Origin of the sequence: Actinomadura decatromicini (genome assembly GCF_008121305.1) — a bacterium.
Taxonomy (GTDB): Bacteria; Actinomycetota; Actinomycetes; order Streptosporangiales; family Streptosporangiaceae; genus Spirillospora; species Spirillospora syzygii.
This window is the reverse complement of the sequence record NZ_VSRQ01000006.1, coordinates 230,461-287,277: the sequence shown is the minus strand read 5'-3', so window position 1 is coordinate 287,277 and position 56,817 is coordinate 230,461. Positions and strand designations below refer to the sequence as shown.

The window sequence follows — 56,817 nt, the reverse complement described above, 5'->3', positions numbered from 1 at the left end:
GTCCGTGCTGCCGCACACCCGGCGGATCTTCGCCGAGATCGAGCCGCTCGGCGTCCCGCGCATCCACTTCGGCGTCGGGACGGGCGAGCTGCTCGGCCCGATGGGCGAGGCGGGCGCGGACGTCGTCGGCGTCGACTGGCGCGTCCCGCTGGACGAGGCCGTCGCCCGCGTCGACCCGGGCAAGGCGCTGCAGGGCAACCTCGACCCGGCGATCCTGTTCGCGCCGTGGGAGACCGTCGAGCGCCGCGCCCGCGACGTGCTCGCCCGCGGGCGCACCGCCGAGGGGCACATCTTCAACCTGGGGCACGGGGTGCTGCCGTCCACGAACCCGGACGTGCTGGCCCGCCTCACGGACCTCGTCCACGAGGCGAGCACCGAGGACGCTCCCTAGCCGGCCGGGTTCTCCGGGGCCGAGGCACGCGCCGAGGGGCGGCGGCGTCCGAACCGGGCGCGCAGGCGGCGCCGGAAGACCAGCGCCGGGGCGCCGATCACCGCCGCCGCGACCAGGAACGGCAGCAGCCAGCCCAGCAGGACGGCGACGCCTCCCGCGAACGCGGTGAGCGCGTGCCAGCCGTCGCCGAGCGCGCCGACGAACCCGCCCCGGTCGTCCTTTTCGTCGGCGGGGACGGACTTGCCCACCAGCAGCACCGTCACGGTCGCGAACCGGGTGCGGTTCTTGAGCGCCTTCTGCCGCGCCTGGAGCGCCTCGAGGTCGGCCTCGCGCCCGGCGATCTCGTTCTCGATGTTCATGATCTCGGTGATCGAGCCCGCGCGTCCGAGCAGCTTGCGGTAGGTGTCGAGGGTCGCCTTGGCGGAACGCACGCGGGCCTCGACGTCCGCGACCTCGCCCGTGACGTCCTCGGCCTCCTGGGTGAGCGAGAGCTTCGCGCCGAGCTGCGTGCCGAGCTGGTCGAGCACCTCGCCGTACCGCGCGACGGGAATCTTCAATGTGATCTCCGAGCGGGCCGGGTCGGTCGAGCTGGACTCCCGCTCGACATAGCCTCCGACCGCGCCGACCAGCTGCTTCGCCTTGGTCGCGGACGCGTCCACGTCCTTCGCCCGGACCTGGAGCCGCGCCGTGTGGACGACCTCGCGCCCGGCGTCCAGGGGCGCCTGCGGGCGGGGCGAGCCGCCGCGCTCGCCGGTGCGCCCACCGCCCGTGCCGTTCTCCGTGCCGCCCGCCGGGGCGCGTTCGGCGCTCGGCGCGGCCGGGGCCTTCGCCACGCCGCGGTCGGCGGACTCCGAGCCCCCGCTGGAGTCGCCGCCGCCCCCGCACGCCGCGAGCGTCCCGGCGACCAGCAGGACGGCCAGCGCGCCGGGGACGCGCGCCCGTCTCATGGTTCCCGCTCCGTTCCGCACAAGCCCGACGTTCCTGACGATCCGCATGGCGCTTGGACGAGGTGGTGCGGATCACCGTTCCCGCGCCCGAGTCGCGATACGGGCACGAACGAGCCGCGCCGCGATCACGGCGGCGGGCGGTGCACGCCCGCGGTGCACGCCCCCGGTGCACGCCCGCCCCGGTGCGCGGTCCGGCGGGTCGTCTGGGAGGCTGGAGGACATGAGCAGCTCCCGCGCCGTCAAGACCGCTCCGGCCGCGCACGCGGTCGTCGTCGGGGGCGGCATCGCGGGCCTCGCCGCCGCGCGCCTGCTCGCCCGCGAGGGCGTCCGGGTCACCGTCCTGGAGGGCTCCCCGCGGATCGGCGGCAAGCTGCGGACCAGCGAGATCGCCGGGATCCCGGTGGACGAGGGCGCCGAGTCGATGCTCGCCCGCCGTCCCGAGGGCCTCGACCTGGTCGGCGCGCTGGGCCGGGCCGGCGACCTCGTGAACCCCGGCACCACCTCCTCGGGGATCTTCAGCCGGGGGGCGCTGCGGCCGATCCCGGCCGGGCAGGTCATGGGCGTCCCGTCCGATCTGCGGGCGCTCGCCGCCGCGCAGGTGCTGTCCCCGGCCGGGCTGGCGCGCGTGCCGCTCGACCTGGTGCTGCCGGAGACGCCGCGCGGCGAGGACGTGTCCGTCGCCGAGTTCATCGGCGCGCGGGTCGGCCGGGAGGTCGTCGACCGGCTCGTCGAGCCCCTGCTCGGCGGCGTCTACGCGGGCCGCGCCGAGCTGCTGTCCTTCGACTCGACGCTGCCCGCCGTCGCCGCCGCCGCGCGTACCCACCGGTCGCTGATCAACGCCGCGCGGGGCATCAGGGCCGCCGCGCCCGCGAACCCGGGCCCGGTGTTCGCGACCCTCCCGGACGGTCTCGGCACCCTCCCGCACCTGGTCGCGGACGACATCGCCGCCGCGGGCGGCACGGTCAGGACCGGCGCCATGGTCCGCGAGCTGCGCCGCCGCGACGGCGGCTGGCGGCTCACGGTCGGCCCGGCCCGCGATCCCGAGCACCTCGACGCCGACGCCGTGGTGATCGCCGTCCCGGCGGCGCCCGCGGCCCGGCTGCTGGAGCCGGACGTCCCCGCAGCCGCCCGCGAGCTGGCCCGCATCGAGTACGCCAGCATGGCGATCGTCACGCTCGCCTACCGGGCGGACGCGTTCCCGCGCCCGCTGGAGGGCAGCGGGTACCTCGTCCCGGCGGTGGAGAGCGATCCCGAGCACGGCGGACGGGGTGTCAAGGCCGTCACGTTCAGCTCGGTAAAATGGCCTCACCTGCGAGACCGCGACCCCGGCGTCCTGGCGGTGCGGTGCTCCATCGGACGGTTCGGCGAGGAGCACGTCCTCCAGCGTCCGGACGACGAGCTGGTCGCCGCCGCGACCGCCGAGCTCGCCGCGACCTGCGGCGTGTCCGGCCCGCCCGTCGAGAGCCGGGTGACCCGGTGGGGCGGCGGCCTCCCGCAGTACAACGTGGGCCACGCCGACCGCGTGGCCAAGGTCCGGGCGGCGGTCGCCGCAGTGCCAGGGCTCGCCGTCGCGGGCGCCGCCTACGACGGGCTCGGCATCCCCGCGTGCGTCGCCTCGGCGCGCGCGGCGGCCGCCCGGATCGTCGAGCATGTGCGCAGCCGAGAAGGAGCAGACCATGACGCAGCCGGCGGGCAGGCCGAAGGCACGCGAACTCAATGACGTCATCCGCTACACCATGTGGTCGGTCTTCCGGGTGGCGAAGCCGGGGACGGTCGGCGAGCGCGACGCGGCCGAGGTCCAGGACCTCCTCGACCAGGCCGCCGAGAAGGACGTGACCACCCGGGGCGCCTACGACGTCGCCGGGCTGCGCGCCGACGCCGACTACATGTTCTGGTGGCACGCGCCCACGTCCGACGACCTCCAGGAGGTCTACACCCGGTTCCGCCGGACGGCCCTCGGCCGCGCGAGCGAGCCGGTCTGGTCGCAGATGGCGCTGCACCGCCCGGCGGAGTTCAACAAGAGCCACATCCCGGCGTTCCTCGCCGAGGAGGAGCCCCGCGCCTACGTGTGCGTGTACCCGTTCGTCCGGTCGTACGAGTGGTACCTGCTGCCGGACGAGGAGCGCCGCGCCATGCTCGCCGAGCACGGCAAGATGGCGCGCGAGTACCCGGACGTCCGCGCCAACACGGTGTCGTCGTTCGCGCTCGGCGACTACGAGTGGATGCTGGCCTTCGAGGCCGACGAGCTGCACCGGATCGTCGACCTGATGCGCCACCTGCGGGCCGCGCGGGCGCGCGTGCACACCCGCCTCGAGGTGCCGTTCTACACCGGGCGCCGCAAGCCGGTCGGCGAGCTGGTCGCGAACCTCGCCTAGCCGTCCCGGCGACTCGTCCGGGCGTCTCGGCGGAGACGGGCCGAGCGGACGGCTGATCGGCAGTAGGGTGCGGTCCGTGACCGAGTCTCCCGCCCAGTCCTCCGCCAAGCAGCAGTCCCGCGGCCGGCACGCGAAGCCGCCGTCCGCGCTCGCCGTCCGCTGGAAGCGGCTGGTCGCGTCGCGGCGGCGCCGGCTGGTCCTCGCCGGGGCCGGGCTCACCGCGGCGGCGGCGCTCGCGGCGGGGGCCGCGCTGGCGCTGCCCGGCGGTGGCGGCGGGCCGGGCCCCGCGTCCCGGACGGCCGCCGAGGCCCGCGCGGGGGCGTCGCCGTCCCCGCACGAGCAGGTGGACGCCGTCGGCGACCCCGACGAGGTCACCGACGCGGTGCCCTACTTCGAGACGAAGGACCCGGACAAGAAGGTCGTCAAGCACGTCACCGACGTCCGGCGCAGCGGCAGCTTCGTCCGGGTCTACACCGACCTCAAGGAGGAGGACGAGAACTCCAAGCCCGCCCTCGACCTCTGCAAGTGGACGACGCAGTTCCTCAAGGACGGCGGCGACGACGAGCCCCGCGTGTTCGTCCACGGGGAGAGCGACGACAACGGCAGCGTCATCCTCGCCAACAAGCAGAGCGACAAGGACTCCTGCGAGGTCAGCGAGACCCCGTAGCGGTACCCGCCGCTACTCGGCCGGTTCGAGGGTCAGCGAGACCGAGTTGATGCAGTACCGGTCGTCTGTCGGGGTGGCGTAACCCTCGCCGTGGAACACGTGCCCGAGGTGCGAGTCGCACACCGCGCACCGGACCTCGGTCCGGACCATGCCGAGCGAGCGGTCCTCGATCAGGGTGACCGCGTCCGAGTCGGACGGCGCGTAGAACGACGGCCAGCCGCAGTGGCTCTCGAACTTGGTCTCCGAGCGGAACAGCTCCGTCCCGCAGGCGCGGCAGCGGTACACCCCGACCGTCTTCGTGTCGGTGTACTCGCCGGTGAACGGCTTCTCGGTGCCCGCCTCCCGCAGCACGCGGAACTCCTCGGGGCTCAGCTCGGCCCGCCACTCTTCCTCGCTTTTGCGGATCTTCTCCATACCCTCGAACGTACCCGGCTCCCTGTCCATGCCGCCTGTCCGACCTGTGGGTTAACGTGCTTGCATGGCCTCGCCCTACATCGAGATCCCGGTCGGGGATCGGCTCGTCAAGGTGTCCAACCCCGACAAGGTCTACTTTCCTGAGCACGGCTATACCAAGCGCCAGCTCGTGGAGTACTACATCGCCGTGGGGGAGGGCATCCTGCGCGCGACCCGGAACCGTCCGACGACGCTGGAGCGCTGGCCCGCCGGCGTCTTCGAGGGCGCCCGCATGGCCACCCGGGAGGACTACGCCCGCGGCCAGGCGGGCTACGGTGCGGGCAAGTCCGACGCGTTCTACCAGAAGCGCGTGCCGAAGGGCGCGCCCGACTGGGTCCGCACGTCGAAGATCGCGTTCCCGAGCGGCCGCTTCGCCGACGAGGTGCGCCCGACCGAGGTCGCCGTGATCGCGTGGGCGGCCAACCTCGGCACGCTGACGTTCCACCCGTGGCCGGTGCGGGACGGCGACGTCGACCACCCGGACGAGCTGCGCATCGACCTCGACCCGCAGCCGGGCACCGACTTCTCCGACGCGGTGCGGGTGGCGCTCGGCCCGGCCCGCGAGCTGCTGGCGGAGCTGGGGCTCACCGGGTTCGTCAAGACGTCCGGCAAGGGCGGCGTGCACATCTACGTGCGGATCGAGCCGCGCTGGACGTTCACCGAGGTCCGCCGGGCCGCGCTCGCGTTCGGCCGCGAGGTGGAGCGCCGCGCCCCCGCCGACGTCACCACCCGCTGGTGGAAGGAGGAGCGGGGCGAACAGGTCTTCATCGACTACAACCAGAACGCCCGCGACCGGACGATCGCGTCCGCCTACAGTGTCCGCCCCGCCCCGCACGCGCCCGTCTCCGCGCCCGTGACCTGGGACGAGCTGGCCGACGTCGACCCGCACGACTTCACGATCGCCACCATGCCCGACCGCTTCGCGAAGGTGGGCGACCTGCACGCCGCCATCGACGACCGGGCGTTCTCCCTGGAGGGCCTGCTCGACCTCGCCGACCGCGACGAGCGCGATCACGGCCTCGGCGACATGCCGTATCCGCCGAACTATCCGAAGATGCCGGGCGAGCCGAAACGCGTCCAGCCGAGCAAGGACACCGACAACCGCTCCTGAGGGGAATTTCCGGCCGGGTCCCCGGCTTGACCGGGGAGTACGCATTCGGTCGATCAAGAAGAAGGCGGGCCCATGTCCGGCACGGAGTCGCTGCTCAACGTCAGGTACCTCGGGGGGCCGAGCGCCGTCGTGCGCATCGGAGGGGTGCGGCTCGTCACCGACCCGACGTTCGACCAGGCGGGCGACTACCCGCTCGGGCCGCGCACCCTGACGAAGACCTCCGACGCCATCGCCGGACCGGACGACATCGGTCCCGTCGACGCCGTACTCCTCTCCCACGACCAGCACCCCGACAACCTCGACAACGGGGGCCGCGCGTTCCTCGCCGACGTCCCGCTGACCCTCACGACCGAGACCGCCGCCGGACGGCTCGGCGGCACCGCCCGAGCGCTTCCGAACTGGGAGGACGCCGAGCTTCCGCGTCCCGACGGGGGGACGCTCCGGGTGACGGGCGTCCCGGCCCAGCACGGCCCGGACGGCACCGAGCACATCACCGGCCCGGTCACCGGGTTCGTCCTGTCCGGGGACGGGCTGCCCACCGTGTACGTGAGCGGCGACAACGCGTCCCTGGACGTCGTCCGCGCGATCGCCGGCCGGTTCGCGCCGGTCGACGTCGCGGTGCTGTTCGCGGGCGCCGCGCGGAACCCGGCCCTCGACGGCGACCTCACGCTCGGCAGCGCGGCCGCCGCCGAGGCCGCCCGGATCCTCGGAGCGGGGCAGGTCGTCCCGCTGCACTTCGAGGGCTGGGCGCACTTCACGGAGGGCCGCGGCACGATCGCGCCCGCGTTCGCCGCCGCCGGCCTCGACGCCCGGCTGCACCTGCTCGAGCCGGGCGAGGAGATCGGCCTCTGACACCCCGCGGGCCCGCCGCCCCCGGAGGGGTGGGACGGCGGGCCCTTTCCTTTGAAAAGGGGGATGCCGAAATGGCGTGTCGAATTTCACTGACCGGTCCTGGACGGGACGGGTTTCGCCCGCGGTGAGCTGTCGCTGTCGCATCAAGTGATCAACTTGGGCATTTCAGGCGGCTATCAGCAGGCGCTTTTGTCATTTAGCGTGCTGTTCGTTCATGTGTCGCTCGTCGACGTCTCCCCGAAGGAGCATGATGGACCAGTCGCACAATGGCTCTTCGCGCCGCAGGTTCCTCGGCATGGCCGCGTCCGCGACGCTGCTGCAGGCCATGACCGGGGTCGTGCCGGCGCACGCGGCGCCCGCGCCCGCCGGCGCCGCGGCGCGGCCGCGGCAGGGGGGCCGGCGGGGGACCGTCGCGATCCTCGGCGCCGGTGTCAGCGGGCTGACCGCCGCGCTCAGGTTCATCGAGGCGGGGTACGCGGTGACCGTCCTGGAGGCGCAGGGACGGGTCGGCGGCCGCAGCTTCACCGCCCGCCGCGGCGACCGGATCACCGAGGTGTGGGCGGACGGGTCGGCCCGCACCCAGACGTGCCGGCTGGACCGCGGCCTGTACGCCAACCTGGGCCCGGCCCGGCTCTCCTTCGACGACCAGCGGGTCTTCGGGATGTGCCGGCGGCTCGGCATCCAGCTCGAACCGTTCCTCATGCAGAGCGCCAGGAACCTGTACCAGACCGATTCGGCGTGGGGGCGGGCGCCGGTGCCGCGCGCCCGCATCTCCAACGACGTCCGCGGGTTCGTCGCCGAGACAGCGGTGGCCGCCGTCCGGAAAGGGCTGCTCGACGGTGAGTTGAGCGGGGCGCAGCGCGAGAGGCTGCTCCGCCTGCTGGACGAGTTCGGCGACCTCGACGGGACCGACCACGCCTACAAAGGCTCGCTGCGCTCGGGAATCGCGAAACCGCTGCGCGTCCCGCAGCAACCCGAGAAGCTCGACCCGCTCTCCGTGCCGGACCTGTTGGCCAGCGAATTCTGGGACCACTATTTCTACTGGGACCTCGGATTCGGCTACCAGATGACCATGTTCCAGCCGGTCGGCGGAATGGACGCCATCGTCCGCGGAATGGCCGCAGCGCTGCCCGCCGGAACGGTCGCGCTCAACGCGCCCGTCCATGCCGTCAGGGCCGCCGAGGACGGGGTGCGCGTCGCGTGGAAGGACGCCCGCGGCGAGCACGACACGAGGTTCGACTACTGCCTGAGCAGCATTCCCGTCCCGGTGCTGAGGACGTCCGTCGAACTCGCCGGGTTCTCCGCCGAGTTCGGACGCGCCGTCGCGGGCGTCGAGTTCGCGCCGTCGTGCAAGATCGGCTGGCAGGCCAACCGGCGGTTCTGGGAGTCGGACGAGTACCGGATCTACGGCGGCATCAGCCTGATCGACAACGAGGTCACGCAGATCTGGTACCCGTCCTCCGGCTACTTCTCCCGCGCGGACAAGGGCGTCCTGCTCGGCGCGTACGCGTCCTACGGCAGCGGGCGGAAGCTCGGCGACCGCCCGCACGCCGAGCGGCTGGAGACGGCGCGGGCCGCCGGGGCGCGGCTGCACGCCGAGTTCGCCGACCGGTCCGTGGTCCCGGACGGGCCGGGCATCTCCGTCGCCTGGCACAAGGTGCCCTACCAGCTCGGCGCGTGGGCCGACTGGGACCACACCGTCCCCGAGCACCGGGAGCGGTACGAGACCCTGGTCAACGTCCAGGGGCACGGCAACTTCATGGTGATCGGCGACCAGGTCAGCCCGCTGCCCGGCTGGCAGGAGGGCGCGATGATGTCCGCCGAGTGGGCGTTCGAGTCGCTCACCGGCGGCCGGCCCGCGGACCGCGTGACCGTCCACCGGGCCCCCGACTCGCGGCTGCTGACGACCGGCCGCTAGCGACCCGGCCGGAGACGCCGCGAGGCCGCCGCCCGAGCGGGGGCGGCGGCCTCTTCACGCACGTTCACTTCACGGGATCAGGAGAACCTGCGCTCCTGGACGGGCAGCGTGACCCCGGACGGGCCCTGCCACGGCGTCAGCGACTTCGGCGCGACCAGCGAGCCCGCGTGCCGCCCGGTCGCGACCACCGGGACGGTGATCGAGCTGCCGCGCAGGTCGACGGTCGCCTTCGCGCCGGTGGCCTTCTCCTGGTTGTAGTCGGCGTCCGTGCCGGCCAGGACGAGGGCCACCCGGTGCCCCTTCTTGAACACGTACTCCTGGCTGAGCGTCGTCCACTTGACGTCGTAGTAGCGGCCGGGCACGAACGGGCTCGGCTTGCTCAGCGAGGTGGCGTTCTGGGCGTCCAGCCAGCCGCGCGCGACCACGTTCACCGCGGACTTCACTGTGGTGACCTGCGTCTGCTTGTAGCAGGCGTCGTCGTCGGCCGTGCTCTCACCGTGGCAGTCCTCGGTGGTCAGCGTCTTGATGCCGGAGCCGGCGCCGAGGTAGTCGACGCGGGTGTCGTCCCCGTAGTCGACGAGCAGCGCGGTCAGGTTGGCGGTCGGCTTGTCCAGCTTGACGCGCAGCGTCGCGTCCGGCGTCCCGGACAGGCGGCCGGTCTGCGGCAGCGGGTCGGACACGAACGCGGCCCGGTACGGCTGCGCCGTCCCCGGGTCGCTGACCATGGTGCCCTCCGGGTAGCCCGCCCCGGCGGCTCCCGGCGCGTCGGTGAACGTCGCCGTGGCGCCCTCCGGGGCCTGCTGCGTGCCGAGCGTCCCGTTCGGGCCGGGCCGCAGGGTGAGGGCCTGCGCGTCGGGGGACGGCCAGTCCGCCTGGGTGATCCACTGGTCGGGGCCGACCTCGATGTCGGCGCTCGGCGCCTTCATCACCCTGTTGCGGACGTTCAGCAGCTCGTGGTCGAACCACTGGTGCAGGGTGTTGACCCAGTCGTCCCGGCGGATGTCGAACGGGTCGACGTGGCCGCGCTGCGACAACCACACCTTCCGCTCGACGCCCTGCTTCTTGAGGCCCTCCCACCAGAGCGCGAAGTGGTTGTCCTTCACGTTGAGGTCGTTGACGCCGTGGTAGGCGAAGACGCTGGCGTGGACCTTGCTGAGGTCCGTGATCGTGCCGCTGCGGTAGTCGGTGGTCTTCCAGTAGTCGTTGTAGTTGCCGGTCGCGTCGTCCTCGCCCTGGTCCAGGGCCGCGCGGACGGCGGCGCACTTGGCGGGCGGGTCGGTGTCGACGTAGTCGGCGAGCCAGGGCTGCTCGTCGTCGGTGTACTTCACGCCGTTCATCCGGCTGTAGTCGTACCAGCCGCTGATCGCCGAGATCGGGACGATCGTCTCCAGCCCCTGCACGCCGGTGGCGGCGACGCCGTTCGCGAGCGTCCCGTCGTAGGACTTGCCGATCATGCCGGTGCGGCCGGTGGTCCAGGTGGCCTTCGCCTCGCTGCCGTCCGGCCGGAACGCCTTCGCGCGCCCGTTCAGCCAGTCGACCACGGCCTTGCCGCCGAGCACGTCGGACGGGCCGCCGCTGACCGGGCAGCCGTCGGACTTGGTCGTCCCGATCATGTCGGCAGCGAGGTAGGCGTAGCCGCGCGGGACGAAGTAGTTGTCGAAGAACAGCGGGAACTTGAGCGGGTTCCCGTTCGCGTCGTAGGTCTTGCGCTCGCTCTCGTTGCCGCGTCCCGCGTTGTCGTAGTACGGGCTCTCGTCCATGATCACCGGGACCTTGAGACCGCTCTCGGTCTCCTTGGGCCGGATGATGTCGACGTTGACGCGGTCCTTCTTGCCGTCGCCGTCGCTGTCCACGCTCGACTCGACGTAGACGTGCTCGCGGATCGCGTCCTTGTAGGAGAAGACCGGCTGGGTCACGCCGTGCTTCACCACGATCTTGGGGGGCGGCTTGGCGAACGCCGTCGCGCCGCCCCCCGCACCGGCGAGCGCCGCGCTGGTCAGCACGGCCACCGTCATCGTCCGCCGGGTCCGCCTCAGGGATCGCCTGGCCAAAACCCGCACCTCCCGACTCAGATAATGATCTCTACGGGGGCACAGGGTCCTCGCCCGCGGACGCCGGGTAAAGGTCGGCGCTCGCCTAACTCGGACCGGATTTGGTCATCTCCTGCCCTTGCCATCCCGGCGCCGGGGCCTTCGCGCGGTTGACCGCCGACAGCACGGCCCGCACCGACGCCGCGAGCACGGACGTGTCGCGTCCCGCGCCCCAGGACGTCACGCCGTCCACGCGGCACTCGGCGTAGGCGACGGCCGCCGCGTCGTGGCCCGACTCGGTCGAGTGCTCGACGAACCGGAGGACGTCCGCCTTCACACCGGCGGCGCGCAGCGCGTCGGTGAGCGCGGCGATCGGGCCGTTGCCGACGCCGGTGTGCTCGCGCTCGTCGCCGTCCACGCGGATCACGCCGGTGAAGTCGTGCCGCGCGGGGCCGGTGTGCGCCGTCCGCCACTGGACGAGCGCCACCGGGCCGGTGCGGTCGAGGTATTCGGCGCGGAACAGGTCCCACAGCTCGGCGGCGGTGATCTCCGCCCCGCTGCCGTCCGTGGCCTTCTGCACGACCCGGGAGAACTCGATCTGCACGCGGCGCGGCAGCTCCAGTCCGTAGCCGGTGCGCAGCAGGTAGGCGATCCCGCCCTTGCCGGACTGGCTGTTCACCCGGACGACCGCTTCGTAGCCGCGCCCGACGTCGGCCGGGTCGATCGGCAGGTACGGGACGTCCCACGGCAGGCTCTCCGGCGGGACGCCCAGGTCCGCTGCCCGCGCCGCGTGCCGGGCCATGCCCTTGCCGATGGCGTCCTGGTGCGTCCCGGAGAACGCGGTGAAGACGAGGTCGCCGCCGTACGGGTGGCGCTCGTGGACGGGCAGCCGGTTGCAGTGCTCGACCGTCCGGCGGATCTCGTCGACGTCGGAGAAGTCCACCATCGGGTCGACGCCCTGCGCGTGCAGGTTCAGCGCCAGCGTGACGAGGTCGACGTTGCCCGTCCGCTCCCCATTGCCGAACAGGCAGCCCTCGACGCGCTGCGCGCCCGCGAGCACCGCCAGCTCGGCGCACGCGACGCCCGTCCCGCGGTCGTTGTGCGGGTGGACGGACAGGATCACCGCGTCCCGCCGCGCCAGGTTCCGGTGCATGTACTCGATCTGGTCGGCGTACACGTTCGGCGTGGCGATCTCGACGGTGGCGGGCAGGTTCAGGATCACCGGGCGGTCGGGGGACGCGTCCCACAGCGCGGTGACCGCGTCGCACACCTCCAGGGCGTAGTCGGGTTCGGTGAGGTTGAACGTCTCGGGGGAGAACTCGAACCGGACGCCGTGGCGGGCGAGCCGGGCCACGTCGGCGGCGCCGTCCAGGATCAGCTTGCGGACGCCGTCGCGGCCGGAGCCGAGCACGACGTCGCGCCAGATCGGGGCCGTCGCCGTGTACAGGTGGACGACCGCCCTGGGCAGCCCCTCGATCGACGCGAACGTCCGCTCGATCAGCTCGGTCCGCGCCGGGGTGAACACGACGGGGGTGACGTCGTCCGGGATCCCCGTCTCCGCGAGGTGCCGGACGAAGCCGAAGTCGGTCTCGCTCGCCGACGGGTAGCCGACCTCGATCTCCTTGAAGCCCATCGCGACGAAGAGGTCGAACATACGGCGCTTGCGGGCGGTGTCCATCGGCTCGGCCAGCGCCTGGTTGCCGTCGCGCAGGTCGACGGGCACCCACAGCGGCGCGGCGGTGAGCCGCCGGGACGGCCATGTCCGCTCGACGCCGGGCACGGGCGACGGCACGCGGTCGTGGACCGGGCGGTAGCGGTGGAACGGCATCGAGCTGCCGCGCTGCGGGTTCCAGAAGGGCGCGCCGTCCGGCACGGGACCGGACGGGGTGCGCAGGGTCGGGAAGGTCGGCGGGGTCGGGAAGGTCGGCTTGGTCGGGAAGTTCATGGGGCTTTGTCCTCAAGGTCGCCGGACGACCGGCGGCGCCGGACCCCGCGGCGGGGTGCCGGTCCGGATCAGGCCCCGCCGCGGCGGCCGAGAAGAAGGACGCGCCACGTCATGCCCGCCACCCTACTCACACCTCAGCTCCTCAGACAAGCTGAGCGGCGGCTAGACTCGGCGGACACCGCCTGCCGCCCAACCGCACAGCCCCCACCGCACAGCCCCCGCCGCGCCACACCCACCGTGCGGCGCCCGCCGGAGGAGAACCGCATGCCGCTCGGCCCGCTCCGTCCCAGCCCGCTCGTCGAGCAGGCCGCCGACCGGCTGCGCGACCAGATCGCCGCCGGGACCTGGCCGGTCGGGACGAAGCTCCCCGGCGAGACGACCCTCGCGAAGGAGCTGGGGGTGGGCCGCTCGACCGTCCGCGAGGCGCTGCGGGCGCTGGCGGGGGCGGGGCTCGTCCAGGCCCGGCACGGCTCCGGCGTCTTCGTGACCGCCACCGAGCCGGACGAGGACTGGCCGACCCGGCTGCGCCGCGCGTCCGTCGCCGACGTCTACGAGATCCGCATGATGGTGGAGGTGCGCGCCGCCGAGCTGGCCGCGGACCGGCGGACGCCGGCCGACCTCGCCGCGCTCGACGCCGCCCTCGAAGCCCGCGACGCCGCCCTCGCCGGGCCCGCCGTCGAGGCGTTCATCGACGCCGACATCGCGCTGCACACCGCCGTCGTCGCCGCCGCGGGCAACCCCGTGCTCGCCGACCTGTTCGCCGGGTTCGTGCCCGTCCTGCGCGACGGCCTCCTCGACCTCGCCGCCCTGGTGGACGTCCGCGCCGCCGACGCGGCGCACGGCCGCGCCGCCCACGCCGCCCTGGTCGAGGCCGTCCGCGACCGCGACGCCTCCGCCGCCGGGCGCATCATCGAGGCCGAGCTCCGGGAGACCCTCGCCGCCCTCCAGCACACCCCCTGACGCGACGGCCGGTGACCGTAGCACTACCGGAGCGAGGCTCGGAGGGTGATCCGGAGTGAACGTCCGAATGCGGTCAGTGTGGCGGATGACGCGGTGCCACCCGAAGCAGATCACTCACAATCCGTATGTTCGCCGAGCAACAGGGGTGTGAGCGGAGAGATCCGCTGAAGGTCGTACGAATACCGAAAATAGGGGCATTTGCGTGACGGTGACACAGGGCCGTGCGGTCGGCCCGCCGGACCTTTTCGATCGCGGCGAGACGGTGGCACTGCTCCGGGCCCTGGCGGCGGAGGAGCGCCTCGGCGGACGGTCTTCCCAGCTCGGGCGCTTGGCCGACGACCTCGACGCCGACCGCGACCTCGAACGCTGGGCCGCCGTCGACCTGTACGCGGCGTTCCTGCGCGAGGACACCGTCGGAGACCGCGCCGAGCCCGCGTTCCGGCGGCGCGCCGGGACCGTCCTCGACCTGCTGCCCGCCGTGCTGATCTTCCTGCCGATCATGTTGACCTGGGTGGGCCTCTACAAGGCGACGAGCGCCTACCGGAAGAGCCGCGGGGACACCGCCCTCGCGGGCAAGTCGTTCCTCGAACAGTGGCAGACCGGCTTCAACGGCAGGCTCGGCGGCGGGTTCTACTTCGACCGCATCGCGCTGTGGACGCTGCTCGCCATCGGCGTACTGATCACCATCTCGCTGGCGCAGGCGCTGCACCGCAGGGCGTCCGACCGGGCCGACGCGCGGGAGCGGGCCCGGCTCGGCCGCGACCTCGCGGGCGCGCTCACCGCCGCCGACTTCCACCTCGGCCGGTTCCGGCTGGACGACGCCTCCCGCGTCGACCACGCGGCGCGGCGGCTCGAGGACGCCGCCGAGGAGGCGCGGAAGGCGGGCACGGCGGCCGGCGACCTGCAGCGCGAGGCGCAGCGGGCCATGGAGCGCGTCGAGACGCTCGCCGCCGCCCTGCTGAAGAGCGACGACGCAGTCCGCGCCGCCGCCGAGCGGATCGGGGACGCCACCGAGGGCGTCGGCCGCCGCCTCACGGAGGTCTCGGCGGCCAGCGCGTCCGTCGCCGACGCCGCGGCGGAGCTCGGCCGCTCCGCGACCGCCGACTCCGAACGGCTGCGCGAGGGCGTCGCGGCGGCCGCCGCCGAGCTGCGCACCGCCGCCGACGCCGACCGCGAACGCCTCGGCGACCGCATCGCCGCGGCCCTCGACAGCGGCGGGACGGCCCTGCGCGCCGCGCTCGACGACTGGCGCACCGAGGGCGCCCTCTACTCGCACCGCCACGAGACCACCGCCGAGCACCTCGGCCTGATCGTCGGCCGGGTCGAGGAGCTCATGGACCGCACGTCCCGCGCGCTCGGCGGGATGGAGCCCGCGCTCCAGGACTTCGAGGACGGCGTGTCCGCCGCCGTCAGCGCCATGCGGATGGAACTGGACCGGCTGCTCGACGGCATGCCCCTCGCCGACAAGCGCGCCGACGCCGTCATCGCCGAGTTCGCCGAGCTGCGCCGGTCGATGGACGACCTCTGCGACCGGCTCGGCCGGACGGGCGGCCGAAGGCGCTGGTTCCGGTGAACCTGCGGGTGGCCGTCACCGCCATCGCGGGCTGGCTGTTCGCCGACCTCCTGCTCGCGTTCGCCATCGTCGCGCTCGGCACGCAGGACCCGCCGCCGCGTCCCGTCGCGCAGCCGTCCCCGCCGCCCCGGCAGGCGCTGGAACGCCGCTTCGTCAAGGTCACGCTCTCCGTCGACCCCGACGACGCCCGCGCCGGACGGCAGGGCGCGGTCGAGGCGCTGCGCCGCGCCATCCAGGCCAAGCCGGTCCTGCGCGGCCGCAAGGCGGGCATCGTGCTGACCTTCGGCGCCCAGAACAACGGCGGCGAGGCGTTCGCCCACGACGTGAACCGCCTGCTCGAACGCGCCGACGGCGCCCTCTTCGCCGGCGTCGCCACCCGCGACTTCCAGCTCCTCGGAGCCTCCGGCGGCGAGGTGATGCTCAACATCTACCTCTTCTACAAGAACTGACCCAGGGAGCCCACGGATGAGCGAACAGGTCCTGCCCTTCTACCTCGTCTGCGACGAATCGTGGTCGATGGAAGGACCGGACGGAGTCGACGCGATCAACGGCTGCCTACCGGATCTGCACAGGGAGATCGGCAGCAATCCCGTGGTCGCGGACAAGACCCGTTTCTGCATCATCAGCTTCAATCACGAGGCCCAGGTGCTGCTGCCGCTCGCGGATCTGAGCGAGCTGACGACGATGCCCGCGATGTCCGCCAACGGCGGGACCGAGTACGGCACCGTGTTCACCCTTCTCCGGAGCACGATCGAGCAGGACGTGGCGCGGCTCAAGCAGGACGGCCACCAGGTTCTCCGGCCCGCCGTGTTCTTCCTCAGCGATGGCCAGCCCAACGACTCCGCCGACTGGCATGTGGCCTATCAGCGGGTCGTCGATCCGTCCTGGAGCGCTCGTCCGAACATTTTGGCGTTCGCCTTCAACGAGGCTGACGAGGGAATCATCAAGCAGATCGCCACCGTTCGAGCATTTTCCTACAACGGCACGCTCAAGCCCGCGCAGGCGTTGCAGGAGTTCGCGCAGTCGTTGATCCGGTCGATCGTGCGGTCCGGGACGTCCGGCGGTGCGGACGGCGGGATGACCCTGGCGATGCCGGACACGGTCCCCGGCTTCACGACCATCCCCGCCGATGTCGTCTGAGCGGCTCGTGCCGGACCGTTCCGACGACGAATGGCGGCCGGCGCTCGGAACGGTGGCGCCCGCTCCGCCGCACCTGCCGGGCGAGGCGTTCGAGCGCCCGCCGTCGTATCGCAATCCGCATCCGAAGGGCGGGGTCCCGCGCGGGCTTCCGCGGTCGGACGAGGCCGTCCCCGACACGGTCCTCGACGGCGCCGACTTCGAGCGCCTCGTCGTCCGGGCCGCGTCCCTGCGCGGTGACGAGCACCGCTACTACGGCGAGCCGCGCCAGGACTCGGTGGCCCTCTGGCCGGTGACGCTCGCGGGCGGCGACGCCCTGGTCGCGTGCGTCGCGGACGGCGTGGGCAGCCAGCCGAACTCGCACCGGGGCTCCGCGCTGGCCTGCGCCTACCTCCGCGAAGAGGTCGAGAAGCTGCCCCCGGACTGGACGTGGGACCACGGCGACGGGTTCGCCGCCACCGCCAGATGGATCGCAATGGCGATGGAGAACTGGGCGCACAGGCACGACCTGCCGCCCGCGTCGCTGTCCACCACGCTCGTGGCGGCGGTCGTGGAGGTCGCCCCCGCCGACGGACGCCACCGGTTCGCGGTGCTGCGCGTCGGCGACAGCCCGGCCTACCTGCTGCGGAACGGGGAACTGGCCGAGCTCGACCCGCCGCGGCCGTCCGAAGACGGGATCCTGGACACCGCCACCTACGCCCTCCCGAGCCATCCGTCCGCCGTGCGCACGCGGAAGGGTGCTCTGGGCAGGGGCGAGGTGCTCATGCTCTGCAGCGACGGCCTGTCGAACCCGATGCGGAGCGAAGAGGTGCGGACGCAGCTCCAGGAGTGGTGGGCCCGTTCCGACGAGCCGCCGGGCATCCTGGAGTTCGGCTGGCAGCTCGGGTTCCGGGCGAAGTCCTTCGGCGACGACCGCTCGGCCGTCTGTGTCTGGGCCGGGTAGCGCGATGTGGCCGAGCGGCGGCGACCTGCGGCTGGCCGACCTCTCGCTGGGCGCGGAGGTCGGCTCGGGCGGGCAGGGGAAGGTCCACGAGCTGCTCGGGGCGGGCGGCGGCCACGTGTTCAAGGAGTACCTCCACCCCGCGACGGTGAACGGCGCCGCCCTGAAACGCCTCGTCGAGCTGCCCGCCGACCTGAGCCAGGCGCATCGTGACGCGCTGCTCCGGCAGACGGCGTGGCCGCTCGCGCGCGTCCTCGACGGCGGGCACGTCAGGGGCTTCGTGATGCGGCGCGTCCCGGCGGAGTTCTGGGGGAGGGCGGCGCCGGGGCCGAAGCTCCGCGAGTTGCAGTACCTCCTCTACGAGCCGAAGGCGCTGTGGGGCGACATCACGCCGCCGGACGCGGCGGGACGGCTGGAGATCGCGCGCGGGACCGTGTCCCTGTTCCGGCTGCTGCACGCGAACCGGCTCGTGGTGGGCGACGTGTCGATGAGCAACCTGCTCTGGTCCCCGGCGGGGAACGTGTTCCTGCTCGACTGCGACGGGATCCGCGAGACGGGGGAGAAGCCCGTCATGGCGCAGCCGTCCACCCCGGACTGGGACGACCCGGAGCAGCCGTCCACCGGCCCCGACCTCGACACCGACCGGTACAAGCTGGCCCTGCTCGTGGCACGCGTCCTCGCGAAGGCGTCGGGGCTGCGTCCGGGACGGCCGGTGCCGTTCGTGGCGGGCGTCCCGGACCGGATCGCGGGCGAGGTGTCCGAGCGGTTCGCCGAGGCGGCGCGGCCGCGCGGCCTGCGCCCGGACGCGGCGCGGTGGGCCAGGGCGCTCGACGAGCGCGGCGTGATCGAGCTCGACCCGCTGCCGCCGGTCCGGAGGCCGCCGTCGCTGCCGCAGGCGCCGCTCGACGGCGGCCGGGGGCAGCGGCCGATGATCCAGTTGCCCCCGGCGTAGCGGTGCGCGGCGGTCAGCCCAGGCTCGACAGGAGCGCGGGCAGCTCGCCGTCGTGGACGACCGTCAGCCGCCGCGTGGCCCGGGTCAGCGCGACGTACAGGTCCTGGCCGCCCTTCGGCGACTCGGCGAGGATCCCGGCCGGGTCGGCCACGATGACCGAGTCGAACTCCAGGCCCTTCGCCTCCTCGGCGGTCAGCACGACGGCGGGGGAGTCGAGGGCCTCCGGGGTCGCGCCGACGGCGGCGTCCGGCAGCGCCGCGAGGACGCCGGGCCGCCACGCGGCGGAGGTGACCACGGCGAGCCGCCCCTCGGTGAACGGGCCGTCCGACCCGCCTCCGGCGACGAGCGACAGCTCGGACCGCACGAGCGGGCCCAGCTCGGCGGCCGGCAGCGCGAGCGCGGCGGGCGGCGGGCCGTCGTCCCGGACGGGCACCGGCGGCGTCTCGCCGGGCGCGACGGCGGCGAGGACGTCCGCGGCGACCCGCATGATGGCGGCGGGCGTCCGGTAGTTGACGAGGAGGCGCTGCTCCCGCCAGCGGCCGGGGACGTACCGGTCGAGCATCTGCCCCCAGGACGCGGCGCCCGCCGCGCTGCCGGTCTGCGCGATGTCGCCGACGACGGTCAGGGACCGGGTCGGGACGCGCTTCATGACCGTCCGCCACGCCATCGCGGACAGCTCCTGCGCCTCGTCCACGATCACGTGCCCGTACGCCCATTCGCGGTCGGCCAGGGCGCGCTGGGCGGTGGTGAGCGGCGGCCCGCCGTCCTCGTGGCGCTCGGCCAGGTCGCTCCCGGAGAGCAGGTCGCTCGCGGTGAGCTTCTCGGCATCGGTCGAGTCGGTCGTCTGGATGACCTCCTGCGCGTACCGCGCCTCCTCCGCGCGCTTGGCCGCGGCGGCGCGCGCGCGGGCCTTCTCGGCGGAGTCGTCCTTGCCGAGGAGGTCGGCGGCCTCGTCCAGGAGGGGGACGTCGGAGACCGTCCACGGGCTCCCGGCGGGACGCCGCAGGAGGTCGGCCTCGGCCTCGGTCAGACCGGCCTGTGCGGCGACCCGGCCCGGGTCGGCGAAGAGTTCGGTCAGGAGCCGTTCGGGGGTCAGTTCGGGCCACAGCGCGTTGACGGCGGCGCGGACGGCGGTGTCGTGCCAGAGGTCCGCCTTGGCGAGACGGAGGTCGGCCTCGTCCAGGAGGGGTTCGTCCTCGGCTTCGTCGATGAGTTCCTGGATCCAGTCGGGCAGCCCGCCGTTCCTGGCGATCTCCTCCAGGGGCTCGTCCATGATGCGGTCGTACTGCTCGGCCCGGTTGAAGGCGAGGGCCTCCAGCAGGTCGTGGACGAAGCGCCGCCGCTGCATGTTGTGGGGGAGGGGCAGAGAGCGCGCGGTGTCCCTGATCCGCTCGCAGTTCTCGGCGTCCACGACCAGGGTGATGCCCTCGTACTCGACGCTCAGGCCCTCGGCGGGTGCGCGTTGCCGGTCGCGCACGGCCGCCTGCACGAGATCCGCCATCCGGAGGTCGCCCTTGACTACGGCGACGTCGGGACGGTCCACTGCGGTCGCCTTCAAGCCCGGGTACAGCTCGCCGACGGTGGCCAGCGCGACGTCCGTCTCGCCCAGCCCGGGGAGGACCTGCTCGATGTAGCGCAGGAACGTGGCGTTCGGCCCGACGACGAGCACGCCGCGCCGTTCGAGGACGTCCCGGTGCGTGTAGAGCAGGTACGCGGCGCGGTGCAGGGCCGCGACCGTCTTCCCGGTGCCCGGACCGCCCTGGACGACGAGCACCCCTTGCAGACCCGACCGGATGACCTGGTCCTGCTCCTCCTGGATGGTGGCGACGACGTCGCTCATGCGTCCCGTCCGGCCGCGGCGGAGCGTGGCGAGCAGCGCGGCCTCGCCGACGATGCCGCGCCGCTCGGACTCCTCCAGGCCCTCCAGGTCGAAGACCTCGTCGTCGAGCCGGGCCACCTCGCGGCCGCGCAGGTGCAGGTGGCGGCGGCGCGCGAGGGTGCCGGGCGCGCCGGGGGTGGCGGTGTAGAACGGGCGGGCGGCGGCGGCCCGCCAGTCGATCAGCAGCGGCTCGTGGTCCTCGTCGCGCAGCCCGATGCGGCCGACGTAGAACGTGTCGCCGGGGCCGCCCGCGTCCGCGCGGTGGTCGATGCGGCCGAAGCACAGGCCGTGCTCGACGCCGCCGAGCCGGGCCAGCCGCCGGGCCGCCTCCTCGGTCGCGACGGCGCTCTCCACCCGGGCCTGCAGCACGCTGCCGCCGCCCGCCGCCGGGCCCGCGCGCAGCGCCTGCTCGGCCCGCGCCCGCTCGACGTCGAGCCGCGCGTACACGCGGGAGACGTACTCCTGCTCGGCGCGCAGCGCGGCCCGGCGCGCCGTTTCCTCGCCGGAGGGGTTGACAGCGTCCGCTTGACGGAGTCCCATGTCTCAGGTACTCTCCTATACAGAGGATGGGTTAAGTCTGTGCGCGATGATGCGAGTCGCCACCTTACCATCCTTTTCGCGCGTCGCGCGCGATCTTTCCGGGCCGCCCAGAAGATCTTCTTTGTTGCGGCGGACGTCACCCGCGCGGTGCTCCGAGGTCACGGTCCTTGGTGAGGATTCCGGCGTTGCATGCCGGAAATCTCCGAAAGGTCGCGACACATGGCCGACTCTCTGGCCGACAACCCCCGTCCGCTCGACCGGCGATCCTTCCTCGTCACCGGCGGTCTCGCCACCGCCGTCGCCATGGCCGGCGTCCCCGGCACCGCGCAGGCCGCCGCCCCCCGCTCCCGAGCCCTGGCCGGCGACCCGTTCACCCTCGGCGTCGCGTCCGGCGACCCCGACCCCGGCGGCTTCGTCCTCTGGACGAGGCTCGCGCTCGACCCGCTCGCCGACGACGGCCGCGGCGGCATGCCGTCCCGGACGATCCCCGTCGCCTGGGAGGTCGCGTCCGACGAGCGCTTCCGGCGCGTCGAGCGGCGCGGCACCGCCGCCGCGCGCCCGCAGTCCGCGCACTCCGTCCACGTCGAGCTGAACGGCCTGCGGCCGGGCAGCGACTACTGGTACCGCTTCCGCACCGGCAAGTACGTCTCCCCGGCCGGGCGCACCCGCACCGCTCCCCACCCCGCCACGTTCGGACCCGCGCTCGCCATGGCGTTCGTGTCGTGCTCCCAGTACGAGCACGGCTACTTCACCGCCTACCGGCGGCTCGCCGAGCAGCACCCCGACCTGATCCTGCACCTGGGCGACTACCAGTACGAGTACAAGAAGGGCGTCTACACGATCCCGGGCGGCAACGTCCGCGACCACGAGGGCCCCGAGACCGTCACGCTGGCGGACTACCGGCTCCGCCACGCCCAGTACAAGACCGACCGCGACCTCCAGGCCGCGCACCAGGCCGCGCCGTGGCTCGTCGTCTTCGACGACCACGAGGTGGAGAACAACTGGGCCGACGACGTGCCCGAGGAGGGGTCCGACACCCCGTCCCCGGCGGCGTTCCGCGCCCGCCGGGCCGCCGCGTTCCAGGCGTACTACGAGAACATGCCGCTGCGCCGCGCCTCGATCCCGAACGGCCCCGACATCCAGGTGTACCGGCGCGTCCAGTGGGGCCGGCTCGCGACGTTCCACATGCTCGACACCCGCCAGTTCCGCGACGACCAGGCGTGCGGCGACGGCTACAAGGACTGCCCCGCCGCCCTCGACCCGAAGCGCTCCATCACCGGCGACAGGCAGGAGAAGTGGCTGCTGGACGGCTTCCGCCGCTCCACCGCCCGCTGGGACGTCCTCGGCCAGCAGGTGTTCTTCGCGCAGCGCGACAACACCGCCGGGCCGGTCAAGAAGACCTCGATGGACTCCTGGGACGGCTACGCCGCGTCCCGCGACCGGATCACCAAGGGCTGGCTGGACGCGAAGGTCCGCAACCCGGTCGTGCTCACCGGCGACGTCCACGCCCACTGGGCGAGCGACCTCAAGGCCGACTACGACGACCCCGGCTCGAAGACGGTCGGGTCCGAGCTGGTCGCCACGTCCATCACCAGCACCGGCGACGGCGCGGACTCCAACCCCGCCGACCACCCCTACCTCAAGATCAACCCGCATCTGCGGTTCTACAACAACCAGCGCGGCTACGTCCTGACGAAGATCGGCAAGGACGAGTTCAAAGCTGACTTCACGACGGTGCCGACCGTGCGGACGCCGGGCGCGAAGGCGTCCGTCAAGGCGACGTACGTCATCGAGGACCGCGTGCCGGGCGTCAGGCAGACCTACCTCCGCCCCTACCAGTCGGCCAAGGCGTCGGCGCGATCGGAGCGGGATCTAATCCGCCAGACCGTGGAGAACGAGACCGAGCGGCCCTGACCGCCGCTCGACGGGGTCCGGCGCGCCGCCGGACCCCGTTCCTCGGCGTCCGTCAGCGGTCGGCGCGGGCGTTCGTCGCGCCGCCGGAGAGGATGTCGCCGAGGTCGTAGGCGACCGGCACCTCCAGCTGCTCGTACGTGCACGACTCCGGCGTCCGGTCGGGCCGCCAGTTCCGGAAGCGGGCGGTGTGCCGGATGCGGTCGCCCTCCATCCCCTCGTAGGCCACCTCGACGACCAGCTCGGGACGCAGCGGCACCCAGCTCAGGTCCTTCTTGCCCGTCCAGCGGGAGACGGCGCCGGGCATGCGGTCGGCGGTCGCCTCGCTCTGGCTCGCCCACTCCGACCACGGATGCTCGGCGAGGTTCTCCAGCCGGTACGGCTGGAGCTCGTCGACCAGCTCGGCGCGGCGCTTCATCGTGAAGGACGCCGCCACCCCGACGTGCTGGAGCTTGCCCTCCGAGTTGAAGAGGCCGAGCAGCAGCGACCCCACGATCGGCCCGGACTTGTGCCAGCGGAACCCGGCCACCACGCAGTCGGCCGTCCGCTCGTGCTTGACCTTGAACAGCACCCGCTTGTCGGGCTCGTAGACGGTGTCGCGCGGCTTGGCGATGACGCCGTCGAGCCCGGCGCCCTCGAACTCGTCGAACCAGCGCAGCGCCAGCTCGTAGGAGTCGGACGCGGGCGTCACGTGGATCGGCGCCTTCGCCCCGGCGAGCGTCTCGACGAGCCGCGCCCGGCGCTCCCCGAGCGGCACTTCGAGCAGCGACTCGTCGCCGAGGGCGAGCAGGTCGAACGCCACGAACGAGGCGGGCGTCTCCTCCGCCAGGAGCTTGACCCGCGACGCGGCCGGGTGGATGCGCTGCTGGAGGGCGTCGAAGTCGAGGCGCGTCCCCTTCGGCAGGACGATCTCGCCGTCCACCACGCACCGCTCCGGCAGCTCGCGCCTGGCCGCCTCGACCAGCTCGGGGAAGTACCGGGTGAGCGGCTTCTCGCCCCGGCTGGACAGCTCCACCTCGTCGCCGTCGCGGAACACGATGCAGCGGAAGCCGTCCCACTTCGGCTCGTAGAGCAGGTCGCCCTTGGGCATGGTCTTGACCGCCTTGGCCAGCATCGGCGGCAGCGGCGGGCTGATCGGCAGGTCCATCCCCCTATAGTGCGCCCTGCCACCGACAGTCCCGCACGCCGGGTCGCCGCGAATCCGTCCGATAACCTGCAGGTCATGCGCCGTCTCCTGCCCGAGCCCCCGGTCGGCGGCGTCGACCCGTACGTCGCCTACGGCGACGCGCCGGGCCTGCGGCTCGGCATGGTGATGAGCGCGGACGGCTCCGCCACCGACGCCGACGGCTGGACGGACGGCCTCGGCGGCGCCGCCGACTTCCGCGTCTTCCGCACCCTGCGCGCCCTCGCCGACGCGATCCTCGTCGGGGCCGGGACGGTCCGGACGGGACGCCTCGGCCCCGCCCGCCTGCGTCCCGACCTGCGCGCGCGGCGCGGCGGACCGCCCGCGCCGATCGTCGTGGTGAGCCGCGCCCCCGACTTCGACTGGACGCTCCCGCTGTTCACCGAGGCCGAGACGCCGACCATCGTCGTCACGTCGCGCGCCGCGCGGCGGCAGGTCCCCGGCGGCGTCCAGGTGGTCGTCGCGGGCGAGGACGGCGTCGACCTGCCCGCCGCCGTCCGGGCGCTCCGCGAGGACCTCGGGCTTGGGCGGCTGCTCTGCGAGGGCGGCCCGGCGCTGGCGTCCGCGCTGATCAGGGCGTCACTCGTCGACGAGCTGTGCCTCAACATCGCGCCGACGCTGCTGGGCACGGCCCGGCACACCCGCCTCCTGGACGGCCTGGACGCCGAGGTCCCGCTCGACCCCGCCGCCCTCTACCTCGACGAGGGCGTGCTGTTCGTCCGCTACCGCCTGCGGGTGTAGCGGAGGAAGAGGAAGTCGTCGTCGCGGAGCGCGTCGGCGAGGGCCAACTCCTGCGGGACGGGCACCGGCGGCCCGTTCAAAATCCGCGTCGGGGTCCCGCTGAGGAGTTGCGGGCTCAGGGTGAGGCACAACTCGTCCAGCAGGCCGACCCCCACGAGTTGGGCGAGGATGCTCGGACCGCCCTCGCACAGCAGGCGCCGGTGGCCCCGCTCGGCGAGCGCGCGGACGGCACCCTGGAAGTCGAGCAGCTGCTCCCCGGCGACGATCACGTCGGCGCGCTCCCGCGCCGCCTTCAGCCGCACCGGGTCGGCGGCCGCGGCCGTCAGCACGATCGTCCGCGCGTCCGCCCTCGCCTCGGTGAAGACGGGGGCGTCGAAGTCCAGGTCGAGGGACCGCGAGACGATCGCCAGCGGCGGGACGGGCGACCGCCCGTCCCGGGCGCCGCCCCAGTCGTCGTTCGGCCGCACCGGGCCGTAGCCCTCGGCGCGGACCGTCTCGGCGCCGACGATGACGACGTCGGCCAGGCCGCGCAGCAGCAGGAACAGGCGGCGGTCGGCGGGGCCGCCGAGGCCCGCGCTGCGCTCGTCGCGCTGCGCCGCTCCGTCGAGGCTCGCGACCATGTTGGCGCGCAGCCAGGTGCCGTCCGGCGGGTAGGCGTAGCGCTCGGCGAGGTCGACCTCGCCGTCCTCCGGGGTCAGTGCTCGCATGGGAATCCAAGTTACTGCACGGTTCGGCGCGCGCCCCGCGGCGGCCGCCGCGGTGACGGTCCGTACGCCAATCTGTACGAATCCGTCATGGCGGAGCCGCCGCGGGGCGACACTGGGGGCGGGGGACGGGGATGAAAATTGCAGCGAAAGGAGCGGGGGGTTGAAATTCGCCGCTTTGGCCGCGTGGGTGGTCGCCGCAGTCGCGGGCGGCTACCTGCTGGTCGGCTGGCTGGCGCACGAGGGGAGGGCGACGAAGGTGACGCGGTACCCGATCGCCGTCATGGCGGGCCATCCGCTGGCGGCGGTGGCCGGGCTCGGGCTCTGGATCGGCTACCTGGTCACCGGGCGCGCCGAGTACGCGTGGGCCGCGTTCGCGGCCCTGCTGGTGGTCTTCTTCCAGGGGTTCATGCTGTTCACCCGCTGGCTCGTCGGCGGCGGGGGCCGCCACGCGCGCGGAGCCGAGCGGTCGTTCCCGAGGGCCGCGGTCGTCGTCCACGGGGGCGTGGCCGTGACGACGTTCGTCCTGGTGTTCCTCACCGCGATGGAGGTGACGCGCGGGTAGGGGCGGCCGGCGGCTAGGGGATCCTGCGGAGCACCGCGAGGGACCGTCCGGTGACGGCGACGACGTCGCGCGCCTTGACGCGGGGCCGGTCGCCGGTCGTCCCGGGCTCCGCCGTGTCGAGCGCGAACTCCCAGCGCTCGCCGTACTCGCCGCCGGGCAGCGTGTACTCGACCGGCTCCGCGCCCGCGTTGACCAGCAGCAGGAACGAGTCGTCGCGGACGCGGCGGCCGCGCGGGTCGGGCTCGGTGATGGCGTCGCCGTTCAGGAACACGCCGAGCGACTTGGCGAAGCCGACGTTCCAGTCCTCGTCGGTCATGGCCTCGCCCGCCGGGGTGAGCCAGGCGATGTCGGCGGCGGCGCCGGTGCCCGTCCCGGTGAAGAAGCGGCGGCGGCGGAACACCGGGTGGTCGCGCCGCAGTCGCGACAGCGTCCGGACGAACTCGGTGTCGTCGGAGTCGTCCCACCGCACCCAGGCGATCTCGTTGTCCTGGCAGTAGGCGTTGTTGTTGCCGCGCTGGGTGCGGCCCAGCTCGTCCCCGTGCGAGAGCATCGGGACGCCCTGCGACAGGAACAGCGTCGCCAGGAAGTTGCGGCGCTGCCGGGCGCGCAGGTCGAGGACGTCCGGGTCGCGGGTGGGGCCCTCCACGCCGCAGTTCCAGGACCGGTTGTCGTCGGTGCCGTCGCGGTTGTCCTCGCCGTTGGCCTCGTTGTGCTTGTGGTCGTAGGAGACGAGGTCGGCCAGCGTGAACCCGTCGTGGCAGGTGACGAAGTTGATGGACGCGAACGGCCGCCGCGCGCTGTGCTCGTACAGGTCGGACGACCCGGTCAGCCGGGACGCGAACTCCGGCATCGTCGCGTACGAGCCGCGCCAGAAGTCGCGGACGGTGTCGCGGTACTTGCCGTTCCACTCCGTCCAGAGCGGGGGGAAGTTGCCGACCTGGTAGCCGCCCTCGCCGACGTCCCACGGCTCGGCGATCAGCTTGACCTGCGAGACGACCGGGTCCTGCTGGACGAGGTCGAAGAACGCCGCGAGCCGGTCGACGTCGTGCAGCTCGCGGGCCAGCGCGGACGCGAGGTCGAAGCGGAACCCGTCGACGTGCATCTCCAGGATCCAGTAGCGCAGCGAGTCCATGATGAGCTGGAGCGCGTGCGGGTTCCGGACGTTCAGCGAGTTCCCGCATCCCGTGTAGTCGAGGTGGTAGCGCTTGTCGTCGTCGCGGAGCCGGTAGTAGGACGCGTTGTCGATGCCCCGGAACGACAGCGTCGGGCCGAGGTGGTCGCCCTCGGCGGTGTGGTTGTAGACGACGTCGAGGATGACCTCGATGCCCGCCTCGTGCAGCGCGCGGACCATCGCCTTGAACTCCAGCACCTGCTCCCCGAACTGCCCGGACGAGCTGTAGGAGTTGTGCGGGGCGAAGAACCCGATCGTGTTGTAGCCCCAGTAGTTGTCGAGGCCGCGGGCGACGAGCGCGTGCTCGGGGATCGACTGGTGCACCGGCATCAGCTCGACGGCCGTCACACCGAGGTCGAGCAGGTGGTCGATCATCACCGGGTGGGCGAGGCCCGCGTACGTCCCGCGCTGCTCCTCCGGGATGGCCGGGTGCAGCTTCGTCAGGCCCTTGACGTGCGCCTCGTAGATGACGCTCTCGTGGTACGGGACGCGCGGCGGCCGGTCGTCGCCCCAGTCGAAGAACGGGTTCACGACGACGTTCTTCGGCATGTAGGGGGCGCTGTCGTCCTCGTTCAGCGCGTCGGGGTCGGCGAACCGGTAGGAGAACAGCGACTCGTGCCAGCGGACGCCGCCCTCCACCGCCTTCCCGTACGGGTCGAGCAGCAGCTTGGACGGGTTGCACCGGTGCCCCTCGCCCGGGTCGAACGGGCCGTGCACCCGGTACCCGTAGCGCTGGCCGGGGCCGACGCCGGGCAGGTAGCCGTGCCAGACGAAGCCGTCCACCTCGGGGAGGTCGCGGCGCGTCTCGCGTCCGGAGTCGTCGAACAGGCACAGCTCGACCCGCTGGGCCACCTCGGAGAACAGGGCGAAGTTGGTGCCCGTGCCGTCCCAGGTGGCGCCCAGCGGGTAGGGGTCCCCGGGCCAAACCTCCATGCGCTCCACTCCTCGGCCGGTACGTCCTGGCTTGACGATTCTGGCCTACCCGGCGTCCGTCCGCGCCGCACCGCCCGCCACGCGAGTGTCACGAGTGTCACCCTCCGTGGGGGAGGTCGTTGGGGAGGTCGTGGGAGAGGCCGTGGGGGAGGCGCCAGACGTCCTCGCCGTCGGCCGTGGTCCGGCCGGTGGCGCGCAGCCCGATCCGGGCCGCGACCGCCGCCGACGGCCGGTTGTCCGGGTGGACGGTCGCGACGACGTCCCGGACGCCGTGCGCGAGCAGCCAGCCCAGCAGCGCGCGGGCGGCCTCGGTCGCGAACCCGAACCCCTGGTACGGCATCCCGATCACCCAGGCGACGGACGCGAGGGGACGCGGCCGTCCCGGCGTGACGGTCGACCCGGCGGACGGCGGCGCCACCGCGAACCCGGGCGGCGCGGGAGCGACGGTCGCCTGGACGTAGCCGACCGCCTGCCCGTCCCGGATCCGGCGGACGGCCCAGTTCAGCCAGCCCTCCTGGTGGAACGGCGCGGGGCCCGCGACGAGCCGCGCGTAGCGGGCGCGCAGCTCGGGCAGGGTGAGCGGCTCGCCGCCGGTGTAGCGGTGCAGCCGCCGGTCGGCGAGGACGGGCGCCAGCTCGTCGGCGTGCTGGACGGCCAGCGGCTCCAGGACGAGGCGCCGGGTCCGGATGGTCTCGGCGAGCGGCCCGTACACCCCGCCGATCGTATGTCCCGGGGACGGGAAGAGCCCGCTGGAAGGGCCGGTCAGAGCCGCTGCGTCCACGCTCCGGCGGGGTGCTGGCTCGGGCTGAGCCACAGCCACGGCTGGGAGTGCCGGAAGGTCAGCTCGGTGCCCGGCTGCCACGGGTACAGGCCCTCCGGGTTCGGCCAGACGACCTGGAGCATCGGCAGCGGCGGGCGCCGGTAGAACGCGACGGCCCCGCCGAACAGCCCGTCGTACCAGCGCGGGTCGACCTCCCGGAACGCGGCGGGCTGGCCGCGGACGACGCCGTCGCGGCGCTCGCCGTCGGCCGGGGCGCGGCCCTCGGCGGCGTGCCGGCCGAGCGCGTTCAGCGACTCCTCCATCTCGTACACGTCGCCGCCGCACATGGCGAGCTCGGGCGAGCGGTGGCTGTGCCACAGCCCGATCGTGTACGCCCAGCCGGGCCCGGCGTCGTCGGACGGGACGAGGACGACGCTCCACCCGTACTCGGTGATGTGCACGATCGTGCGGAGCTGGAAGTTGTCCAGCTTGTCGCGGTCGCCGTAGTCGCGGCAGATCACGCACGTGCAGGGGGAACGGCCCTCGGACATGACCTTGAGTTTACGATCTATCGACCCTCGGTATCGCTGCCAGCCCGTCTCCGGAATGATTGGACGGCCGGGAGATCGGCCCGGCCCCGCCCCGCGCCAGGAAGGCCCGCCATGGCCGCAGCCGAGCCCGCCGCCGTCCAGCCCGAGATCCCGCACGCGGCGCGGATCTGGAACTACTGGATGGGCGGCAAGGACAACTACGAGTCCGACCGGGCGGCGGGGGACGCCGTCGCCGCCGTCTACCCGGAGATCGTCGCGATGGCGAGGGAGTCGCGGCGGTTCCTGATCCGCGCGGTGACGTTCCTCGCGCAGGACCGCGGCGTCCGCCAGTTCGTCGACGTCGGCACGGGCCTGCCGACGATGGAGAACACCCACGAGGTCGCGCAGCACGTGGCGCCCGAGTCCCGCATCGTCTACGTCGACAACGATCCGACGGTGCTGGTGCACGCCCGCGCGCTGCTCGGCAACACGACGGCGGAGGGCGTGACGACCTACGTCCACGCCGACTACCACGACCCCGACCTGATCCTCGCGGAGGCGCGCGAGGTCCTCGACCTCGACGAGCCGGTGGCGGTCATGTTCATGGGGGTGCTCGGCTACGAGCCCGACCTCGCCGTCGCGCGCGCCATCGTCGGGCGGCTGATGGACGCGGTCCCGTCCGGCAGCCACCTCGTCCTCTGGGACGGGACCGACACCGGCTCCGAGGTCGTCGACGGCGCCGAGAAGCTGGTGGAGAGCGGGGGCGTCCCGTACGTGCTGCGCGCCCCCGCGCAGCTCGCCCGCTTCTTCGAGGGGCTGGAGGTGGTGGAGCCGGGGCTCGTCCCGATCACCCACTGGCGGCCGGACGACGCCGCCGAGCTGATCGACGCCTATGGCGCGGTGGGCCGAAAGGGCTGACCGAAACGCCGGGATAGGTGGTGGTGAAATTGATATATTCCGGATGATCTTGGCGGTGTTCACATCCCGTGATCTTCGGGGTAATACGCTGCGCGTGATCGACCGCGTCGTCGGCGTGAAGGGGCAGCGATGGACGACGAAGAATTCACCCCGTACACCCCCGACGTGGACACTCCCAACGCGGCGCGGATGTACGACTACTACCTCGGCGGAAAGGACAACTACCCGGCCGACCGGGCCGCCGCCGAGAAGATCATGGCGCTCGGCCCGAGCCGCGACATCTGCATCGCCAACCGGCGGTTCCTCGGCCGCGCCGTCCGGCTCGCCGCGCGGCGGGGCATCACGCAGTTCCTCGACCTCGGCACCGGGCTGCCGACCCAGGACAACGTGCACGAGGTCGCGAAGCGGGTGGCGCCGGGCGCGCGGGTCGTCTACGTCGACTACGACCCGGTGGTGCTCGCGCACGCCCGCGCGCTGCGGGCCATCGACGACACCACGTCGGTCGTGCGGCAGGACGTCCGCGAGCCGGAGAAGATCCTGGGGCACCGCGAGGTGGAGCGGCTGATCGACTTCTCCGAGCCGGTCGCGGTGCTGTTCGTCGCGATCCTGCACTGCCTGACCGACGATGAGGACCCGTGGGGCGTGGTCCGGACGTTCGCCGAGCGGATGGCACCGGGCAGCCACCTGATCGTCTCCCATCTGACCGACGACGCGCATCCGGAGATCGGCGCGGCGGCCAGAGAGGTCTACGACGGCGCGAACGCGCCGCTCATCCATCGCTCCCACGCCGCGATCTCCCGGTTCTTCGAGGGCTTCGAGCTGCTCGAACCGGGTGTCACGGCGGTCAACGAATGGCGTCCGGACGACGAGGACGATCGGACTCGTCCCGGCGGCGAATGGTTCTACGTGGGAGTGGGGCGGAAACAGTGAGAAGGCAGTTAGCGGTCGCGGCGGCGGGTCTCCTCCTCCTGGCCGGGTGCGCGGACCCGGACGACGACGGCGGCGGTTCCAAGCCGGGCGGCGGCGCCAAGGGCGTCGCGTTCTTCGGCTTCGCCAAGGCCAACTCGTTCTCGCAGGCCACCTTCGAGGGCGTGAAGGAGCAGGCGGGCAAGGCGGGCGTGAAGGCCGAGTTCTTCGACGCCAACTTCGACGCCCAGGCCCAGATACGGCAGATGCAGGACGCGATCACGTCCAAGCGGTTCGGGGTGTTCGTCGTCCAGGCCAACGACGGGACGGCCTCCGTGCCCGTCGTGCGCAAGGCCGTCCAGAGCGGGATCGCCGTGGTCGTCCAGTTCACCCCGGTCGGGCCGCGCTACAGCACCGCCGACCCGCAGGTGCCGGGCGCGATCTCGCTGGTGGACGTGCCCGTCCGCAACGGCGAGCGGCTCGGCCGCCTCGGCGCCGGCGCCTGCCGGACGGTCAAGGCCAAGCCCTGCGAGGTCGCCTACCTGGAGGGCCTGAAGGCCCTGCCGCTCGACAACGCGCGCACCGAGGCCGTCGTGAAGACGCTGCGGAGCGCGCCGGACGTGAAGGTCGTCGCGCAGATCGAGGGCGGCTACACCCGGGACTCCGGCCGCAAGGCCATGCAGGACCTCCTCCAGGCCCACCCCGGCGTCGACGTCGTCATCGGCTCGTCGCAGGCCCTCTTCGGAGCGGAGGGCGTCGCGAAGGGCAAGGACATCCGGTACGTGGGCAACGGCGCGTCCCGGCAGGCGGTGGCCGCCGTCCGCGAGGGCCGCTGGTACGGCATCCCGTACCTGCCGATCCGGACGGCCGGGGCGAAGGCCGCCGAGCTGGGCCTCACCAAGGCGCGCGGCGGGACCGTCGCGGCGTCGACCGACATGTCGACGCTCGTCCCGAACGGCGGCGAGCTGACCAAGGACCTGATCGCCTCGTCCGGGATCACCGGCGAGTACGACGAGTAGCCGCGAGGCTTGACGATGGACTACTAGCGGTGGACGTCGCGCTCGACGGGATCGGGAAGGGCTACGGCGGGACCACCGTCCTGGACGGGGTGTCGGTCGCCCTGCGCGGCGGGCGGGTGCACGGACTCGTCGGCGAGAACGGCGCGGGGAAGAGCACCCTCGCCCGCGTCCTGTGCGGGGCGGTGCGGGCCGACGCCGGGCGCGTCCTCGTCGACGGCGAGCCCGTCGCGCTCCGGTCCCCGCGCGACGCGCTCCGGCACGGGATCGCGCTCGTCACGCAGGAGGGCGCGATCGTCCCCGGCCTCAGCGTCGCCGACAACGTCCTCCTCGGGACGCGCGGCGCGCTGCGCGCCCGGTCGGCGGACCGGGACCGCGTCGCCGCCCTCGCCGCGCGGGCGGGCTTCGCGCTCGACCCGTCCGCCCGCGCCGGCGACCTCCCGCTCGTGCACCGCCAGCAGGTCGAGATCCTGCGGGCGCTGGCGCGCGGCGCGCGGCTGATCGCGCTGGACGAGCCGACCGCCCTGCTGCCCGCGCCCGCCGCCCGCCGCCTCCTCCGGCTGGCCCGCGACCTCGCCGAGCGCGACGGGCTCGCGGTCGTCCTCATCTCGCACCGGCTGGAGGAGGTCCTGGACGCCTGCGACACCGTCACCGTCCTGCGGGACGGCCGCCACGTCGCCACCGCGCCCGCCGCCGACCTGACGCCGCGCGACCTGCTGCGCGCGATGGTCGGACGTCCCGTCGACGTGCTGTACCCGGAGGTCGGGCCCGTCCCGGACGACGCGCCGGTCGTGCTGTCGGTCCGGGGCCTCGCGCGCGGCAGGGCGGTGCGCGGCGTCGGCCTGGACGTGCGGGCGGGGGAGATCGTCGGCCTCGCCGGGCTCGTCGGCAGCGGCCGGACCGAGACGCTCCGCCTGATCTTCGGCGCGGACCGGCGCGACGCCGGGGAGGTGACGATCGCGGGCCGCCGGGTCGCCGGGCGGTCCCCGTCCCGGGCGATGGCGCTCGGCGCCGGGCTCGTCCCGGAGTCGCGGGCGGAGCAGGGGCTCGTGCTCGTCCGGTCGGCGGCGGAGAACCTGGCGCTCGCGAGCCTGGCGGAGCGGCGGCGGCTCGGCTTCGTCCGCCGCCGCGCCGAGCGGAGCGCCGTGACCGGGACGGCGGACGCGCTCGGCGTCGGCGGCGTCGGCCGTCCCGCCTGGACGCTGTCCGGCGGCAACCAGCAGCGGACGGTCTTCGGCAGGTGGCTCATCCACTCGCCCCGCCTCCTGCTCGTGGACGAGCCCACGCGCGGCGTCGACGTGGCCGCCAAGGCGCACGTCCACCGGCTGATCGCCGGGCTGGCCGCGCGCGGCGTCGCGGTGCTCATGGCGTCGTCGGAGGTCGAGGAGGTGCTCGGCCTCGCGCACCGCGTCCTCGTGCTGCGCGACGGCCGTGTCGCGGGCGAGTTCCCGCGCGGCGCGAGCGCCGAGGACGTCCTCACGACGGCAGGTCTGCGGTGAGGTACGCGGCGGTCCGCGACCACGGCATCGTCGTCGCGCTCGCCGGGATGGTCGTCGCGCTGTCCCTGTCGACCAGCACGTTCCTCACCACGGGGAACCTGGTGAACGTCCTCGACCAGGCCGTCGTGGTCGGGCTCCTCGCGTGCGGCATGACGCTCTGCATCGTGTGCGGCGTGTTCGACCTGTCGGTCAGCGCCGTCCTGGCGGTCAGCGCGGTCGTCGCCGTGCTGGTCACGCGGTACGCCGGGGTCCCCGCCGGGTACGCGGCGGGCGTCACGACCGGCACGCTGATGGGGACCGCGACCGGTCTCGTCGTCGCCCTGTCCCGCGTGCACTCGTTCATCGCGACGCTCGCGCTCAGCATCGTCTACCGGGGGCTGGCCGTCGTGATCACCGGCGGCGCGATCGTCTACCCGCGCGCGGCGCAGCTCGACCCGTTCCAGTCGCTGAGCTACCCGACCGTCCTCGGGCGGATCACCGTGCCGACGCTCGTCCTCGCGGGCGTCGCCGCCGTCTGCTGGCTGCTGCTCGCCGCGACGACGCTCGGCCGCGCCGTCTACGCGGTCGGCGGGAACGCGGAGGCGGCGCGGCTGTCCGGCGTCCGGATCGCGCCCGTCCGGATCGCGGTGTTCGCGGTCAGCGGCGCGTGCGCCGGGACGGCCGGGCTCGTCCTCGCGTCCCGCGCCGGGTCCGCGCAGGCGAGCCTCGGCAGCCTGCTGGAGCTGACCGCGATCGCCGCCGTCGTCATCGGCGGGACGAGCATCCTCGGCGGCGAGGGCGCCGTCTGGCGGAGCCTCGTCGGCGTGCTGGTGCTGACCCTGATCTCCAACGGCTTCAACCTGCTCGGCTGGGACCCCACCTACAAGCAGGTCATCGAGGGCCTGCTGATCCTGGCGGCGGTCACGCTCGACCGGCTGCTGCGCCGCTCCGCGGGCGCTCCCTAGGCTTCCTCCGGGGCGGCCCGGTCGATGATCGCGCCGACGTCCAGGCCGTCCGGGAGCGTGCCGAACGCGGCGCCCGAGTCGCGGCCGAGGCGGGACGCGCAGAAGGCGTCCGCCACGGCCGGATGGCCGTGCCTGACCAGCAGCGACCCCTGGAGGACGAGCGCGAGCCGCTCCGCGACCCGGCGGGCGCGGTACTCGATCGCGGCCGGGTCGGCGAGGTCGTCCTTGGCCTCCTTCACGGCCGCGTCGAGGCGCGCGTCGGCCCCGCCCGCCCGGCCGACCTCGTCGAAGAAGGCGTCCACGGCCTGCGGCTCGCGGAGCATGGCACGCAGCAGGTCCAGCGCGGCGACGTTGCCGGAGCCCTCCCAGATCGAGTTCAGCGGCGACTCGCGGAACAGGCGCGGCATGCCCGACTCCTCGACGTAGCCGTTGCCGCCCAGGCACTCCAGGGCCTCGGCCGCGTGCGCGGGCCACCGCTTGCAGATCCAGTACTTGCCCGCCGCCAGGGCGAGCCGTTTGAACGCGCCCTCGGCCTCGTCGCCGCGCACCGACCGGTCGGTGGCGCCCGCGAGCCGCAGCATCGTGATCGTCGCCGCCTCGGACTCGACCGCGAGGTCGGCGAGGACGTTCCGCATCAGCGGCTGCTCGGCCAGCGGCCGCCCGAACGCGCTCCGGTGCGTCGCGTGGTGGACGGCCGTCGTCACGCCGAGCCGCATCCCGGACGCCGCGCCGATCACGCAGTCGAGCCGGGTCATGTTCACCATCTCGATGATCGTCCGGACGCCGCGGCCCTCGTCGCCGACCCGCCACGCGACCGCGTCCTCGTACTCGACCTCGGCGGACGCGTTGGACCTGTTGCCGAGCTTGTCCTTGAGTCGCATCAGCCGCAGCGGGTTGAGGGAGCCGTCCGGGAGGACGCGCGGCACGAGGAAGCAGGTGAGGCCGCCCGGCGCCTGCGCCAGCGTCAGGAACACGTCGCACATCGGCGCGCTGGTGAACCATTTGTGGCCGACGAGCCGGTACGTCCCGTCGGCGCCGGGCTCGGCCCGGGTGGTGTTGGCGCGGACGTCCGATCCGCCCTGCTTCTCGGTCATGGACATCCCGGCCAGCAGCCCGCGCTTCGTCGTCGGGGCGCGCAGCCCGAAGTCGTACTCCCGCGCGGCGAGCAGCGGCTCGTACTCCGCCGCCAGCTCCGGCGCCTTCCGCAGCGCGGGGACGGACGCGTACGTCATCGAGATCGGGCAGCCGTGGCCCGCGTCGACCCGCCAGACGTAGAACTTCGCGGCCCGTGCGACGTGGGCGCCGGGACGCTCGTCCGCCCACGCCGAGCCGTGCAGCCCGTGCGTCACGGCCACGTCCATCAGCTCGTGCCACGCCGGGTGGAACTCGACCTCGTCGATCCGCCGCCCGTACCGGTCGTGCGTCCGCAGGACGGGCGGGTGCTCGTTCGCGAGCCGCCCCCACTCCTGCGCCCGCTCGGTGCCCGCGAGGCGTCCCAGCTCGCGCACCTCGGCCGCGGCCCAGCCCGCGCCCTCGCGCTCCAGCCCGTCCAGCAGGACGGCCTCGGCGGACACGTCGTGCCCGGCGAGCGGGGGGACCTGATTGAACACCTCGTGCGTCACCGCTCTGCTCCTGCCTGCCGCGCTCCCGGCGGGGTCGCCGCCGCTGCCCGGCAGGATACAGAACCGCGTTCGGCCGGGAGACGATCATGCCTGCGGAGAGTGACCGCGTCCATCCTCCTGAAGTGGTGGGACGATCTCGTCCGCGCGGCGGATTGTCCCAGGGCGCCGGGGGCATACCGTCGAACCATGAGTCAGTCCAGTCCGCAGCCGGAGCCGCAGTCCACGTGGCGCTCGCCGGACCTGCGGCCGGGCCCGCGCCCGGTCGAGGTCGCGGCGTCCGACGCCGGGCTCGACGCGGTCCCGGGGCAGGCCCCGGAACCGCCGCCGGAGGTGATCCGCGCCTCGGACGCCGAGCGCGAGGCCGCCGTCGAGCGGCTGCGCATCGCCTCCGTCGAGGGACGGCTCACCTTCGAGGAGCTCACCGAGCGGACCGAGGCCGCCTACGCCGCCGTCACCCGCGGCGACCTCGACCGCATCACCGCCGACCTGCCCGGCATGGGCGCGCCCGGCGCGAACCCGGCGCCCGTCCAGGTCCAGCGCAAGTTCAGCGCCGTCATGGGCGACTGCAAGGAGCGCATCGTCGGCCGCATCGACGGCCCGCTGGAGGCCGTCTCGGTGATGGGCGACGTGGAGCTCGACCTGCGCGGCGCGCAGGTGCCGAGCGGCGTCGTCGACATCACCGCCACCGCCGTGATGGGCGACGTCAAGATCATCGTGCCGGACGGCGTCACCGTGGAACTGACCGGCCGCGCCTTCCTCGGCGACCGCAAGGTCAACGTCCGCGACCCGCACCCGGGGGCGCGGGTGCCCGTCGTCCGCGTCACCGCGAACGCCGTGATGGGCGACATCAAGATCGTCGACGACCGGCACCACGCGCCACTGCGCCGCGCGGTCGCCTCCTGGTGGCGCGACCGCGCCTGACGCCTTTCCCCGGCCCGCCTACCCGGCCGCCGCCGCGCGGGCCGTCTCCAGCGCCTCCGTGTAGCGCCGGACGACCAGGTCCGCGACCTCCGGAGCCGCGCCCAACACAGGGGAGACCGCCGCCGCGCCCGCGGCCAGGGTCTCCGCCCGGACCTTGTCGGCGAAGTAGCCGGGGGCCAGGAAGTACGACGCCACCGCCACCCGCGGGGCGCCCGCGTCGAGCAGTGCCGCCACCGCCTCCGCCGGACGGGGACGCGCCGCCGACGCGTAGGCCGGGACGACGCCCCGCCAGCCCCGCGCCCGCCACTCCCGGGCGAGCCGCGCGATGACGGCGTTCGCCGCCGGATCGCTGGACCCCGCCGACACCAGCACGACGGCCGTGTCCGGGTCGCCGGCCTCCACCCCGGCGTCGGACAGGCGGCGCTCCAGGGCGTCGATCAGCAGCGGGTCGGGGCCGAGCGTTTCCGCCGTCCGGAGGCGCAGCCTCGGGTGCAGCGCCCGGACCCGGTTCAGCACGCCCGGGATGTCGGTCTTGCTGTGGTAGGCGGCCGTGAGGAGGAGCGGCAGGACGACCGCCTCGTCCGCGCCGTCGCGGGCCAGGCCGTCGAGGACGCGGTCGGGCGCGGGCGGCGCGTGGTCGAGGAACGAGGCGTGCACGGGCACGTCCGGCCGCCGCGCCCGGACGGCGTCGAGCAGCGCGGCGACGGTCGCGGCGGCGCGCGGATCGCGGCTGCCGTGCGCGACCGCCACCATCGGACGGCCCGTGCTGTGCGGACCCGTGGTGTGTGGATCCGTACTGTGCGGACCCGTGCGGTGCGGGGAACTCACAGGTGGATACCGCACTCGGTCTTGCCCATCCCGGCCCATCGGCCGCTGCGCGGGTCCTCGCCGGGCGCGACCGGACGGGTGCACGGCGCGCACCCGATCGACGGGTAGCCGTCGTAGTGCAGCGGGTTGACCAGCACCCCGTTGTCCTCGATGTAGTTGTCGATGTCGTCCTGCGACCAGTCCAGGATGGGGTTGACCTTGACCATGCCGCGCTTGCGGTCCCACTCGACGACCCTGCGGTCGCGGCGGCTGGTCGTCTCGTCCCGGCGGATGCCGCTGAACCACGCCATGTACCCCTCAAGGGCCCGGCCGAGCGGCTCGACCTTGCGCAGGTGGCAGCACAGGTCGGGGTTGCGGCCGAACAGCCGCGGCCCGAGCGCGGCCTCCTGCTCCTCGACGGTCCGGGACGGCGTCACGTTGATCACGTTCACCGGGTACACGGCCTCGACGGCGTCGCGCGTCCCGATCGTCTCGGCGAAGTGGTAGCCGGTGTCGACGAACAGGACGTCGATGCCCGGCTTCACCTTCGACACGAGGTGGATCAGCGCGGCGTCCGACATGGACGAGGTGAGGCAGATGCGGTCGCCGAACGTCGCGGCCGCCCAGCGGATGACCTCCAGCGTGGAGGCCCCCTCCAGCGCGGCGGCGGCGGACTCGACGATGTCTTCGAGATCGAGTGCGGGTCTGTCGGTCTCCAGAAGAGTCACCGAGGGACCTCCTTGCTCGCGGTGCGGGGAGCTCCGACACCGAGGAATTTCAACGTGAAGGAACGGACGCAGTCAGGGCAGAACCAGGACCCGTGCTCTTCACGGGGCTCCAGGCTCTCCTCACCGCAGTAGGGGCAGTAGAAGGGCGCCATGCGCTCGCCTCCACCGCCGTGCCGGGGGCCGCCCCCCGGCGCCCCCTGGTTCGCTTCGCTCGTCATTGGAGATCGGATTCGTCGGCGCGCCGCACCCAGTCGGCGAAGGACTCTCCCTCGCCGCGCTGCTTGTCGTAGGTGCGGACGATCCGCTCGACGTAATCGGTCAGCCCGGCCGACGTCGTCTTCAGCCCGCGGACCTTCTTGCCGAACGAGGCGCCGAGCTGCCCGCCGAGGTGGATCTGGAAGCCTTCGACCTGGTCGCCGTTCTCGTCCAGGACGAGCTGGCCCTTCAGTCCGATGTCGGCGACCTGGATGCGGGCGCACGCGTTCGGGCAGCCGTTGACGTTGATCGTCAGCGGCTGGTCGAAGTCGGGGAGCCGCCGCTCCAGCTCGTCGATCAGGTCCATGGAGCGCTGCTTGGTGTCGGTGATCGCGAGCTTGCAGTACTCGATGCCCGTGCACGCCATCGTCTGCCGCCGGAACGTGGACGGCCGCACCTGGAGGTCGTGCTTGGCCAGCTCGCCGGCGAGCTCCTCGGTCTTCTCCTCCGGGACGTCCAGGATGACCATCTTCTGCTCGATGGTCGTCCGGACCCGGCCGGAGCCGTACCGCTCGGCGAGGTCGCCGATCACGCCGAGCAGCTCACCGCTCACCCGGCCGACGCGCGGCGCGAAGCCCACGTAGAAGTTGCCGTCCCGCTGCGGGTGGATGCCGACGTGGTCGCGGCGGGGGAGGGGCGCGGCGGGCTCGGGACCGTCGGGCAGCGCGTACCCGAGGTACTCCTTCTCCAGGACCTCGCGGAACTTCTGCGCGCCCCAGTCCTTCATCAGGAACTTCAGGCGGGCGCGGCTGCGCAGCCGCCGGTAGCCGTAGTCGCGGAAGATCGACGTGACGCCGTGCCACACCTCCGTGGCCTGCTCCGGCTTCACGAACACGCCGAGGCTCTGCGCGAACATCGGGTTGGTGGACAGGCCGCCGCCGACGAACAGCTGGTAGCCGGTCTCGCCCGCCTCGTTCACGACGCCCACGAACGCGATGTCGTTGATCTCGTGGACGGTGCAGTGCGCGGTGCACCCCGACATGGCCGTCTTGAACTTGCGCGGCAGGTTCGAGAACTCGGGCGACCCGATGTAGCGGTCGTGGACGTCGCGGAGCTGCGGCGTCGCGTCGATCACCTCGTCGGCCGCGATCCCGGCGAGCGGGCAGCCGATGATGACGCGCGGGACGTCCCCGCACGCCTCCGTGGTGTGCAGCCCGACCGCCTCGAGCGCCTCCCAGATCGCCGGGACGTCCTCGATCCGCACCCAGTGCAGCTGGATGTTCTGCCGGTCGGTGACGTCGGCGGTGCCGCGGGCGTACCGCGTGGAGACGTCGGCGACGGCGCGCAGCTGCGGCCCGCTGAGCTGGCCGCCGTCGATCCGCACCCGGAGCATGAAGTAGCGGTCTTCGAGCTCCTCGTCCTCCAGGGCGCCGGTGCGGCCGCCGTCGATGCCGGGCTTGCGCTGGGTGTAGAGGCCCATCCAGCGGAATCGGCCGCGCAGGTCGGCGGGGTCGATCGAGTCGAAGCCGGCCTTGGAGTAGATCTCGATGATGCGGCGGCGGACGTTCAGCCCGTCGTCGTTCTTCTTGTTCTCCTCGTTCTTGTTGAGCGGTTCCCGGTAACCGAGGGCCCACTGGCCCTCGGCCTTCTTGCGCTTGATCGCGGGTGGCACGGCGCGCGTCCTCGTCTGAGAGTGGGACGCGTAGCGCACCGGCAGTCAAAGCGGCCGGCTCGACGCTGAGCAGGAGGGGGGTTCAACGATGACGCCGATGCGCCACGCGCCTGTTGAGCAGGGGCGTGGTCGGAGCGTCACCGACAGATCGCGCTGCGGACGCGGAGGAAGTCGACGTGCCGGCGCTTGGCCAGCAACGGGTCCGCGGCAGTCATACCTGAACTTTGACACGCCCTCTGTCGGGCTGTCCAGTTACGACCGGGAGCCGGGCGGGTGAGATGCGTCATCCCTGCCGCCTCCAGTTGACCGGGGGCTCGGCGTCGTCGCTGGTCGCCCCGGTGGGCGCGGCGCCGTCGGCGGCGCTCCGGATCGTGCCGTCCGCAGCCGGACGGCGCACGTGTTGGCAGTCACACCACGAACCGCCGCGGCACTCCTCGTGGCGGCGGTCACGGCAGGACGGGCAGATCACGCTTCCATTGTCGCCGATGGTGGCGGATGCTCGGAGCACCCGTCGGGCGCCCGCCGCGCCGGGTAAAAGACGATCATGGTCTGCTGGACGTTCCGTCCCGTCAAAGCGGGTATGGGCACAGGGACGTGCAGGGAAGGGGCCGCCGACCGGCGAGACGATCGAGCGGGGGAGGCGGTCGGAACGGAACGTGCGAATCGGATCATCAGGATGAGCGGAGGGGCCCGGGGGACGCGGGGGACGGGCCGGGCGCGGGAGACTCGCGAGGTCGATGCGGCATGTTCCGGACGCGGAACGCTCTACGGTGGGGCGGTGTGACCACCGTCTCCGACGCCGCGGGCGTCCCCCCGGCCGGGGACTCCGAACCCGGACCGGGCGAGGACGCCCATGAGGCCACAGCCCAGGACGGCCGGGACGCCCCCGCCCCGCACGCCCCGGGCGCGGTGGCCGCGCGCCCGCCGGGCCCGCGCCTCCCCGACCGGCTGCGCGCCCGCGCCGTGGCGGGCGCCCACACGTCCGGACGGGTGAGCTGGGCCCTCGTGAAGGGCACGGCGGCGGGCGCGTTCCGCTACCGGGTGACGGGCCTCGCGGCCGAGGCCGCGTTCTTCGCGCTGCTGTCCCTGCCGCCGCTCGTGATCGGGCTGATCGGCACGATGGGCCACCTGCGCGGCGCGATCGGCCCCGACGCCGTCGCCGACATCCGCACGTGGGTGATCGGGCACGCCCAGCAGGTGCTGACCGCCGAGGCGGTGAACACGACGGTCGTCCCGCTGCTCAACGACGTGATCAACGGCGGCCGGGTCGACATCGTCTCCGTCAGCTTCCTGATCTCGCTCTGGGCGGGCTCGCGCGCGACGAACGTGTACGTCGACACCATCACCATCGCCTACGGGCTGTCCGGCATCCGCGGCGTGATCCGGACCCGGCTGCGGGCCTTCTTCCTCTACCTCGTCGGGCTGCTGATCCTCGTGGTCGTCATCCCGCTGCTGGTGGCGGGGCCCGCGCTGGTCCGGCAGGCGCTGCCGGAGAGCGCCCAGGCCGTGCGGCTGCTGTACTGGCCGGTCGTGATCACCCTGTCGATCGTGTTCCTGGCGACGCTGTACCACGTGAGCGTCCCGGTCCGGACGGCGTGGTGGCGCGCGGTGCCCGGCGCGGCGCTCGCGCTGCTGATCTGGATCTTCGGCAGCATCACGCTCCGCATCTACCTCACCGGCTCGTTCAGCGGGGTGTCGGTGTACGGGTCGCTCGCCGCCGCGATCGCCGTGCTCGCCTGGCTGTACGTCGCCGCGCTCGCGGTGCTGATCGGCGCGACGCTGAACGCCGAGATCGACCGGCTGTGGCCGAGCGAGGTCACCGCCACGGCGCGGGCCGAGCTGGCGGAGCGGCACGCGGCGGCCGCCGAAGCCGAGGCCGCCGCCGAGGCGGACGCGGAGGCCGACGCGGAGGCCGACGCGGAAGCGGATGCGGAGGCCGAGGCGGAGGCAGCCGCCGAAAACGAGGCCGAAGCGGCCTCCGAAGGTAAAAAGAGAGCCCGTTGAGGGTTTGAGAAGGCCAAACATGTCGTAGCCTCGCGTGACATGACCCCCCGTGCGGAGGCCGGACGGCTGCGGACCGTGACCGGCACGATCCCGACGTCCGACATCACCGGACCCGTGCTGTCCCATGAGCACCTGCAGATGGACCTGCGCTGGCCGGCCCGTCCGAAGCTGGTCGAGTCCGACCCCGGGCGCTGGCTGGACGAGGAGAAGTCCGTCCAGCGGGAGCTGGCGGCGCTGCGCCGCGACCACGGGCTCGGCCTCGTCGTCGACCTGACCTGCTCCGGCATGGGCCGCAACGCCGCCGCGCTCGCCCGGATCAGCTCCGGCGCGCGGGTCGCGGTCGTCGCCGGGACGGGCGTGTTCACCGAGCCGTTCCACCCGTCGTTCGTCCGCGAGGCGATCGCGGCGGGCGAGGCGCCGGCCGGCCCGTCCGCCGCCGAGCGGCTCGCCGAGCGCTTCCTGGCCGAGGTCGGCTTCGGCATGGACGGCACCAACTCGCTGCCCGGCGTGATCGGCGAGATCGGGACCTGGGGCGAGGCTCCGACGGAGGCGGAGGAGCTGTGCCTGCGCGCCGCCGCCCGCGCCGCCGCGCTGTCCGGGCTGTCGGTGGCGACCTACGGCCGCGCCGGGCTCGCCCAGCTGGAGATCCTCACCGGCGCCGGGCTGGCCCCGCACCGGGTCGCGGTCGGCCAGCAGGACCGGGTGGACGACCCCGGCCAGCACCGCAAGATCGCCGAGACCGGCGGGTACGTCTCGTTCGGCACGCTCGGCCTCGCCGGGGACGACCACGCCGCGCTCGGCGCCCGCGTCCGCTCCGTGATGGACCTGCTGGAGGCCGGGCACGCCGGACGGGTGCTGCTGAGCACGGGCGTGTCCCGGATGAGGCAGATCACCCGGTACGGCGGGACGGGCTTCGGCTACCTGTTCGAGACGTTCCTGCCCGCGCTGCGCGCCGCCGGCGCCGACGACGCGACGCTCCAGGGCGTCCTGCGCGACAACCCGCTGCGCTGGCTCACGGGCGCCTGACGCACTGCCCGCCCGGTTCCGCCCCGCACGGGCGGTGTACTCGCTGTGCTGGCTCACGGCGAGTACGCCGCGTACTCGCTGTGCTGGCTAACGGCGCCTGAAGCGCCACCCGTCCGGTTCCGCCTTGCACGCGGCGGCGTACTCGCTGTGCTGGCTCATGGGCGCCTGACGTATCACCCGCCCGGTTCCGCCTTGCGCGGGGCGGCGTACCCGCTGTGCTGGCTCATGGGCGCCTGACGTGCTCTCCGCCTGGTTCCCCCCTGGGTCGGCCCCTCCATGCCCGTATGGGACGCTCTGCGCGCCTGTAACGGGGCGGGGAGTGGGTAGGGGTGACCCCGGAAGGGGGTGTGCCGATGTCCTGGAACAGGCCCGCGAACAGATCAGCTCGCGACGACCTGGGGCGGACCGAGACTGTCCGGCTCCCCTACACCGACCGTTCCGAGGCGGGCCGGGTGCTCGCCGAGCGGCTCGTCCCGCTGGGCCTCGACGGCGCCGTCGTGCTGGCGCTGCCGCGCGGCGGGGTCCCCGTCGGCCACGAGGTGGCGCGGCGGCTCGGGTCGCCGCTCGACGTGCTCGTCACCCGCAAGATCGGGTATCCGCCGCAGCCGGAGCTCGGGGTCGGGGCGATCGCCGAGGGAGGCTCCCCGGTCTTCGACGACGGCCTGCTGAACCGGCTCGGACTCAGCGCGGACGACCTCGCCGGCACGGTCGTGGCCGAGCGCGCCGAGCTGTCCCGCCGGGTCGCCGCCTACCGGGGCGGGCGGCCGCTGCCGGAGACGGCCGGCCGGCCGGTGATCGTCGTGGACGACGGCCTCGCCACCGGCGGGACGGCCCGCGCCGCGGTGCGGGCGCTGCGCGAGCGGGGGCCGTCGCGGCTCGTCCTCGCGGTGCCGGTGGGGGCGGCGGAGACCGTCCACGACCTGGAGCCCGAGGTGGACGACCTGGTCGTGCCGGCGGCGCCGTGGGAGTTCCGCGCGGTCGGGCAGTGGTACCGCGACTTCGACCAGCTCAGCGACGCCGACGTGACCGCCTGGCTGGACCGGGCGGCGCGGGAGCACGGCGCGGGCTGAGCCGGGGCGCGGCCCGCGGGATGCCGGAGCTGCCCGCGGCGCCGGGAGCCGCCGTAATTTAGCGTGGCGAATTTCCGGGAATTGGCCACGCGCGGGGGACGCCTGCGGTAAAAGCCCGACGGTTCCGCGGAAAGGCGTGACCGTTGTGACGCACATGTGACGCACATGTGACGAAGCGGCCCGGGCCCGGCCCCTCGGGAGGGGCCGGGCCCGGGCAACGCAAACGGCCCCGCGGGGCGGGGCCGTGTCGTTTCTCGGTGGCGTGCCGGGGTACGCGACTGGGAGCGTTTCTGACGGTCCGCGCTCGGCTAGGCGGCGTTGGCGCGGCGCATCCGGCGGCGGCGCTCGGACGCGCGCTCGTCTTCGTTCAGGCCGCCCCACGTGCCGTACTTCTCGGGCCTGGACACGGCGTAGTCCAGACAATCCGTGCGGACGGGGCAGCCCATGCAGATCTGCTTCGCCTTGCGCTCGCGGATCTCCCGCTCGGGCTGACGCTCACCGTCGGGACCGAAGAAGAGGACGAGGTCTTCCCCCCGGCACGCCGCGGCGTCCTGCCAGCCCCAGCTGGGACGAGGGAGGTTTGCCTGCCGACGTACCTGAGCCATGGAACACCCACCTTGATTGGTTTCGAACAATTTCTGGACATGGACGCTCGACATGCTTCAGGTGACGCGAAGTCAGAAGCGCCGAATGGTCCAACGTCTGGAGTTGCCGCTCTGTTCCCCGTCCGGTTACTCCGGAAACCTGGGGACGTGCGACAGGGAGACCCACTAATGGGGCCTCAGCGAGATTACACGAGGGCAGCCGCGTTGAGAAGGGTGAGTTCCCTAACAATGTAGGTTCTGAGGTTCTCGCCGCAGTCCGGTCCGCAGGGGGCCGACTGCTGGACGGCCTCGACCACGACCCGGTAACGGCCGTCCTGAACTGAAACAACGGCTTCGTACGGAGATGTTCCCGTTACGGAGTGAACGGTGACGTCGTCCACCCCGAGGTGTCCGGTGTGTGCGCGGGCGAAATGCTCCGCGGCCTGCGCGGGCTCCGGCGTCCCGGCGCGTCCGCGCAGCCTGTCGAGCACGACCTCGCCCCGCAGGTAGGCGTGCGCCGCCCGCACCGCCTCGGGCTGGCCGAGGTCGCCGTAGGAGATCGCGTGCGGCAGGCAGACCAGGTTGGCCGCGAACCGGTCGCCGCCGACGTGCGTGGTCTCCCACACCATGCGTCCGAAACGCCGCGTGAGGGCGCGGGCGAGCGGGGCGCCGGTGCGGGCGCAGCAGGCGTTGTGGCGCCCGTGCGCGCAGACGAGGAGCAGCGGGGCCGTCCGCCGCTCGCCGAGGCCGGGGGAGCGCCCGGCGGCGAGCGCGGCGAGGTCGAGGCCGTCCAGCTCGGCGGGGTCGGCGAGTTCCCGCGCCTCGATCCAGGCGTCGGGGCCGTTCGAGTAGGCGGCGTAGACCTGCACGGGCGGGGTCGCCCGGCGGCGCCCCGGACGGCGGATGAGCTGGGGCCGCACGCCCGCCCGCTTCGCCGCGCGGACGGCGGCGGCGACCGGGGCGGGACCGGCGAGGTCGGCGACGTGCTCGGGCCAGGGACCGGGGTGCTCGACCAGCAGCCAGGAGCGCGCCTTCTCCGTCGCGCTCGCCAGGCACGGCCGCTCGCCGGTGTGGCTCCCCGGGCAATGCCCGCAGCCGTTGCCGCGCGTCACATGAACCCCCCGTGGAACAAACGATCAATTAGGTAAGGGTAACCTAAGAGACCGTCGGAGGGCCAGGTCGGGGGAGGTTCGCCGGACCTTTCCCCGCGGACTCGCCGAGCGCTCCCCTCGGGCGGTCAGCGCAGGGGGGTCAGCGCAGGGCGGCGCGCGGCAGCAGCGCCTCCGCGGCGGGCAGCGCGGCGGCCCGGTCGGCGGCGACCAGCCCGATCCGGGTGCGGCGGTCGAGGAGGTCGCCGGCGTCGAGGGCGCCCTCGTGCCGCACCGCCCACGCCAGCTCCACGCCGAGCACCGGCAGCCCCGGGACGACCGGCTCCAGCAGGGCGAGGTCGTCGGCGGCGAAAGCGGCCAGCAGCGGCGCCTCCGTCCCGTACCGCTGGACGAGCCGCGCGGGGGCGTCCAGCGCGTCCAGCCGGTCGCGGGGCGCCGCGCCGACGAGCGGCAGCCGGGCCGTCCGGCTCGGCCCGGCGGCGAGGCCGCGGGCGCGGACGGCGGCGTCGACGGCGTCCCGCGCCATCCGCCGGTAGGTGGTGAGCTTGCCGCCGACGATCGTGACGACGCCGTCCCGCGAGGTGAGGACGGCGTGCCGCCGGGAGATGTCGGCCGTGCTCGCCGAGCCGCCCGGACCGGCGTCGAGCAGCGGGCGCAGCCCGGCGAACGCGCCGATCACGTCCGCGCGCCGGACCGGGACGTCGAGCGCCGAGCCGAGGATGTCGAGCAGGAAGCCGATCTCGCCGTCGGTCGGCTCCGGGACGTCGGGGATCGGGCCGTCCGCGGGCTCGTCGGTGAGGCCGACGTAGACGCGGCCGTCGCCCTGCGGCATGACCAGCATGAACCGGCTGGCCGCGCCGGGCACCGGGATCTGGAGCCCGGCGGTCAGGCCGCGCAGGGTCTCGGCCCGCACCACGATGTGGGTGCCGCGCGACGGGCGCAGGCGGACGCCGTCCACGAGCCCGCCCGCCCAGACCCCGGCCGCGTTCACCACCGAGCGCGCCCGGACGGTGTACTCGCGGCCGGTGAGCTCGTCCCGGACGAGGGCGCCGTCGCCCGCGAGCGCGACCGCGCGGACGCGGGTGAGGATCCGCGCGCCGTGCCCGGCGGCCGTGCGGGCGAGCGCGGTGACGAGCCGCGCGTCGTCGGCGAGCTGGCCGTCCCAGGACAGCAGGCCGCCGCGCAGCCCGTACGGGCGCAGCGCGGGCGCGAGCCGCAGCGTCTCCACCGCCGACAGGCGGCGCGGGCCGGGCAGCACCGAGCGCGGCGTGCGGGCGGCGAGGCGCAGCGCGTCCCCGGCGCGGTAGGCGGCCAGCGTGGCGGCGGCGCGGGCGCGCGGCACGAGCGGGGTCAGCGGCATCACGAACGGCAGCGCCCGGACCAGGTGCGGCGCCGTGTGCCGCATCAGCACGCCGCGCTCCACGGCGCTCTCGTGCGCCACGTCCACCTGCCCGGACGCGAGGTAGCGCAGCCCGCCGTGGATCAGCTTGGAGCTCCACCTGGACGTCCCGAACGCCAGGTCGCGGGCGTCGATCGCGGCGACCGACAGGCCGCGGGACGCGGCGTCCAGCGCGGCGCCCGCGCCGGTCGCGCCGAGGCCGACGACGAGGACGTCCACGACCTCGTCGGGGAGGGCGGCGAGCTCGCGTTCGCGGCGCGCGGCGTTCAGCGAGGTCCCGGGGGGCGGTCCGGTGGTCATGGCGCGAGGGTCCTCTCCAGGATGTGGCGCAGTTCGGCGTCGAAGGCGTCGGAGCCCAGGTCGGGGTCGGCGTCGTCGATCATCGTCGGGCCCGAAAGCACGAAGGACTGGACGATCAGCAGCACCGTCCGCGCCTGCCGGGACGGGTGGTCGCGGCGGATCGTCCCGTCGGCGTGCCCGGCGCGCAGGGCCTCCTCGAAGGCGTCCAGGAAGACGAGCTGGCTGGCGCCGGTCCGGTCGACGACGTAGGGCAGCAGCAGCTCCGGGTCCACCTCGATGATCTTGCGGAGCAGCGGGTGGTCGCGGAACGCGCGCACCCCGGCGACCAGGCCGTCCACGAACCGGGGCCGGACGGGGCGGCCGTCCTCCGGGGGCTGGATCGAGTCGCCGAGCCCGACCCACTCGCGGGTCATGAGGTCGGCGACGATCGTGCGGACGTCCGGCCAGCGGCGGTACAGCGTCATCCGCGACACGCCCGCGCGCCGGGCGATGTCGGTGAGCGTCGTCCGGCGGACCCCGACGGCGAGCACGCAGGCGCGGGCCGCGTCGAGGACGGCGTCGTCCGCCGTCCGGCGGGGCTTCTTGTGACGATTCGACGTCATGTGTCACAGTGTAAGCACAGGATCGGTCCGGTGGGAGTCCGGTGACGGGGGAGGCGCTGGTGGCGACGCGGGACATGCTCTGGAGCGGCTGGGGCGATCCCGGCCGGGCGGCGCCGCTGCCGGAGCCGGTGGTCAGGCTGCTGCACGACCTGCTCGGGGTGCGTCCCGCCGAGGCGCCGCCGCCCGCGCTCGCCGACGTCGCGGTGCCCGCGTCCCGGTTGAGCCCGGACGACCTGGCCGCGCTCGCCCGGATCGTCGGCGACCGGCACGTCGCCACCGGCGCCGAGACGCGCGTCCGGCACACGCGCGGCAAGTCGACGCCCGACCTGCTGCGCATCCGCGCGGGCGACGCCTCCGCCGCGCCGGACGCGGTCGTCCTGCCCGCCGCGCACGACGAGTTCCTCGACGTGCTGCGCGCCTGCGCGGGACGGGGCATCGCGGTCGTCCCGTTCGGCGGCGGCACGTCGGTCGTCGGCGGGCTGGCGCCCGAGGGCGGAGGCGCGTTCGTCGCCCTGGACCTGCGCCGCATGGACGCGCTCGTCTCCCTCGACGAGGTGTCGCGGACGGCCGTCCTGCAGCCCGGCCTGCGCGCCCCCGAGGCGGAGGCGCTGCTCGGCGCGCGCGGCTACACGCTCGGCCACTTCCCGCAGTCCTACGAGTGGGCGTCGATCGGCGGGTTCGCGGCGGCGCGGTCCAGCGGGCAGGCGTCCGCCGGGTACGGGCGGTTCGACGACCTGGTGGTCGCGCTGACCGTCGCGACGCCGGAGGGGACGCTCGACCTCGGCCGCGCGCCGAAGTCCGCGGCGGGGCCCGACCTGCGGCAGCTCGTCCTCGGCTCGGAGGGCGCGCTCGGGGTGATCACGTCGGTGACCGTCCGGGTGCGGCCGGTGCCGGAGGCGCGCGAGTACGAGGGCTGGCGGTTCGCGTCGTTCGACGCGGGCGCCGCCGCGCTGCGCGGGCTCGCGCAGGACGGTCCCATGCCCACCGTCCTGCGGCTCTCCGACGAGACCGAGACGATGGTCGGGCTGGCCGACCCGTCCGAGATCGGCAGCGGCTCCGCCGCCGGGTGCCTGGCGGTGCTCGGGTTCGAGGGAGCGGCGGAGCGGGTCGCGGAGGAGCGCGCCCGCGCGGCGGGCGCGCTGCGCGCCGCGGGCGGTGAGCCGCTCGGCCCCGGTCCCGGCGAGAAGTGGGAGCACGGCCGCTTCGACGCCCCCTACCTGCGCGACTCGCTCCTCGACGCGGGGGCGTTCGTGGAGACGCTGGAGACGGCCGCGTTCTGGTCGGACGTCCCGGCGCTGTACGAGGCCGTCCGGACGACGCTGATCGGAACGCTGTCCGACCTCGGCACGTCGCCGCTGGTCATGTGCCACATCTCACACGTGTACGCGGCCGGGGCGTCGCTGTACTTCACGGTCGTGTCGGCCCAGGGCGCGGACCCGGTCGCCCACTGGGCGCGCGCCAAGCGCGCCGCCTGCGACGCGATCATCGACGCGGGAGGCACGATCAGCCATCATCACGGGGTGGGCACCGACCACCGCGACTGGTACGCCCGGGAGATCGGGCCGCTGGGCGCGGCGGTGCTGCGCGCCGTCAAGCAGCGGGTCGACCCGTCTGGGATCCTCAATCCGGGCGTGCTGGTCCCGCCCGCCGATCAGAGCCTGCCGTGAGGAGCGACCGTATGGGCGAGGCACGTGCGTTCACCGCGATCGTCAACCCGGCGGCGGGCGGCTCCGCGTCCGCCTCGTCGCTGATCACGCTCGCCCGGCTGCTGCGGGAGGCGGGCGCCGACGTCGCCGTGGAGTACAGCCGGGGCCTGGAGCACGCCGCGGACGTCGCCCGCGCCGCCGCCGGGACCGGGCGCGTCGTCCTCGGCGTCGGCGGCGACGGCATGGCGGGCTGCGTCGGCGGCGCCCTCGCCGGGACGGACGCGCTGTTCGGCGTCGTCCCCGCGGGCCGCGGCAACGACTTCGCGCGGCAGCTCGGCATCCCGTCCGACCCGGAGGAGCAGGCGAAGCTGCTGCTGGAGGGCGAGCCGCGCGCCGTCGACGCGATCGACGCGAACGGGACGGCGGTCCTCGGCAGCGTCTACGCGGGCGTGGACGCCGTCGCCAACGACAACGCCAACAAGACGCGGCTGCTGCGCGGCTCGGCCGCCTACTACTTCGGCGCGCTGCGCGCGATCGCGACGTGGCGGCCCGCCGACTACCTGATCACCGTGGACGGCGAGGCGCACGCCCGGCAGGGCTACACGGTCGTCGCCGCCAACTCCGGCTACTACGGGTTCGGCAAGCACATCGCACCGGACGCGCGCGTCGACGACGGGCTGCTCGACGTCGTCCTGATCAAGACGGCCCCCAAGCGCCTGTTCTTCGCCGTCATGCGCGAGCTGGAGGCGGGGACGCACGTCCGCCGCCCCGAGATCGAGGTCATGCGGGGCGAGGAGGTGCGGATCGAGCTGGCCGGGACGTCCGGCCGGACGCTCCCGTACGGCGCGGACGGCGAGCTGCCGGGAACGCTCCCGGTCACCGCGCGTGTCCTGCCCGGCGCGCTGCGCGTCCTCGCGCCCTGACCTGGGCGGTCTCCGGATCTTGGCCCGTTGTTTGGGTCGATTTACGTGTCCATTACGGACCCTCGGGTAGCGTCAGTTACGTCCCGCTTAGGGACCTTGGGTTGTCTGCGGACGACATCATGAGAAGGCGACTGCTCGCCGTTCTGGGGGGACTCATGATGGCCGCGGACACCCGCGTCGTGGTGGCGTCGGCGTCTCTGGGGGTGGCGCCGGCGTCCACCACGGTCAATCGCCCCGGTCACCCTTCCCTTACTCTCGCGCGTCCGCTTCCGGCGCGGCCCCGGCATGTCGCTTGACGCTCCGGATCGCCTCCGGACAGGCTGTGAGCACTCCCTGACTCACGCCCGGAGGCGTCTGTGTGTGCCGAGGTCCCCTCTGATCCCGAGAACTCGCGCACCTCCGAGGCGGGTGCGGGCTGGGTGTGCGGTCGGCCGGGGACGTTCACCGAGCTGCTCCCTCCGCGCGTGACCGACTTCTCCTGGCGCCGCCCGAGGGTGCTGTGGCGGTCCCGCAACGACGTGATCGCGCGCTGGTTCGGCGATCCGTCGAACGCGATCCGCCGCCGCTGCGTCGCCGCGCTCCGCGAGCGGGGGACGCCCGCCGCGTTCACCGTCCACCGGGCCGAGCCGGAGTTCTCGTTCGTGCTGCTCGGAGACACCGGCGAGGGCGACAAGTCGCAGTACGCGGTCGTCCCGCCGCTGCTGCACGCCGCGGGCGACACCGACTTCATGGTCGTGGCGAGCGACGTCATCTACCCGACCGGGGACGCGGGCCAATACCCCGACAAGTTCTTCCGTCCCTACAAGGACTATCCGGGGCCCATCTTCGCCGTCCCCGGGAACCACGACTGGTACGACGGCCTGCGCGGGTTCCTGCACGTGTTCTGCGGCCTGGACGCCGACTGCACGCCGCCGCCGTGGCGCGGGCCGCTGTCGTTCGTCCCGCGCCTGCTGTGGCGGCGGTCGGGCGAGGTCGACGGGGCCGTGCTGGAGGAGGCGAGGGAGCGGTTCCGGGGCGGGGCGGGGCAGCGGTCCGTCCAGCCGGGGCCGTACTGGGCGGTCGACACCCCGGCGCTGCGCGTCATCGGGATCGACACGGGCATCACCGGCACCCTCGACCGCGACCAGGGCCGCTGGCTGCGGGAGGTGTCCGGGGGACCGAAACCCAAGCTGCTCGTGACCGGAAAACCGCTGTACGTGGACGACGACCACCGTCCCGGCAGGATCGAGGGCGGCGGGACGGTCGACGAGATCGTCCAGGACCCGGCGCACCACTACGTCGCGGCGATCGGCGGCGACATCCACAACTACCAGCGCTACCCGCGCAAGACCGCCGACGGCCGGACGATCCAGTACATCGTGTCCGGCGGCGGCGGCGCGTTCATGCACGCGACCCACACGATCCCCCGCACGCGCGTCGTCGACGAGGGCGACTTCCGCTGCTACCCGCTGCGCGGCGACTCCCTGTCCCGCTACAGCAAGCTGTACGGACGCTGGCTGCGGCTGCCGAAGCTCTTCGAGCTGACCCCGGAGGAGGCCACCGCCGCCGTCGAGCGCCGGCTCGGCATCAAGCCGGGGCGCGGGTACAAGGACCCGGCGCCGTCCCGGCGCGCCCGCTTCGTCGCCTCGGTGCTCGGCGTCCCGCGCGGGGAGCGGCGGCGCCCGCGCGTGCTGCGGTTCCCCGTCCACAAGCTGCCGCAGCGCTTCCGCTCCGAGTTCGCCGACTGGGACGACCCGCCGTTCTTCAAGAGCTTCCTGCGGCTGGACGTCACCGAGTCGGAGCTGCGCGTCCGCTGCTACGCGGCGACCGGCTGCGGCGACCACGAGACGGCGCCGCCCTGCGAGGACGACTTCGTCATCCCGCTGCGCTAGCCGGAGCGGGGTGGTGTTTCGCCCCGGACTGCCGGAGATTGCGATGAATGTCGGCGATCCTGCCGCGCGACGTGCGCGGATGCCGTTACAGTCTTGGGTCACCGAACGGGTGAACGGTAATGGGCGGTCGGCCGGAGAACGACCGCCTCCCAGGAGAGCGACTTAATGAGTTATCCCCAGCAGGGCCAGGGCCAGCACCACCAGCAGCAGGCGGCCCACCAGGGCGGCTACGCGCCCGCCCCCCAGCAGCAGCAGGCTCCCGTCGCCGTCGGCGCGGGCATCAACATGAAGCGCCGCAACCCCATCGGCGCCTGGCTCGGCCTGCCCATCATCACGCTCGGCATCTACGGCCTCGTGTGGTTCTTCAAGGTCCACAACGAGCTGAGCGAGTACGACCGCCGCATCGACAACGCGGCCGTCAACGCGCTCCTCTCGATGCTGTTCGGCTTCATCACCCTCGGCATCTGGCCGCTGGTCATGTGGGTGAAGCTCGGCGGACGCATCGCCCAGGCGCAGCGCGCCGCCGGGCTCCAGCCGTCCTGCAGCGGAGGCATCGGCTTCCTGCTCGGCATCTTCGGCTTCGGCGTCCTCTACTACCAGATCCAGCTCAACAAGGTCGTCGACCGCTACGGCGACACCCCGGCCGGGCAGCAGGTCTCCCTGGTCGCCTGACCCCCAGGGGCTACGGCCCTGGCCCCCGCTGAAAGACCGTCCGGAACCCCTCCGCGCCCACCCGTCGCGGAGGGGTTCCGCCGTTTCCATGTTCTGTCGGTGGCAGGGGTGAGAATCGGGGGGTGAGGGTCGCGGTCGGGGAGGACGGGCGGGTCGGGGGTGCGCTGCGGGTCCTCACCGAGGACGGGGCGGCGGACGGCCCCGTGCACCGCGTTCCCGATCTCGTCGCGGCCGTCGCCGAGCGGGAGAGGGAAGGCGCGCCGCGGTGGGTGTGGCCGTCCACGGCGCGGCTGTACCCGCGGCTGCTGCGCGCAGGCGTGCGGGTCGCGCGCTGCCATGACCTGGAGCTGGTCGAGAGTCTCCTGCTCGGGCACGCCGGACGCTACGGGGAGCCCAGGTCGGTGCGGGCGGCGTGGGCGCGGCTGCGCGGCGGGCCGGTGCCACCCGACCGTCCGCCCACGGAGAAGGAGACGCAGGCGTCGCTGTTCGACGACGACCGCGAGAGGGGTACGGAGGGCGACGACATCGAGCAGGTCGTCGCCGTGCACGCGGCGCAGCGCCGGGCGATCGCCGGGCTGGACGGGTTCGCCCTCCTCGCGGCGGCGGAGTCGGCCGGGGCTCTGGTGGCGGCGGAGCTGACGCACGACGGGCTGCCCTGGTCGGCGGACGAGCACGACGCGCTGCTCACCGAGCTGCTCGGGCCGCGCCCGTCCGGCGGCCTGCGGCCGCGCAGGCTCCAGGACCTCGCCGACCGCATCAGCGCGGCGTTCGGCCCGCGCACGCACGTGAACCCCGACTCGCCGGCGCAGATCCTCAAGGCGTTCGCGGCGGCGGGGCTGCCGGTGCCGTCGACGCGGGCGCACGTGCTGAAGCGGCTCGACCATCCGGCGGTGCCGCTGCTGCTGGAGTACAAGGAGCTGGCGCGGCTCCACACGGCGCACGGGTGGGCGTGGCTCGACACGTGGGTGAGCGGCGGGCGGCTCCGTCCGGAGTACGTGGTCGGCGGCGTGGTGTCCGGGCGGTGGGCGACGAGCGGCGGCGGCGCGCTGCAGATCCCGCGCGTGCTGCGCCGGGCGGTCGTCGCCGACCCGGGCTGGTCGCTGGTCGTCGCGGACGCGGCCCAGCTCGAACCGCGGGTGCTGGCGGCGCTGGCGGGCGACCGCGCGTTCGCCGACGCGGCGGCGCACGGCGACCTCTACGCCGCGCTGTCGGACGCCTTCCGCGACTCCGGCGAGGTGAGCGCCCGCGACAAGGCGAAGATCGGGCTGCTGTCCGCGATGTACGGCGGGGGGACGGGCGAGGCGGTGCAGTTCCTCGCCGTCCTGAAGAGCCGGTTCCCCGCCGCGTTCGAGTACGTGGAGGCGGCGGCGCGGGCGGGGGAGAACGGGCGGCTCGTCCGGTCCCGGCTGGGCCGGACGTGCCCGCCGCCGTCCGCCGGGTGGCGCGAGCTGACCTCGGCGGGCGACGACGACGCGCCCGCCGACCCGCGTCAGGGGACGGCGGCCCAGGCGCTGCGCAGCCGGGGCCGTTTCACCCGCAACTTCGTCGTCCAGGCGACCGCCGCCGACTGGGCGCTCGCCCTCCTCGGCTCCCTCCGCCGCCGCCTCACCGCCCTAGGCGACCCGCGCCTCGTGTTCTTCCAACACGACGAGGTCATAGTCCACACACCCGAACACCTGGCCGAAGACGTCACCAACGCCATCCACGCCGCAGCAGAAGAGGCGCGCCTCCTCCTGTTCGGCGACACCCCCGCCAGATTCCCAATGGAGATAGCGATCGTCGACCGCTACTCCGACGCCAAGTAGTTCCCTGGGCAGGGACACGATCCCCCTGTACGTTCGCGGCCATGGGCGAGTACGTACAGGTTCAGTCGTCGATCCCGTCGCGCGAGAAGGGACTGGAGATCGCCCGGTCCTTGATCGAGTCCAGTCTGGCGGCCTGCGCTCAGGTGGTCGGCCCCATCACCAGCACGTACCGATGGAAGGGGGAGGTCCAGGTCGATGAGGAGTACCTGCTGCTGATCAAGACTCCGGCCGCCCGGTACGCCGACGTCGAGGCGCACGTCCACCGGATGCACAGCTACAGCGTCGCGGAGATCATCTCGGTTCCGGTCAACTCGGGGCTGGCGTCATACCTGGCGTGGATGGACGCGGAGACACAAGCTCCCGACGCGTAGCGCCGATCGCGGCGCGCAGCTCACGTGCCCGCGCGGACTGGTGTGCCATGAGGGCGGAGCCCAGCTCGGTCAGCCGGGTCATGGCGTAACCGGCCTGGCTGACCCTGACGGCCTCGACCGCACGCTCGCCGTAGGCGATCCCTTCCTTGGCGTCCCCGAGCCGGGTGAGCGCGAGCCCGATGCTCGCCAGCACCCGGCCGCTCTTCTTCTGCGTCGGATCGCTCGCCGTCGTGACCAGTTCGCCGATCTCGTCGTACAGGGCGTCCTCGTCGCCGAGCCGTGTCGCGATCGTCAGACGCATGTGCGAGAAGCGGGGTGACTCAAGGCACCGGGTCCAGGAGCGTTCAGCCTGGGGGCGCGCCTCGGCCATGAGATCCGAAGCACGCTCGATGAGGTCCCGGGCCGCCGGGTCGCCCAGCGCGGCGGCCTCCTCGGCCTGGCGGCCGATCAGCCAGGCGCGCGTTGCTCGGTCCGCACCTCCGGGCAGTAGGTCGTCCGCCTTGCGCAGGGTGCGCAACGCAACGTGATGACCGGCGGTTTCGCTGACGGCGAAGCTCTGGTAGATCGCCGAGCACGCGCGGATGGCCGGGTCCTGACTCGCCTCGGCGGCGAGCTCAGCGGTTCGGTAGAGCGCCGCCGCGCGTGACACGTCTCCGAGGTCCCAGGCGAGCCAGGCTCCGAGCACGGCGCTCTCTCCCGCGGTGCGCGCCAGCCGTCGGCGCCAACGGTCTGCGGGCACGGCCTCCAGCAGAGAGGTGACCTCGTCCAGGTGGCCGAGCAGCGCGCGGAAGATCTGCTCGGCGGGCAGCATGAACTCCAGGCGATGAAAGCCCACGCACCGAGCCTCCATCTGAGTCACCAGTTCCTCGCCGATGCCCGCGGGGCGGGTCAGCGCGCGGGCGAGGCGGTCGATCGGGTCGGCCATCCCCAGCAGCGGAGCGGCGGTCACCGCGGCGGCCAACTGCGTGAGGGCGCGACGGGCCATGGGTTGGTCAAGCCTTCCGACCGTCCAGGCGAGTGAGAGCAGGTCGGCCGGGGA

50 protein-coding genes (2 of these 50 cut by a window edge) are annotated in these 56,817 nt (G+C 73.6%); 31 read left to right on the top strand and 19 right to left on the bottom strand.

The window, feature by feature from the left end:
- A protein-coding gene (gene hemE, locus FXF68_RS27550; RefSeq protein ID WP_425458626.1) for a uroporphyrinogen decarboxylase crosses the window boundary here: on the top strand, positions 1-391 show its 3' portion. Its footprint begins 626 nt before the window's first position; the window shows 391 of its 1,017 coding nt (coding positions 627-1,017); its start codon lies beyond the left edge, outside the window; the stop codon is at positions 389-391.
- Here the strand turns inward: hemE and FXF68_RS27545 are convergent.
- Positions 388-1,338, bottom strand: a complete 951-nt coding sequence (locus FXF68_RS27545; RefSeq protein ID WP_187438137.1) for a DUF4349 domain-containing protein — start codon at positions 1,336-1,338, stop codon at positions 388-390. The two genes, hemE and FXF68_RS27545, sit on opposite strands and share 4 nt — an antisense overlap.
- Before the next feature lie 220 nt (positions 1,339-1,558).
- On the opposite strand from FXF68_RS27545, the gene hemG reads away from it, so the two are divergent.
- The 3 genes from hemG (at position 1,559) to FXF68_RS27530 (ending at position 4,380) form a co-directional block, all read left to right on the top strand.
- Positions 1,559-3,058, top strand: coding sequence for a protoporphyrinogen oxidase (hemG, locus tag FXF68_RS27540; protein ID WP_148764147.1), 1,500 nt, complete (start codon positions 1,559-1,561; stop codon positions 3,056-3,058).
- Positions 3,015-3,713, top strand: coding sequence for a hydrogen peroxide-dependent heme synthase (hemQ, locus tag FXF68_RS27535; RefSeq protein WP_148764145.1), 699 nt, complete (start codon positions 3,015-3,017; stop codon positions 3,711-3,713). Before hemG ends, hemQ begins: the two co-directional genes overlap by 44 nt.
- Positions 3,714-3,789: 76 nt before the next feature.
- The gene (locus FXF68_RS27530; RefSeq protein WP_148764143.1) at positions 3,790-4,380 is read left to right on the top strand and encodes a hypothetical protein; all 591 of its coding nucleotides are present in this window, start codon (positions 3,790-3,792) and stop codon (positions 4,378-4,380) included.
- A gap of 12 nt (positions 4,381-4,392) precedes the next feature.
- On the opposite strand, the gene msrB is transcribed toward FXF68_RS27530, so the two are convergent.
- Positions 4,393-4,794: a peptide-methionine (R)-S-oxide reductase MsrB gene (gene msrB, locus FXF68_RS27525; RefSeq protein ID WP_148764141.1), complete on the bottom strand. Its 402-nt coding sequence runs from the start codon at positions 4,792-4,794 to the stop codon at positions 4,393-4,395.
- A 64-nt stretch (positions 4,795-4,858) separates the two neighbouring features.
- On the opposite strand from msrB, the gene FXF68_RS27520 reads away from it, so the two are divergent.
- The 3 genes from FXF68_RS27520 (at position 4,859) to FXF68_RS27510 (ending at position 8,714) form a co-directional block, all read left to right on the top strand.
- Entirely contained in the window at positions 4,859-5,944 is a 1,086-nt protein-coding gene (locus tag FXF68_RS27520) for a DNA polymerase domain-containing protein (protein WP_148764139.1), read from the top strand.
- A gap of 72 nt (positions 5,945-6,016) precedes the next feature.
- Complete coding sequence (locus tag FXF68_RS27515; RefSeq protein WP_148764137.1) at positions 6,017-6,796, top strand: MBL fold metallo-hydrolase; 780 nt, start codon at positions 6,017-6,019, stop codon at positions 6,794-6,796.
- A 295-nt stretch (positions 6,797-7,091) separates the two neighbouring features.
- Positions 7,092-8,714 (top strand): flavin monoamine oxidase family protein, encoded by a 1,623-nt coding sequence (locus FXF68_RS27510; RefSeq protein ID WP_187438136.1) that lies wholly within the window; start codon positions 7,092-7,094, stop codon positions 8,712-8,714.
- A 77-nt stretch (positions 8,715-8,791) separates the two neighbouring features.
- On the opposite strand, the gene FXF68_RS27505 is transcribed toward FXF68_RS27510, so the two are convergent.
- On the bottom strand, positions 8,792-10,729 hold the full coding sequence (locus FXF68_RS27505; protein WP_148764133.1) for a Xaa-Pro dipeptidyl-peptidase: 1,938 nt from the start codon (positions 10,727-10,729) through the stop codon (positions 8,792-8,794).
- A gap of 121 nt (positions 10,730-10,850) precedes the next feature.
- Entirely contained in the window at positions 10,851-12,572 is a 1,722-nt protein-coding gene (gene leuA, locus FXF68_RS27500; RefSeq protein ID WP_148764869.1) for a 2-isopropylmalate synthase, read from the bottom strand.
- Between the two features lie 381 nt (positions 12,573-12,953).
- On the opposite strand from leuA, the gene FXF68_RS27495 reads away from it, so the two are divergent.
- From FXF68_RS27495 to FXF68_RS27470, 6 genes are all read left to right on the top strand, one after another.
- Entirely contained in the window at positions 12,954-13,649 is a 696-nt protein-coding gene (locus tag FXF68_RS27495; RefSeq protein WP_148764131.1) for a FadR/GntR family transcriptional regulator, read from the top strand.
- Positions 13,650-13,851: 202 nt separating this feature from the next.
- Positions 13,852-15,222, top strand: a complete 1,371-nt coding sequence (locus FXF68_RS27490) for a coiled-coil domain-containing protein (RefSeq protein ID WP_148764129.1) — start codon at positions 13,852-13,854, stop codon at positions 15,220-15,222.
- A complete protein-coding gene (locus tag FXF68_RS27485; protein WP_148764127.1) occupies positions 15,219-15,671 on the top strand; it encodes a hypothetical protein in 453 nt (150 codons plus the stop codon). Before FXF68_RS27490 ends, FXF68_RS27485 begins: the two co-directional genes overlap by 4 nt.
- 16 nt (positions 15,672-15,687) lie before the next feature.
- Positions 15,688-16,362 (top strand): vWA domain-containing protein, encoded by a 675-nt coding sequence (locus tag FXF68_RS27480; protein WP_148764125.1) that lies wholly within the window; start codon positions 15,688-15,690, stop codon positions 16,360-16,362.
- On the top strand, positions 16,352-17,302 hold the full coding sequence (locus FXF68_RS27475; protein ID WP_148764123.1) for a protein phosphatase 2C domain-containing protein: 951 nt from the start codon (positions 16,352-16,354) through the stop codon (positions 17,300-17,302). Before FXF68_RS27480 ends, FXF68_RS27475 begins: the two co-directional genes overlap by 11 nt.
- Before the next feature lie 4 nt (positions 17,303-17,306).
- Positions 17,307-18,251, top strand: coding sequence for a hypothetical protein (locus tag FXF68_RS27470; protein WP_148764122.1), 945 nt, complete (start codon positions 17,307-17,309; stop codon positions 18,249-18,251).
- A gap of 13 nt (positions 18,252-18,264) precedes the next feature.
- On the opposite strand, the gene FXF68_RS27465 is transcribed toward FXF68_RS27470, so the two are convergent.
- On the bottom strand, positions 18,265-20,670 hold the full coding sequence (locus FXF68_RS27465; protein ID WP_148764120.1) for a HelD family protein: 2,406 nt from the start codon (positions 20,668-20,670) through the stop codon (positions 18,265-18,267).
- 219 nt (positions 20,671-20,889) lie between these two features.
- Between FXF68_RS27465 and FXF68_RS27460 the strand changes: the two genes are divergently transcribed.
- A complete protein-coding gene (locus FXF68_RS27460; RefSeq protein ID WP_148764118.1) occupies positions 20,890-22,584 on the top strand; it encodes an alkaline phosphatase D family protein in 1,695 nt (564 codons plus the stop codon).
- Between the two features lie 52 nt (positions 22,585-22,636).
- On the opposite strand, the gene FXF68_RS27455 is transcribed toward FXF68_RS27460, so the two are convergent.
- Entirely contained in the window at positions 22,637-23,728 is a 1,092-nt protein-coding gene (locus tag FXF68_RS27455) for an ATP-dependent DNA ligase (RefSeq protein ID WP_148764116.1), read from the bottom strand.
- 75 nt (positions 23,729-23,803) lie between these two features.
- On the opposite strand from FXF68_RS27455, the gene FXF68_RS27450 reads away from it, so the two are divergent.
- A complete protein-coding gene (locus tag FXF68_RS27450; protein ID WP_148764114.1) occupies positions 23,804-24,505 on the top strand; it encodes a dihydrofolate reductase family protein in 702 nt (233 codons plus the stop codon).
- Here the strand turns inward: FXF68_RS27450 and FXF68_RS27445 are convergent.
- Positions 24,487-25,212, bottom strand: a complete 726-nt coding sequence (locus FXF68_RS27445) for a pyrimidine reductase family protein (RefSeq protein ID WP_148764112.1) — start codon at positions 25,210-25,212, stop codon at positions 24,487-24,489. The genes FXF68_RS27450 and FXF68_RS27445 overlap by 19 nt on opposite strands.
- A 160-nt stretch (positions 25,213-25,372) precedes the next feature.
- Here FXF68_RS27445 and FXF68_RS27440 point away from each other — a divergent pair, with 160 nt between their 5' ends.
- The gene (locus FXF68_RS27440) at positions 25,373-25,774 is read left to right on the top strand and encodes a hypothetical protein (RefSeq protein ID WP_148764110.1); all 402 of its coding nucleotides are present in this window, start codon (positions 25,373-25,375) and stop codon (positions 25,772-25,774) included.
- A 13-nt stretch (positions 25,775-25,787) separates the two neighbouring features.
- Here FXF68_RS27440 and glgX read toward each other — a convergent pair whose 3' ends face one another.
- The 3 genes from glgX to FXF68_RS27425 all read right to left on the bottom strand — a co-directional run bounded on the left by glgX (position 25,788) and on the right by FXF68_RS27425 (position 29,189).
- Positions 25,788-27,878, bottom strand: coding sequence for a glycogen debranching protein GlgX (gene glgX / locus FXF68_RS27435; RefSeq protein WP_148764109.1), 2,091 nt, complete (start codon positions 27,876-27,878; stop codon positions 25,788-25,790).
- A gap of 97 nt (positions 27,879-27,975) precedes the next feature.
- The gene (locus tag FXF68_RS27430; protein WP_148764108.1) at positions 27,976-28,590 is read right to left on the bottom strand and encodes a GNAT family N-acetyltransferase; all 615 of its coding nucleotides are present in this window, start codon (positions 28,588-28,590) and stop codon (positions 27,976-27,978) included.
- Between the two features lie 50 nt (positions 28,591-28,640).
- Complete coding sequence (locus FXF68_RS27425; protein WP_148764106.1) at positions 28,641-29,189, bottom strand: DUF4262 domain-containing protein; 549 nt, start codon at positions 29,187-29,189, stop codon at positions 28,641-28,643.
- Between the two features lie 111 nt (positions 29,190-29,300).
- Here FXF68_RS27425 and FXF68_RS27420 point away from each other — a divergent pair, with 111 nt between their 5' ends.
- The 5 genes from FXF68_RS27420 (at position 29,301) to FXF68_RS27400 (ending at position 34,451) form a co-directional block, all read left to right on the top strand.
- Positions 29,301-30,086: an SAM-dependent methyltransferase gene (locus FXF68_RS27420; RefSeq protein WP_148764104.1), complete on the top strand. Its 786-nt coding sequence runs from the start codon at positions 29,301-29,303 to the stop codon at positions 30,084-30,086.
- A 129-nt stretch (positions 30,087-30,215) separates the two neighbouring features.
- The gene (locus FXF68_RS27415; RefSeq protein ID WP_148764102.1) at positions 30,216-31,016 is read left to right on the top strand and encodes an SAM-dependent methyltransferase; all 801 of its coding nucleotides are present in this window, start codon (positions 30,216-30,218) and stop codon (positions 31,014-31,016) included.
- Complete coding sequence (locus FXF68_RS27410) at positions 31,013-32,011, top strand: sugar ABC transporter substrate-binding protein (RefSeq protein WP_246178970.1); 999 nt, start codon at positions 31,013-31,015, stop codon at positions 32,009-32,011. The genes FXF68_RS27415 and FXF68_RS27410 overlap by 4 nt, the downstream gene beginning before the upstream one ends.
- A gap of 29 nt (positions 32,012-32,040) precedes the next feature.
- Entirely contained in the window at positions 32,041-33,507 is a 1,467-nt protein-coding gene (locus FXF68_RS27405) for a sugar ABC transporter ATP-binding protein (protein ID WP_148764098.1), read from the top strand.
- Positions 33,504-34,451, top strand: coding sequence for an ABC transporter permease (locus FXF68_RS27400; RefSeq protein ID WP_246178969.1), 948 nt, complete (start codon positions 33,504-33,506; stop codon positions 34,449-34,451). Before FXF68_RS27405 ends, FXF68_RS27400 begins: the two co-directional genes overlap by 4 nt.
- Here the strand turns inward: FXF68_RS27400 and FXF68_RS27395 are convergent.
- Positions 34,448-36,073, bottom strand: coding sequence for an isovaleryl-CoA dehydrogenase (locus FXF68_RS27395; protein WP_148764096.1), 1,626 nt, complete (start codon positions 36,071-36,073; stop codon positions 34,448-34,450). The two genes, FXF68_RS27400 and FXF68_RS27395, sit on opposite strands and share 4 nt — an antisense overlap.
- A 186-nt stretch (positions 36,074-36,259) precedes the next feature.
- On the opposite strand from FXF68_RS27395, the gene FXF68_RS27390 reads away from it, so the two are divergent.
- Positions 36,260-36,994: a DUF1707 SHOCT-like domain-containing protein gene (locus tag FXF68_RS27390; protein WP_246178968.1), complete on the top strand. Its 735-nt coding sequence runs from the start codon at positions 36,260-36,262 to the stop codon at positions 36,992-36,994.
- Positions 36,995-37,012: 18 nt separating this feature from the next.
- Here the strand turns inward: FXF68_RS27390 and FXF68_RS27385 are convergent, their stop codons facing one another.
- The 3 genes from FXF68_RS27385 to FXF68_RS27370 all read right to left on the bottom strand — a co-directional run bounded on the left by FXF68_RS27385 (position 37,013) and on the right by FXF68_RS27370 (position 40,396).
- On the bottom strand, positions 37,013-37,747 hold the full coding sequence (locus tag FXF68_RS27385) for a sirohydrochlorin chelatase (RefSeq protein ID WP_187438135.1): 735 nt from the start codon (positions 37,745-37,747) through the stop codon (positions 37,013-37,015).
- A gap of 71 nt (positions 37,748-37,818) precedes the next feature.
- Positions 37,819-38,529 (bottom strand): phosphoadenylyl-sulfate reductase, encoded by a 711-nt coding sequence (locus tag FXF68_RS27380; protein WP_148764092.1) that lies wholly within the window; start codon positions 38,527-38,529, stop codon positions 37,819-37,821.
- 214 nt (positions 38,530-38,743) lie between these two features.
- Positions 38,744-40,396: a nitrite/sulfite reductase gene (locus FXF68_RS27370; protein ID WP_148764090.1), complete on the bottom strand. Its 1,653-nt coding sequence runs from the start codon at positions 40,394-40,396 to the stop codon at positions 38,744-38,746.
- A gap of 780 nt (positions 40,397-41,176) precedes the next feature.
- Here FXF68_RS27370 and FXF68_RS27365 point away from each other — a divergent pair.
- The 3 genes from FXF68_RS27365 to FXF68_RS27355 all read left to right on the top strand — a co-directional run bounded on the left by FXF68_RS27365 (position 41,177) and on the right by FXF68_RS27355 (position 44,496).
- Entirely contained in the window at positions 41,177-42,400 is a 1,224-nt protein-coding gene (locus tag FXF68_RS27365) for a YihY/virulence factor BrkB family protein (protein WP_246178967.1), read from the top strand.
- A 39-nt stretch (positions 42,401-42,439) separates the two neighbouring features.
- Entirely contained in the window at positions 42,440-43,426 is a 987-nt protein-coding gene (locus tag FXF68_RS27360; RefSeq protein ID WP_148764088.1) for a phosphotriesterase family protein, read from the top strand.
- A gap of 353 nt (positions 43,427-43,779) precedes the next feature.
- Positions 43,780-44,496, top strand: a complete 717-nt coding sequence (locus FXF68_RS27355; protein ID WP_148764086.1) for a phosphoribosyltransferase — start codon at positions 43,780-43,782, stop codon at positions 44,494-44,496.
- 308 nt (positions 44,497-44,804) lie between these two features.
- On the opposite strand, the gene FXF68_RS27350 is transcribed toward FXF68_RS27355, so the two are convergent.
- From FXF68_RS27350 to FXF68_RS27335, 4 genes are all read right to left on the bottom strand, one after another.
- Positions 44,805-45,101, bottom strand: a complete 297-nt coding sequence (locus FXF68_RS27350; protein WP_075901375.1) for a WhiB family transcriptional regulator — start codon at positions 45,099-45,101, stop codon at positions 44,805-44,807.
- Positions 45,102-45,286: 185 nt separating this feature from the next.
- Entirely contained in the window at positions 45,287-46,192 is a 906-nt protein-coding gene (locus FXF68_RS27345) for a ferredoxin family protein (RefSeq protein ID WP_148764085.1), read from the bottom strand.
- 139 nt (positions 46,193-46,331) lie between these two features.
- Entirely contained in the window at positions 46,332-47,888 is a 1,557-nt protein-coding gene (locus tag FXF68_RS27340) for a glycerol-3-phosphate dehydrogenase/oxidase (RefSeq protein ID WP_148764083.1), read from the bottom strand.
- On the bottom strand, positions 47,885-48,490 hold the full coding sequence (locus FXF68_RS27335) for a TetR/AcrR family transcriptional regulator (protein WP_148764081.1): 606 nt from the start codon (positions 48,488-48,490) through the stop codon (positions 47,885-47,887). Before FXF68_RS27335 ends, FXF68_RS27340 begins: the two co-directional genes overlap by 4 nt.
- A 74-nt stretch (positions 48,491-48,564) precedes the next feature.
- Between FXF68_RS27335 and FXF68_RS27330 the strand changes: the two genes are divergently transcribed.
- From FXF68_RS27330 to cutA, 6 genes are all read left to right on the top strand, one after another.
- On the top strand, positions 48,565-50,157 hold the full coding sequence (locus FXF68_RS27330; RefSeq protein WP_148764861.1) for an FAD-binding oxidoreductase: 1,593 nt from the start codon (positions 48,565-48,567) through the stop codon (positions 50,155-50,157).
- Positions 50,158-50,168: 11 nt separating this feature from the next.
- Entirely contained in the window at positions 50,169-51,059 is an 891-nt protein-coding gene (locus tag FXF68_RS27325) for a diacylglycerol/lipid kinase family protein (protein WP_148764079.1), read from the top strand.
- A gap of 356 nt (positions 51,060-51,415) precedes the next feature.
- Entirely contained in the window at positions 51,416-52,930 is a 1,515-nt protein-coding gene (locus tag FXF68_RS27320) for a metallophosphoesterase family protein (RefSeq protein WP_148764077.1), read from the top strand.
- Between the two features lie 165 nt (positions 52,931-53,095).
- The gene (locus tag FXF68_RS27315; protein WP_148764075.1) at positions 53,096-53,602 is read left to right on the top strand and encodes a DUF4234 domain-containing protein; all 507 of its coding nucleotides are present in this window, start codon (positions 53,096-53,098) and stop codon (positions 53,600-53,602) included.
- Between the two features lie 122 nt (positions 53,603-53,724).
- Positions 53,725-55,407 carry a bifunctional 3'-5' exonuclease/DNA polymerase gene (locus tag FXF68_RS27310; protein ID WP_148764073.1) on the top strand — a complete coding sequence of 561 codons (1,683 nt, stop codon included), beginning with the start codon at positions 53,725-53,727 and terminating at the stop codon, positions 55,405-55,407.
- Positions 55,408-55,448: 41 nt separating this feature from the next.
- The gene (gene cutA, locus FXF68_RS27305) at positions 55,449-55,778 is read left to right on the top strand and encodes a divalent-cation tolerance protein CutA (RefSeq protein ID WP_148764071.1); all 330 of its coding nucleotides are present in this window, start codon (positions 55,449-55,451) and stop codon (positions 55,776-55,778) included.
- On the opposite strand, the gene FXF68_RS27300 is transcribed toward cutA, so the two are convergent.
- Positions 55,714-56,817, bottom strand: partial view of a helix-turn-helix domain-containing protein gene (locus FXF68_RS27300; protein WP_148764069.1) — the 3' portion only. It continues 279 nt past the right edge of the window; the window shows 1,104 of its 1,383 coding nt (coding positions 280-1,383); the start codon falls outside the window, past its right edge — the gene reads right to left on this strand; it ends in the stop codon at positions 55,714-55,716. The two genes, cutA and FXF68_RS27300, sit on opposite strands and share 65 nt — an antisense overlap.

Bases quoted from the DNA above. Each gene is read 5' to 3' on its own strand.
- FXF68_RS27495 (WP_148764131.1), top strand. From the start codon at position 12,954: ATGCCGCTCGGCCCGCTCCGTCCCAGCCCGCTCGTCGAGCAGGCCGCC.
- FXF68_RS27420 (WP_148764104.1), top strand. From the start codon at position 29,301: ATGGCCGCAGCCGAGCCCGCCGCCGTCCAGCCCGAGATCCCGCACGCG.
- FXF68_RS27315 (WP_148764075.1), top strand. From the start codon at position 53,096: ATGAGTTATCCCCAGCAGGGCCAGGGCCAGCACCACCAGCAGCAGGCG.
- msrB (WP_148764141.1), bottom strand. From the start codon at position 4,794: ATGGAGAAGATCCGCAAAAGCGAGGAAGAGTGGCGGGCCGAGCTGAGC.
- FXF68_RS27465 (WP_148764120.1), bottom strand. From the start codon at position 20,670: ATGGGACTCCGTCAAGCGGACGCTGTCAACCCCTCCGGCGAGGAAACG.
- FXF68_RS27385 (WP_187438135.1), bottom strand. From the start codon at position 37,747: ATGGTGGCGGTCGCGCACGGCAGCCGCGATCCGCGCGCCGCCGCGACC.
- FXF68_RS27355 (WP_148764086.1), top strand. From the start codon at position 43,780: ATGTCCTGGAACAGGCCCGCGAACAGATCAGCTCGCGACGACCTGGGG.
- FXF68_RS27455 (WP_148764116.1), bottom strand. From the start codon at position 23,728: ATGGACCTGCCGATCAGCCCGCCGCTGCCGCCGATGCTGGCCAAGGCG.
- FXF68_RS27460 (WP_148764118.1), top strand. From the start codon at position 20,890: ATGGCCGACTCTCTGGCCGACAACCCCCGTCCGCTCGACCGGCGATCC.
- glgX (WP_148764109.1), bottom strand. From the start codon at position 27,878: ATGGAGGTTTGGCCCGGGGACCCCTACCCGCTGGGCGCCACCTGGGAC.
- FXF68_RS27545 (WP_187438137.1), bottom strand. From the start codon at position 1,338: ATGAGACGGGCGCGCGTCCCCGGCGCGCTGGCCGTCCTGCTGGTCGCC.
- FXF68_RS27360 (WP_148764088.1), top strand. From the start codon at position 42,440: ATGACCCCCCGTGCGGAGGCCGGACGGCTGCGGACCGTGACCGGCACG.
- FXF68_RS27510 (WP_187438136.1), top strand. From the start codon at position 7,092: ATGGCCGCGTCCGCGACGCTGCTGCAGGCCATGACCGGGGTCGTGCCG.
- leuA (WP_148764869.1), bottom strand. From the start codon at position 12,572: ATGCCGTTCCACCGCTACCGCCCGGTCCACGACCGCGTGCCGTCGCCC.
- FXF68_RS27390 (WP_246178968.1), top strand. From the start codon at position 36,260: ATGAGTCAGTCCAGTCCGCAGCCGGAGCCGCAGTCCACGTGGCGCTCG.
- FXF68_RS27515 (WP_148764137.1), top strand. From the start codon at position 6,017: ATGTCCGGCACGGAGTCGCTGCTCAACGTCAGGTACCTCGGGGGGCCG.
- FXF68_RS27450 (WP_148764114.1), top strand. From the start codon at position 23,804: ATGCGCCGTCTCCTGCCCGAGCCCCCGGTCGGCGGCGTCGACCCGTAC.
- FXF68_RS27480 (WP_148764125.1), top strand. From the start codon at position 15,688: ATGAGCGAACAGGTCCTGCCCTTCTACCTCGTCTGCGACGAATCGTGG.
- cutA (WP_148764071.1), top strand. From the start codon at position 55,449: ATGGGCGAGTACGTACAGGTTCAGTCGTCGATCCCGTCGCGCGAGAAG.
- FXF68_RS27505 (WP_148764133.1), bottom strand. From the start codon at position 10,729: ATGACGGTGGCCGTGCTGACCAGCGCGGCGCTCGCCGGTGCGGGGGGC.
- hemQ (WP_148764145.1), top strand. From the start codon at position 3,015: ATGACGCAGCCGGCGGGCAGGCCGAAGGCACGCGAACTCAATGACGTC.
- FXF68_RS27325 (WP_148764079.1), top strand. From the start codon at position 50,169: ATGGGCGAGGCACGTGCGTTCACCGCGATCGTCAACCCGGCGGCGGGC.
- FXF68_RS27335 (WP_148764081.1), bottom strand. From the start codon at position 48,490: ATGACGTCGAATCGTCACAAGAAGCCCCGCCGGACGGCGGACGACGCC.
- FXF68_RS27520 (WP_148764139.1), top strand. From the start codon at position 4,859: ATGGCCTCGCCCTACATCGAGATCCCGGTCGGGGATCGGCTCGTCAAG.
- FXF68_RS27330 (WP_148764861.1), top strand. From the start codon at position 48,565: ATGCTCTGGAGCGGCTGGGGCGATCCCGGCCGGGCGGCGCCGCTGCCG.
- hemG (WP_148764147.1), top strand. From the start codon at position 1,559: ATGAGCAGCTCCCGCGCCGTCAAGACCGCTCCGGCCGCGCACGCGGTC.
- FXF68_RS27340 (WP_148764083.1), bottom strand. From the start codon at position 47,888: ATGACCACCGGACCGCCCCCCGGGACCTCGCTGAACGCCGCGCGCCGC.
- FXF68_RS27415 (WP_148764102.1), top strand. From the start codon at position 30,216: ATGGACGACGAAGAATTCACCCCGTACACCCCCGACGTGGACACTCCC.
- FXF68_RS27445 (WP_148764112.1), bottom strand. From the start codon at position 25,212: ATGCGAGCACTGACCCCGGAGGACGGCGAGGTCGACCTCGCCGAGCGC.
- FXF68_RS27350 (WP_075901375.1), bottom strand. From the start codon at position 45,101: ATGGCTCAGGTACGTCGGCAGGCAAACCTCCCTCGTCCCAGCTGGGGC.
- FXF68_RS27475 (WP_148764123.1), top strand. From the start codon at position 16,352: ATGTCGTCTGAGCGGCTCGTGCCGGACCGTTCCGACGACGAATGGCGG.
- FXF68_RS27425 (WP_148764106.1), bottom strand. From the start codon at position 29,189: ATGTCCGAGGGCCGTTCCCCCTGCACGTGCGTGATCTGCCGCGACTAC.
- FXF68_RS27470 (WP_148764122.1), top strand. From the start codon at position 17,307: ATGTGGCCGAGCGGCGGCGACCTGCGGCTGGCCGACCTCTCGCTGGGC.